Raw genomic sequence first — 57,671 nt, forward strand, 5'->3', positions numbered from 1 at the left:
CATTCTTGACCTCCGCAGCACTGATGTCCGATGGCAGGATGATCACCGCCACTCCCCCTTCGTTCAAGGCGGTTTGCGCGGCCAGGGTAGTCACTCGGCGCGCCTGCTCCGGCGTGTACACCTGTTCGCAGAACACCGTGCAACTGCCGTAGATGGCCTTGAAGTCCACTTCCTGGGGAAAGTCCATGCCCAGCTCGCTGGTCACGATCTGGCTGGCAATCAGCACCATGGGCGCCTTGTTGCGCTGGGCTTCGAAGATACCGTTGATGAAATGCAGGCCACCAGGGCCGCAGGAACCGGCGCAGGCCGTCAGTCGACCGCTGATGAACGACTCTGCGCCCGCGGCGAATGCCGCAGCTTCTTCATGGCGCACGTGGACCCATTCGATCTCGCTGCGCTTGATCGCGTCGGTGACGTGGTTGAGCGTGTCGCCGACGATGCCGTAGCAGTTGCGAACCCCGGCCTGCTGCAGGGTCTGGATCACGATGTCGGCTACTTTCTTGCTGGCCATGGAGGCCTCCTGGTCAAAGAGTCATGCTGCTTAGGCTTGAGCTCGCGCAGGGAGTTCAGCCCGGCTGGTGCCGCCGAGCTGCAACCGCATGACCGGTCGACGACGTTGCCCGGCGCGCAGGATCATGCTTTATTGGCGGCCTTTTTCAGTGTTCAAGGCCATTGCCATGTCTGCTCGCAAGTTGCTCAGCACCGCCCTGCTCGTTCTCGTATCGCCCCTGGCCATGGCCCACGCCCATCTGACCCACCCTGTGCCCGCTGCGGATACCACCGTCGTTGCCCCGGCGCAATTGAGCCTGGGTTTTTCCGAAGCAATTGAACTGGGTTTCAGCCAGGTGAGCGTGACTGCGGCGGACGGCGACGCGGTAGCCTTGCAGCCCTTGGCCAGTGCTGCGGACGATGCGAAGACCCTTGTGATCAAACCTGCCGCGCCCCTGGCAGCGGGTCAGTACACGGTGCACTGGCAGGTCGTGTCGGTGGATACCCACAAAAGTGCGGGTGAATACAGCTTCACCGTGAGTCCGTGACCATGAGTGTATTGATCGCTCTGCGTTTCCTGCATTTCACCAGCCTGATGCTGGTGTTCGGTGCGTGCATGTTTCGCCCGTTGCTGCTCGTGCACCCCAGCCAGATGGGTCGGTTGCGTAACCTGATCGATCCGTTGGTGTGCCTGCTGGCTGCACTGGCCCTGATCAGCGGCGTAGCCTGGCTGTTCGCCGTGGCTTATGAGCTGGGCGGCTCGCTGGACATGGCGCTGGTTCGACGGGTGCTGGCGGAAACCTTCTTCGGCAAGGTCTGGACGCTGCATCTGTTTGCCTGCGTGGCGGTCCTGGTGTGTCTGCGCCTTCCCCATCCGAAACTGCAAGTAGTGGCCAGGCCCTTGAGTGCACTGGCGCTGGCAACGCTCGCGCCGGTAGGCCACGCAGCCATGCTCGAAGGCGCCGCTGGCACCTGGCTGGTGATCAACCAGTTGATCCACCTGCTGTGCGTCGGTGCCTGGCTGGGCGGTCTGATGTTGCTGATGTTCGTACTGGCTCGACCGGGCGACCAAGACTTGCGCGTGGTGCTCGGTCGCTTCAGTGGCGTGGGGTGTGTGCTGGTGGCCGGGATGTTGATAACCGGACTCATCAACACCCGGGCGCTGACCGGGACGTTCCTCCCGCTGCCTGGCCAATCCGGGTTCGCCACAGTACTGGCGATCAAGCTGGCGCTGGTGTTGGCCATGCTTGGCCTGGCCCTGTGGCACCGGCGTCAATTGGCCCGGGGCCCGCTGGACATCCATGGGTTCAAGCGTACTGTCACCCTCGAATGGGCGTGCGGGCTGGGCGCCGTGGCTGCAGTGGCTTTGCTCGGCACCCTGGCGCCTACGCCGCTGACTTGAGCCATCCCTGGCGCAGACAAAAAAAGGGTCGTGCTCCCCTGCAAGAGCACGACCCTCAAGATCTTTCCGGCTTCAAACTTGACAAGACACCACGGTATAAGACGTGAATGCGTGATCAGTATGCGAGGCGTTTGTTACAGTTTGGCGATGGACACTTCAGTCGATTTCACGAAAGCGATGACTTCGCTGCCGATCTGCAATTCCAGCTCGTGCACCGAGCGCGTGGTGATCACCGAGGTGACGATACCGGCCGGGGTCTGCACGTCGATTTCCGAGACGACCGGCCCTTCGATGATTTCCTTGACGGTGCCCTTGAACTGGTTGCGTACGTTGATCGCTTTGATGGTCATGCAGTCATCCTCGTTAGACATTCGGTCGCACCGCAGTGCGTGAGGTAGAGATTGCACCTACAACCGGATATTTAAAAAGAATGAATAATGCTTTTTATATGCCTTCAAAGAATATGCAGCATCAACCTGGCCCGCCTCGCTATTCGGGCTCGGCAAATCGCAGTGCCTGGCGTATGCCCATGACCTCGGCCTCCAGTTGCGGATAACCCACGGCAGAACCTGCATAGCTGAACCCGTAGGCCATGCCGGGCTGTACCGCTGCGACCAGGGTCTGGGTAATGGCGAGTGTTCCGTTGCGGGTGACCTTGCAGGTGGTCTGAGCAGCTGGCAGGTTGCCCAGCCGGGTCGCTTTGACCTTGGTGCACACGCTCTGGTAGCCGGAGCGGGAAAAGTTGATCTGGATGGCCTTGCGCATCTCCAGCAACACCGCTTCCAGGTTGACCGAATGGTCCTGGGCCAGCGCGCCACGGGTCATCTCGACGATCATCAACGGATCGCCATTGGCATCGGTCTTGGTGGCACGCTGGCGGCTGCCGCTGGGCTGGCCCTGCGCATCGGCCGAGTCGGGCAGGATCTGCACGTCCCAGTCGGCGGGCCAGACGATCACGCTGTCGTCGGCCCACACCGGTGTGCCGATCAGCCAGCACAGCAGCAGGCAGTGGGCGTGGCGCAGGTAGGGCATGGGGCTTGCTCCAAGGCAAAAGGGCCGTCAGTCTCGCAGACCCATGGCCGCAGCACTACGGTAATATCCGCTGTGATCAGCGGCAATCCAGGGAGCAGGCAGCAATGACGCAACGGGTTTTCAGCGGTGCCGGGCAAAGCAAGAACCTGCTGTACCTTGCCTCGGCCAACGGACGCCTGCGCAACACCGACCAGGCAAGCCTGCGCGTGGGGTTCGTGCTGCTGGAGCATTTTTCCCTGGCCGCCTTCACTGCCAGCCTGGACACCTTGGTCACTGCCAATCTGATCAGCCCGGCGGCCTACGCCATTCGCTCCTATGGGCTGGCGCCCGGCCAGGTGATCAGTGATCTGGGCATACTGCTGCAGCCGGATGCGCCACTGATGCCAGGCATGCACGACGAAGTGGACCTGTTGATCATCTGTGGCGGCTTTCGCACGCCGCTGCGGCCTTCCCTGCTGCTCAGTCGAATACTGGCGGACTGCGCGCGTCGCGGCATTGCCCTGGGCGGGCTTTGGAACGGCGCCTGGTTTCTCGGCCAGGCAGGCCTGCTCGATGGCTATCGCTGCGCGGTGCATCCGGAAAACCGCGCTTCGCTGGCAGAACTCAGCCCGCAGATCACCGTCACCCCCGCCAGCCAGGTCATCGACCGCGACCGCGCCACCGCCGCCAGCCCCAACGGCGGTTTCGGCATGATGATGGAAATGATCCGCCAGCAGCGCGGCGAGACCCTGGCCAATGGGGTGGAACACATTCTTGCCTTCGAAGGGCTGCGCTTCAAGCGCACCGGTGGCCAGGCGACCGGCAAGCTCAGCCAGCCGCTGCGCAACATCATCGACCTGATGGAGAGCAATCTGGAGGAACCGCTGTCGCTGGACCAACTGGCCGAGTTCGTCGGCCGCTCGCGGCGCCAGATCGACCGGCTGTTCCAGGACCAGCTTGGCACTTCGCCGCACCGTTACTATATGGAACTGCGGGTCACCGAAGCACGCCGTCTGTTGCAGCATTCGACGCTGTCGATCATGGACGTGGCGATTGCCTGCGGCTTCGTCTCTGTGAGCCATTTCAGCAAGTGCTACAGCGGCTATTTTGGCCACTCGCCCTCGCGTGAAACCCGCTTGGCAGACTGATCGGCTGCGGATGCCGGGGAACCGTGTCGAGCTTTGCCGGTCGACTCCAGTTCATGCCTCAAGCGAGCACCCGACCCATGGAATACGCCCTTCCCGATTCCTTGCTGGCCCGCGTGCCGATGCCCTGGCTCAGTACGCTGATCGCCGCCGCGCTGGCCGTATGCGTCATTCTGCTGATCCGCTGGGTCGGCCTGATCATCCTGCGACGCGTCTCCAAGTCCTTCGTACTGGCGCAGCAACTGGTCGCCCGTGCCGAGCAGCCGACCCTGTGGCTGATGCCGTTGATGGCCCTGCAGGCGGTGTGGACCTCGGCGCCCGACGACCTGCTGCTGATCAATACCGTGCGCCACCTCAACGGCATGCTGGTCACCGCCTGCCTGACCTGGCTCGGCTTGCGCTGTGTCAAGGCCGTGGCTACCACCATGACCCTCAAGCACCCGCTGGACATCGAGGACAACCTTGCCGCCCGACGCATCCAGACCCAGGTACGGGTGCTGGTGCAGTGCCTCAACGTACTGGTGCTGATTTTCGGCATCGCCCTGATCCTGATGACGTTCCCAGCGGTGCGCCAGATCGGCACCAGCCTGCTGGCGTCGGCGGGCCTGGCGGGACTGGCTGCCGGCTTTGCTGCCAAGCCGGTGCTGGGCAACCTCATCGCCGGGCTGCAGATCGCCATTTCGCAGCCGATCCGCATCGACGACGTGGTCATCGTGGAGGGCGAATGGGGGCGTATCGAAGAGATCACCGGCACCTACGTGGTGGTGAAGATCTGGGATGAGCGGCGCATGGTCGTGCCTCTGCAGTACTTCATCGAGAAGCCGTTCCAGAACTGGACCCGCAGTACCTCCAGCATCATCGGCTCGGTGTTTCTCTGGGTCGACTACTCGGTGCCGCTGGAAGCGCTGCGCGTCGAGACCAAGCGTCTGTGCGAGGAAATCCCGCACCTGTGGGACGGCCGTGTGGTGGTTCTGCAGGTCACCGATACCAGCGACAAGGCGATGCAGTTGCGCATCCTGCTCAGCTCGCTGGATTCGTCGCGCAACTGGGATGCGCGCTGCCATGTGCGCGAGCGGCTGATCACTTTCGTCAACAACCGCTACCCCGAGTGCCTGCCGCAGCTGCGCGCCGAAATGTCGACCCGCACGCCTCATCCGGCCAACGAAGACGGGCCGGCCGACGTCGCCCGCCAGCCGCCGGTTTGATTCTCAGCGCCGCGGCGCCCCCTTGGCGGCAGCCTTCTCGTCCTGACGATCGGATTCGAACAGCCGGGCCAGCTCGGCGCGCGCTTCCTGGGCGGTCTGCATGACCTTGGCTTCATCGTCGTAGATCGCGTGCTGGGCCTGCAGCACCTGTTCGTCATGGCGCTTGAAGCGGCTGATCCGCGCATCGGCCTGGGATTGGCTCAAGCCCAGGCCGACCAGCGTTCGGCGGGTGATTTCCAGGCTCGAGTAGTAGGTTTCGCGAACCGCCTGGGCGCCATGGTCGACCAGCCGGTGCACGTGCTGGCGATTGCGCGCGCGGGCGATGATCTTCACGTGCGGGTACAGGCGGTTGACCAGTTCGGCGGTCTTGATGTTGATTTCCGGATCGTCGGTGGCGATGACGAAATACTCGGCCTGCTCGACCTTGGCCGCGCGCAGGATCTCCGGCCGCAGCGGGTCGCCATAGAACACCGGCAGGTGGCCGAAGCTGCGCGAGAACTCGATGGACTCCACCGAGGTGTCCAAGGCTACGAAGCTGATCTTCTGCGCCCGCAGGATCCGCGCAACGATCTGCCCCATCCGGCCCATGCCGGCAATCACCACGCGCGGCGCGTCGCTTTCAATCTCGCGGTAGGCGTCCGGCACTTCCACCGGCGGGGTCTTGACCCGCAGCAGGCGTGCGCACAGCAGCAACAGCAATGGCGTGAGCGCCATCGACAAAGTGATGGTCAGCAGCAAGGTGTCGTACAGGCGCGCGTCGAACAGGCCCTGCTCGCGGCCTATCTTGAACACCACGAAGGCGAACTCGCCGCCGGCGGCCAGCACGATACCCAGGCGTACGGCGCTGAGCCGGCCCAAGCCGCCGGCCAGACGCCCGATCAACACCAGCAACGGCAGCTTGATGCCGATCAACAGCAGCGTCAGCCCCAGCACCAGTGCCGGGCTTTCGATCAGCAGGCCCAGATTGGCGCCCATGCCGACACTGATGAAGAACAGCCCCAGCAGCAGCCCCTTGAACGGCTCGATCTGCGACTCCAACTCGTGCCGGTATTCCGAATCGGCCAGCAGCAAGCCAGCGAGAAAGGCGCCCAGAGCCATGGAGACACCGGCCAGTTCCATCAGCCAGGCGGTGCCGATCACCACCAGCAAGGCCGTGGCGGTGGACACCTCCTGCAGGCCAGTGCGGGCGACGATGCGAAACACCGGACGCAACAGGTAACGCCCACCGACCACCACCACGGCGATGCTGCCCAGCACCCGTAGGCCGTGATCCAGGGTACTGCCCTCGCCTGCATCGCCGCCACTGCCAGCCAGCAGCGGCACCATGGCGATCAGTGGAATCGCGGCAATGTCCTGGAACAGCAGGATGGCAAAGGCCAGGCGACCGTGGGGAGCGTTCAGCTCCTTGCGTTCGGCCAGGCTTTGCAGGCCGAAGGCAGTGGACGACAAGGCCAGGCCCAGACCCAGCACCACGGCACTGTTCAACGGCTGGCCGAAGCCGAGCAATGCCACCGCGCCGATCACCACTGCGGTCAACAGCACCTGGGCCAGGCCAACCCCGAACACGGCCTTGCGCATGACCCACAGCCGCTTGGGCGACAGCTCCAGGCCAATGATGAACAGCAGCAGGACTACCCCCAGTTCCGAGATGTGGCTGACGCTCTGTGGGTCGCCGACCCAGCCCAGCACTTGCGGGCCGATGACCACCCCGGCGAACAGATAGCCCAGCACCGCGCCCAATTGCAGGCGTTTGGCCAACGGCACGGCAATCACCGCGGCCAGCAGGAACACCACGGCGGCTTGTAGCATGTTGCCTTCTTCGGGCATGGGGAACTCCTTGTCGGATGGGAAAGTGCGGACCGCGGCAGCATTCTACAGGCGCCGGCGCTCGCTGGCATGGGCACGGATTGACGGCCCCGCGTCGACATGATTTGCTAGGCGCTTCGTTTGGGTGCCCTTCACAGGGTGAAACGGGAAACCGGTGAGTGCCAGCTTCGATTGGATGCTGGCGCAAGTCCGGTGCTGCCCCCGCAACGGTAAGCGAGAGAAGTGTCAGATCCACTGCGCCTGTCATGGGTGTGGGAAGGCGACGCTTTCAAGGCTGGCTCACGCCGCCCCTCGCAAGCCCGGAGACCGGCCCAGACTGTCTGTGATCGACAAACCCGCGGTGGGCGGGCGCTGTTGCGAGCATGGCGCGCCTGCGCCAGGCTTTCTGCGTGCGCGTGCCCGATTGTCGGAACCACATACCGTGGAGCCGCCACCGTCGGGACCACCAGAGGGAACGCCATGTCCAGCACCGTCTCAACCAGCCCTGAACACGCCCAAACGCATACCGCCACCCTCGCCCAGCGCATTGCGCTGGCGACTGGTACGTTCCTGCTGGGCTGCTGCCTGGTCGGCTTCGCCGGTTTCTCGCATATCGAAGCCGTGCACAACGCCGCTCACGACACCCGGCACAGCGCCGCCTTTCCGTGCCATTGAGGAATACCGAGATGATCAGGCACATCGTACGTACCGCCGGGTTCAGCGGGCTGCTGGCCGCTTTGTTGTTGACGCTTCTGCAAGCCCTCTGGGTCGCCTCGCTGATCCTTGAGGGTGAAACCTATGAAACACCTGCCGCGCAGCATGAGCATGCCGATGCCGCAGGCGCCGAGCACGAGCACGAGCACGCCGAGGCCTGGGAACCCAAAAACGGCTGGCAGCGCGTGCTGTCCACGGCCGGGGGCAATCTGGTAGTTGCCGTCGGCTTCGCCCTGATGCTGGTCGCGCTCTATACGCTGCGGGCACCCGGTCGCAATGCCCAGGGACTGTTGTGGGGGTTGGGTGGATTCGCGGTGTTCTGCCTGGCGCCGAACCTGGGCCTGCCGCCGGAACTGCCCGGCACGCAGGCGGCAGACCTGGCATCGCGGCAAACCTGGTGGATCGGCACAGCCGCGTCGACAGCTGCGGGCCTGGCGTTGTTGGTGTTCGGCCGCGGCATGCTGCTCAAGGCGCTGGGCCTGGCCATCGTGCTGGTACCGCACCTCATTGGCGCGCCCCAACCCGAACAGCATGCGAGCCTGGCGCCCGAAGCGCTGGAACAGCAGTTCGTGATTGCTTCACTGGTAACCAATGCGGTGTTCTGGCTGGCCCTGGGCCTGATCAGTACCTGGTTGTTTCGCCGAGCCCGTAGCTGAATCCGATGACGGCGCTGTGGGTAGGGTTCGGTTGTCGCCGGGGTTGCAGCGCGCAGGCGCTATACGAACTGCTGCAACAGACCCTGCTCGAACACCGGCTTGACTGGGCGGATGTGCAGGGGCTGGCCAGCATCGACCTCAAGGCACACGAGCCAGGGCTGCTACTGCTGGCCGAACGCCTTGGTTTGCCTTTCGCCACCTACAGCGCGCAGGCGCTGGCGCCCTTTGAGGATCGACTCAGCCATCGTTCCGCGCGCTCGTTCGCAGCCACCGCTTGCCACGGTGTGGCCGAAAGCGCCGCCCTGGCCATGGCCGAGCACTGCACGGCGTCTGCGGCGATGCTGCGTGTCAAACGGCGGCACACGGCGGTGGCTACCCTGGCCATCGCCAGCAGTGTGGGTCAGACCAGCTGCGCTGTGCGTTCAACTTGAATATCATTCACCCCTCCGCCTGTCAGGAATCCCCATGACCGTTTATTTCATCGGCGCCGGACCGGGCGATCCGGAGCTGATCACCGTCAAGGGCCAGCGCCTGATCCGGCGTTGCCCGGTGATCATCTATGCCGGCTCGCTGGTGCCCGACGCGGTGCTCGAAGGGCACACCGCGCACCAGGTGCACAACAGCGCCGAGCTGCACCTGCAACAGATCATCGAGCTGATGCGCCAAGCCCATGACCGGGGCGAAGACGTGGCGCGCGTGCACAGCGGCGATCCCGGCCTGTATGGCGCGATCGGTGAGCAGATTCGCTGCCTGCGTGAACATGGCATCGACTACCAGATCATTCCTGGCGTGACCGCTACGGCCGCTTGCGCAGCGCTGCTGGGCGTGGAGCTGACCCTGCCCGATGTGGCGCAGACGGTGATTCTCACGCGTTATGGCGACAAGTCGCCGATGCCGCCGGGTGAAAGCCTGGGCAGCCTGGCCCGGCACGGCGCGACGTTGGCCATTCACCTGGGGGTGAAAAATCTGGATCGAATCGTCGCCGAGCTGCTGCCCAGCTACGGCGCGGATTGCCCGGTTGCCGTGATTCACAAGGCTAGCTGGCCGGATCAGGACTTCGCGCTGGGCACCCTGGCGGATATCCAGCTCAAGGTCGCAGCCAAGGACTTCCGGCGCAGTGCGCTGATTCTCGTGGGGCACGTGCTGCACACGGACAGTTTCGCCGACTCGGCGCTGTACCGTGCGGGCCATGCCCACCTGTACCGTTCTTGAACGACATGGACTGCATGGCTGATTCCACCAAAGTGATTGCTTGCCTGATCTATCCCGGGGTGATGAGCCTGGATGTGACCGGCCCGATGCAGGTGTTCGCCTCGGCCAACGTCGAGCTGGCCCGCCAGGGCCTGGCGCCACTCTACCAATTGCAGCTGCTGGGGGAGGCAGCGGGCGCCGTGGCGACCTCCGCCGGGTTGAAACTGCATGCCGACGCCAGCTGGCTGTCGGTGGACTGCAGCACCCTGGACACGGTGCTGCTGCCCGGCGGCAGCAGCGATGCCGAACAGTGCGCGAACACTGCCCTGCTCGCCTGGTTGCGCGAGGCCGCGCCCACGGTCCGACGCTTGGGTTCGGTATGCTCGGGAGCGCTGATGCTCGCCAGCGCGGGCTTACTGGACGGCTTGATCGCCACCACTCACTGGGACGATGTCGAGGCCTTGCAGGCCTTTGCCAATGTGCAGGTGCAAGGCGATCGGCTGCACACCTACGATCCCTCGGACAAGGACGGGCACAGCCACATTTTCACCTCGGCAGGCGTCACCGCCGGGATCGACCTGGCGCTGGCGTTGATCGAGGCCGACCTGGGCCGCCCCCTGGCCCTCGCCGTCGCTCGCCGCCTGGTGCTGTTTCTCAAGCGTTCGGGTGGACAGACGCAATTCAGCCCACACCTGGCGCGCTGCAACGGAACGACGTCGAGGCTGACCGAGTTGCTGGAATGGATCGCACTGAACCTGAGCGCCGATCTGTCCCTGGAAGCGCTGGCACACAAGGCCAACATGACGCCGCGGACGTTGTACCGGGTTTTCTTCGCCGAACTGAACATCACGCCGGCGCGGCATATCGAGCGGGTCCGCCTGGAAGCGGCCCGGGCGATGATCCAGGGCGGGCAATTGTCGTTGCAGAGCGTGGCGCGCCTGTGCGGCTATGGCCATGCGGAAAACCTGCGGCGCAGTTTTCAGAAGGTGCTTGGGGTGAGTCCGCAAGGTTACGCCCAGCGCTTCGGCCAGTAGCCGCCCGCATCGTGCTGCTTGGGCGCAGCGAATCGGATGCGGGCCCCGCGTCCTGGCGCGGGGGCAGCCTGCCTAGCTAGTAGTAGGCGTTTTCTTTCTGGGTGTGGTCGGTGACATCGCGAACGCCCTTGAGCTCCGGGATGCGCTCGAGCAGGGTGCGCTCGATACCGTCCTTGAGGGTGACGTCGGCCTGGCCACAACCCTGGCAACCACCGCCGAACTGCAGCACGGCAATGCCGTCTTCGACCACGTCGATCAGGCTGACCTGCCCGCCGTGGCTGGCCAGGCCGGGGTTGATCTCGGTTTGCAGATAGTAGTTGATGCGCTCGTTGACGGGGCTGTCGGCGTTGACCATCGGCACCTTGGCGTTGGGCGCCTTGATGGTGAGCTGCCCGCCCATGCGGTCGGTGGCGTAGTCGACCACGGCGTCGTCGAGGAAGGCTTCGCTGACGGCGTCGATCCAGGCGGTGAAGCTTTTCAAGCCCAGGGCGGTGTCTTCCGGCTTTTCTTCACCCGGCTTGCAGTAGGCAATGCACGTCTCTGCGTACTGGGTGCCTGGCTGGGTGATGAACACGCGAATGCCGATTCCGGGGGTGTTCTGCTTGCTCAGCAGATCGGCCAGGTAATCGTGCGCAGCGTCGGTAATCGTTATAGCGCTCATAGTGGTTCCTCACAGACTTGCCAGCAGTTTACGCGAATCCGGCGACGCTGACAAAGCCTGACTGTTTTGGTCGGGAATCACCCCGTACGGGCCATCGAGGTCGAATCCAGGCGAGCGTCGGTCCAGTGCTTGACCCGGTGGTACAGACGCTTCTCGATCCACACGTAGCTGGCCCACGACACCAGGGCGATGGTGGGCACGCAGAACGCAAACACCCAGTATGGGTTCAGATGCCAGTGGACGCTGGCCAGCCAACCGGCGTAGAGCACCAGCACGTGCACCAGATACACCGAATACGAACAATCGCCCAGGGTTTTGAGCAAGCGGCTGCCCCGGAAGTGCGGCTCCATGGCCACGCAGGCCAGGACGATCAGCGCGCTGGGCCAGCCCCAGTGCAGCAGTCGGTCGCTGGAATCCAGGTGATAGATCAGCACCGCCGACACGATGATCACGGCCAAAGGTAGCCACAAGCCCTGGGCGATCCAGCCGCGGCGATAGAGCATGCCGATGCCGATGCCCAGCAGGAACTCGTAGATGATGTTGTTCTGATAGAAGCGGCTGACCACCCCATAGCGGCCAAGTACTTCGCTGACCGCGACCAGCGCGGCGGCGACGATCAGCGGGCGGTAACGCTGCGGCACGGTGAACACCAGCGAGAACAGCAGGTAGAAGAACATCTCGTAGTTGAGTGTCCAGCCCACGTTCAGCGTCGGGTACAGGCCGTAACCACCGGGATTTTCCGAAGGAATGAACAGCAGCGAGAGGATGAAGTGCGGCAGGTCGATCGCGGCATGGGGCAGCCATTGGCCCAGGCTGACCAGCATCAGCCCCATCAAGGCGGTGTACAGCCAATAGGCCGGGACGATGCGAATGACACGATTGAGCAGGAAGCGCCCCGCGGGCATCTGCTTGTCCTGGGTCGACAGGTAGATGACCAACCCACTGATGACGAAAAAGATATCGACGCCCACCGCGCCTCGGTCAGTGAAGAACTGACCGATGGGGCCTGCGGCATGGAAGTCGAAGAAAATCTGCATGAAGTGATGGCAGACTACGATCCAGGCGGCCAGGGCCCTTAAAGCTTGAAGCGAAATCAGCATGCGTACCGCCTTTTGAAACGAGAATTCGCGCCCCTTTTCAGGGCATTCCGAGGGGTGGGACTGCAAAAATCTCGAAAAGGTCGCGACACGCGTCAATGACTGACCGGCTGCCAGCCTCTTTCGGGGTTTCTTGCAAGGGATTAAAAAGGCACGAGCCCGGCGGTCTCAACATGAGTGAAATTCATGGTAATCCTTGTGGTGATCAAATAGCGCACAGGTTTGCTATCATCCGCCACCTGTCACAGTGTCCGAATTTTCTGAAAGAGTGGTTCCCATGTCCGACCGCAGTGCTCGCCTTCAAGCCCTCCAGCAAGCCCTCAAAGAGCGCATCCTGATTCTCGACGGCGGCATGGGCACGATGATCCAGAGCTACAAGCTCGAAGAAGAGGATTATCGGGGTGAGCGCTTTGCCGATTGGCCAAGCGACGTCAAGGGCAATAACGACCTGTTGCTGCTCAGCCGCCCGGATGTGATCGCCGCCATCGAGAAGGCCTACCTGGACGCGGGCGCCGACATTCTGGAAACCAACACCTTCAATGCCACCCAGGTGTCCCAGGCCGACTATGGCATGGAGTCGCTGGTGTACGAGCTCAACGTTGAAGGTGCGCGGGTGGCCCGGCGCGTCGCCGACGCCAAGACCTTGGAAACCCCGGACAAACCGCGCTTTGTCGCCGGCGTGCTGGGCCCGACCAGTCGCACCTGCTCGCTGTCCCCCGATGTCAACAACCCCGGCTACCGCAACGTCACCTTCGACGAGCTGGTGGAAAACTACACCGAGGCCACCAAGGGCCTGATCGAGGGCGGCGCCGACCTGATCCTGATCGAGACCATCTTCGACACCCTCAACGCCAAGGCGGCGATCTTCGCCGTGCAGGGGGTGTACGAGGAACTGGGCTTCGAATTGCCGATCATGATTTCCGGGACCATCACCGATGCGTCCGGCCGCACCCTGTCCGGGCAGACCACCGAGGCCTTCTGGAACTCGGTAAGCCATGCCAGGCCGATCTCGGTAGGCCTGAACTGCGCGCTGGGTGCCAGCGAGCTGCGCCCCTACCTGGAAGAGCTGTCGAACAAGGCCGGCACCTACGTTTCGGCGCACCCCAACGCCGGCTTGCCGAACGCCTTTGGCGAATACGACGAGCTGCCTTCGGAAACCGCGAAGATCATCGAAGAGTTTGCCCAGAGCGGCTTTCTCAACATCGTCGGTGGCTGCTGCGGTACCACGCCGGGGCATATCGAAGCCATCGCCAAGGCAGTGGCCGGCTATGCGCCGCGGGCGATCCCGGACATTCCCAAAGCCTGCCGGTTGTCGGGTCTGGAGCCGTTCACCATCGACCGCCAGTCGTTGTTCGTCAACGTCGGCGAGCGCACCAACATCACCGGCTCCGCGCGCTTCGCCCGGCTGATCCGCGAGGACAACTACACCGCGGCCCTGGAAGTCGCCCTGCAGCAGGTGGAAGCCGGCGCGCAGGTGATCGACATCAACATGGACGAGGGCATGCTCGACTCGCAGAAGGCGATGGTCACCTTCCTCAACCTGATCGCTGGCGAGCCGGACATCTCGCGGGTGCCGATCATGATCGACTCCTCCAAGTGGGAAGTGATCGAAGCCGGGCTCAAGTGCATCCAGGGCAAGGGCATCGTCAACTCGATCAGCATGAAGGAAGGCGTGGAGGCCTTCATTCACCACGCCAAGCTGTGCAAGCGCTACGGCGCGGCGGTGGTGGTCATGGCCTTCGACGAGGCTGGCCAGGCCGACACCGAGGCGCGCAAGAAGGAAATCTGCAAGCGCTCCTACGACATTCTGGTCGACCAGGTCGGCTTCCCTCCGGAAGACATCATCTTCGACCCGAACATCTTTGCCGTGGCCACCGGCATCGAAGAACACAACAACTATGCCGTCGACTTCATCAATGCCTGCGCCTACATCCGCGATGAGCTGCCCCATGCATTGACCAGCGGCGGCGTGTCGAACGTGTCGTTCTCGTTCCGTGGCAACAATCCGGTGCGCGAGGCTATCCACTCGGTGTTCCTGCTGCATGCCATCCGCAACGGCCTGACCATGGGGATCGTCAACGCCGGCCAGTTGGAGATCTATGACCAGATCCCGGCCGAGCTGCGTGACCGTGTCGAGGACGTGGTGCTCAACCGCACCCCGGAAGGCACCGACGCCCTGCTTGCCATCGCCGACAAGTTCAAGGGCGACGGCAGCGTCAAGGAAGCCGAGACCGAAGAATGGCGCGGCTGGCCAGTCAACCAGCGTCTGGAACACGCGTTGGTCAAGGGCATCACCACGCACATCGTCGAAGACACCGAGGAGTCTCGGCAGTCGTTCAAGCGCCCGATCGAGGTCATCGAAGGCCCGTTGATGTCGGGCATGAACATCGTTGGCGACCTGTTCGGCTCGGGCAAGATGTTCCTGCCCCAGGTGGTCAAGTCGGCGCGCGTGATGAAACAGGCCGTGGCTCACCTGATTCCGTTCATCGAGCTTGAGAAAGGCGACAAGCCCGAAGCCAAGGGCAAGATCCTGATGGCCACGGTGAAAGGCGACGTCCATGATATCGGCAAGAACATCGTCGGCGTGGTGCTGGGCTGCAACGGCTACGACATCGTCGACCTGGGCGTCATGGTGCCCGCCGACAAGATCCTGCAGGTCGCCCGCGAGCAGAAGTGCGACATCATCGGCCTGTCCGGCCTGATCACGCCTTCGCTCGACGAGATGGTTCACGTTGCCCGGGAAATGCAGCGCCAGGACTTCCACCTGCCGCTGATGATCGGCGGGGCCACCACCTCCAAGGCGCACACGGCGGTGAAGATCGAGCCCAAGTACAGCAATGACGCGGTCATCTATGTGACCGACGCCTCGCGGGCGGTGGGGGTTGCCACCCAGTTGCTGTCCAAGGAACTCAAGCCGGCGTTCGTCGAGAAGACTCGCCTGGAATACATCGAGGTTCGCGAGCGTACGGCCAACCGCAGTGCTCGCACCGAGCGCTTGAGCTATGCCAACGCCATCGCGGCCAAGGCCACTTTCGACTGGAGTACCTACCACCCCGTGCAGCCGACCTTTACCGGCGCCAGGGTACTGGATGACATCGACCTCAACGTACTGGCCGAGTACATCGACTGGACACCGTTTTTCATATCCTGGGACCTGGCCGGCAAGTACCCGCGCATTCTCACCGACGAGGTGGTGGGTGAAGCGGCCACCGCGTTGTTCGAGGACGCAAAGGTGATGCTGCGCAAGCTGATCGACGAGAAACTCATCCGCGCCCGCGCGGTGTTCGGTTTCTGGCCCGCCAACCAGGTGGAACACGACGATATCGAAGTGTATGGCGACGATGGCCAGCCGCTGGCGCGCCTGCATCACCTGCGCCAACAGACCATCAAGACCGATGGCAAGCCGAACTTTTCCCTGGCCGACTTCGTCGCACCCAGGGACAGTGGCGTGACCGACTACGTGGGGGGCTTCATTACCACCGCTGGGATCGGCGCCGAAGAAGTCGCCAAGGCCTATCAGGACAACGGCGACGACTACAACTCGATCATGGTCAAGGCTTTGGCCGACCGCCTGGCCGAGGCCTGCGCCGAATGGCTGCACCAGCAGGTGCGCAAGGAGCATTGGGGCTACGACCCCGAAGAGACACTGGACAACGAGGCATTGATCAAGGAGCAGTACAAAGGCATCCGCCCTGCCCCTGGCTACCCCGCGTGCCCGGACCATACCGAGAAAGGCACGCTGTTCGACCTGCTCGATGACGACGGGCAAAGCGGCGTGACCTTGACCGAACACTACGCGATGTTCCCGGCGGCTGCGGTCAGTGGCTGGTACTTCGCCCACCCACAGGCGCAGTACTTTGCCGTGGGCAAGGTCGATCGCGACCAGGTGCAGGCCTACACCGAACGCAAGCAACAGGAGCTGGCAGTCAGCGAACGCTGGCTGGCGCCGAATCTGGGTTATGACAACTAACGCAGATTCCGTGGCGGGTACGGGTTCAGCCGCGACTGAACCAGTACACCGCCGTCGCCACGATCACAACGATCATGAAGCCTATGGCCCAGGCATCGACATGGCTGTCGCTTTTGCGAATCTTCACGGAATTGCTCATCAGCTTCGTCTCTTGTGATTTTTGTAGGACGCTGGTTCCAGTAAAGCCCAACGATGGCCTTTTCACAAGTAGGGTCAATGCCTCACCAGGCGCAACCGAACACCCTCTTGAGTTCTTCGACGGCTGCCTGGCTCAAGGGCGCAGGTCGTGGCTCGGTCATCAGCCACAGCCGTGCGGTTTCCTCCAGTTCTTCCAGCGCATGGCTGGCCTTTGACACCGAGCTTTCCCAGACAACCGGGCCAAGCCGTTCCAGCATGACCCCCCTCACCTGATCGGCCAGTGCGGCAACTTGCGTCGCCACGTCGGGCGAGCCTGGGCGCTGGTACTGGATCAACGGGATGCGGCCCACCTTCATGACCTGATAAGGCGTGAGCGGCGGCAAGATGTCCCGCGCGCTCCACACCCCAGCCAAAGTGAGGGCCACCAGATGAGTGGAGTGGGTGTGGACCACGCCGTTGACTCCTGGGTTTCGGTCGTAAACTTGCCGGTGCAGGGCCAGGGTCTTGGAAGGTTTGTCACCGCTGACCCATTCACCCGCCGTGGTGACCTTGGCAATGGCGTGGGGCTGCAGCCTGCCCAGACAGGCGTCGGTAGGGGTGATCAGCCAACCGTCGTCGAGGCGGGCACTGATGTTGCCGGCGCTGCCGACGGTATAACCACGCCCGAACAGGCTCAGGCCGACTTCACAGATTTCTTCGCGCAGCTCGTTTTCATTTCTCACGAAAAATCTCCCGCCAGGCAAGCCAGCGCCTTGGCAAAAAAGTCCACGCTGCCAAAGTTGCCCGACTTCAGCGTCAGCGCGAGCGCAGTAGTGCCGCCGAAGGCTACGGTAGCCGGCACGCCAGGATCGATCTGCCGGCCGATACGCAAGCCTTTGATGCGCAACGCCTGCACCACCGAACCGGAAGTTTCCCCGCCTGCGATGACGAAGCGGCGCCAGCCCTTGCCTTGCAGTTGTGTCGCGACCTCGCCCAGCGCCGCCTCGATCATGGCGCCTGCGTGTTCGGCACCCAACTCCCGTTGCACGGCAGCCACTCGCTCGGGGCTGCTGGTGGCGTAGATCAGCACCGCTGGGTCACGGTCGGCGAACGCTACAGCCTGGGCTACGACCGGTTCGCCTCGGGCGATTGCAAGTGGGTCGATGCGAAAGGCCGGGCGACCTGCTTCCAGCCAGGCAGCGACCTGTCCGTTGGTAGCCTTGGAGGTACTGCCTGCCAACACCACGGCACGGCCTTCGATGACCGGCATGGCGGATGCGTCGCCTGTGCGCAACAGGCCCTGGCGGCGGAAGTTCTCCGGGAGGCCCTGGGCCACCCCCGAGCCGCCGGTGATCAAGGCGAGGTTCGCACAGGCACGCCCCAGCGTCTGTAGATCGTCGTCACTCACGGCATCGGCAATGGCCACGCGCACGCCTTCGGCTCGCAGTTCGTCCATACGCATGGCCACCGCAGAGGCGCCCTGCCCGACCACGTCGTAGCGCAGCAGACCCACCGCACCGGTGGTTTGCTCATCCAGCACGCGGACCAGGTTGGCATCTTTCATCGGTGTGAGCGGGTGGTGCTGCATGCCGCATTCATTGAGCAGGCTGTCCTGAACGAACAGATGACCGCGGAACAGGGTGCGGCCGGTCTCCGGGAACGCCGGACAGGCGATGGTGAAATCGCTGCCGAGGGCTTCCAGGAATGCCTCGGTGACCGGGCCAATGTTGCCCACTGCGGTCGAATCGAACGTCGAGCAGTATTTGAAGAAGAACTGTTGGCAGCCACGCTCGCGCAGCCACGCCAGCGCCTGCAACGATTCGGCTACGGCGCTGGCCGCCGACGTGGTACGGGATTTTAGAGCAATGACGATGGCATCCGCCTCGGCGAACTCGGCCAGATCACTGTCTGGAACGCCAATCGATTGCACCGTGCGCATGCCGCCGCGCACCAGGATGTTGGCGAGATCGGTAGCACCGGTGAAGTCGTCGGCAATGCAGCCGAGCAGCGGGCGATGGACAGCGGTCATGAGTGGCATCTCCTGCACAGGTCACCGTGGCGGGCACGGCGCATGTTAATTATTGGTTCATCTGAGCGATTCAATGACCCAATACTACAAGCGAAAGCAAGCTTAGTGTTAATCCATGTTAAATAAATTGACCTTAATGTGAAAACCGCACTATCGTGCTGTCACTCGGGAGCTACGAATCCATAACAAATATTGTTCATCCGGTGGTCGCTGCCGATTTTCCCTTCACCGAGGACGAACCATGAATTTCGAATTGCTGTTCGCTGCACAAGCCGGCCAGGCCGTACGTTACGCACTCACCGGCGCCAAGGGTGGTTTCTCGCGCACCTTGCTGGCCCAGACGCAGCTGATGCCCAACCTGGTCCCCGCCGTTCTGTGCGACCTGGACGTGCCCGGCCTGCATGGGTTGTGCGTCGAACTAGGCTTTGCCGCAGAACAGCTGTACATCTGCAAGGATGCGGCCGCGGTTGCCAGCGCACCGTCCGATGCCATTGTGCTGGTCGCCGACGTCGCCCTGCTGCAGGCTGCCCGCTACGACATCCTGGTGGAAGCCACCGGCAACCCCGCGATTGGCTACCAGGTCGCCCGGCGCGCCATCGAGGACGGTCGTCACGTCGCCATGGTCAGCAAGGAAGTGGACTCGGTTGCGGGTATCGCCCTGTCCCGCCTTGCCGCACAACACGATGTGGTCTACACCACCGCCGACGGCGATCAGCCGGCCAACCTGATCGGCTGGGTCAGCTGGGCGCGTGTGCTCAAGCTGGACATCGTCGCGGCGGGCAAGTCCAGTGAATACGATCTGGTGTTCAACCCCGAGGACGGCAGCATCACCCAGCTTGATACCACCATTTCCGCGCCAGCCATGGGCGAATTGCTGCGCCTGGGCGATGACATTCCAGCCACCCTTGCAGCACGCCGCGCCGCCTTGAATGGCCTGAAGACGTCCGCCACCGCTGACTATTGCGAAATGTCGGTGGTGGCTACCAACACCGGCCTGGTGCCGGACGTGGAACTGCTGCACTACCCGATTGCTCGTACCAGCGAACTGGCCGACATCTACGCCTTGCGTGAAGACGGTGGTGTGCTGGGTCGCAGCGGCGTGATCGAGGTGTTCAACGTGCTGCGTCTACCCGACGAGGCGAGCTTTGCCGGGGGTGTGTTCGTGATCATCCGCACCCACGACAAACCGACCTGGGAATTGCTCGCGCAGAAAGGCCACGTGGTCAGCCGCAACGGACGCTACGCCTGCCTGTACCTGCCCTACCACTTCATGGGTGTGGAAACGCCGATCACCCTGCTCAACGCCGTGCTGCACAAACGTGCGTCGGGCACCGACAAACCGAGCCAGTCGACCATTCTGGCCGGACGCGCCACGATCGATATCGCCGCAGGCACCGTGCTGAAAATGGGTGGCCACCACCACGACGTCACCGGTGTGCAGGCCGTGCTGATCGGGCGTTCGGATGCCCCCGACGATATCGCTCCGTTGTACCTGGCAGCCCACGCCACCGCCGCGCGGGACATCAAAGCCGGCGAGTTGCTGCTGATGAGTGACATCGGGCAGTACAACGATGAACTGCACCGCGCCTGGCAGACCGGCCTGCAATCGGCCTGATCGCACAGCGGCCTTCAGCCGATACCGGTGCCCGACACGGGCACCGACGTCCACTTCACAGGTTCCATAAAAACATGAATAGCGAACTGCTGATTTTCGCGATGGCCGCCGGCGCCATCGTGGTGTTGATCCTGCTCATCACCAAGCTCAAGCTCAACCCGTTCCTGGCCCTGACCCTCACCGCGATCGGCCTTGGCCTGCTCAGTGGTGCGGGCGCCGGCGAGACCATCGACAGCTTCGCCAAGGGCTTCGGCTCGGCGCTGGCCAAGACCGGCCCGGTGATCGGCCTGGGTACGCTGCTGGGCGGTATCCTGCTGGGCTCGGGCGGCGCCGACCGCATCGCCAATGCCTTTATCGGCCAGCGTCCGGTGCAGTACGCGCCCTGGGCGATCTGCGCCGCCGCCTTGCTGATCGGCATGCCGCACCTGTTCGACGTCAGCTTCATCATGCTGGCCCCGCTGGTCTATACGGTGGCAAAGCGCACCAATAGCCATCTGCTTTACATAGGTCTGCCCCTGGCCGCCGGCCTGTACGTGTCTCACGGTCTGCTGCCGCCGCACCCGGCCCCGACGCTGGCGGTCGCAGCGTTCCATGCCAATACCGGACTGACCATCTTTTATGGCCTGCTGATCGCCGTGCCCACGGCGATCATATGCGGCCCGATCTTCACCCGCCTGATCAGCCCCTGGTTCGGCCCGGCGCCCGACCTCAGCGCAGGCCCAGTGGGCGCGCGGGAAGTCAGCCCGGATCAAAACCAGGTGTCGCTGCTGTCATCGATCATCGCCGTGCTGCTGCCGCCCGGCCTGATGCTGGTCGGCACCCTGGGCTTGGCCTTCAGCGTCAAGGGCTCGATGGCCTACGGGGTATTCAACGCCCTGAACAACCCGATCCTGTCGTTGTTGATCGCGGTCATCTTTGCCTTCTTCGCCTTGGGCCTGCGCGCCGGGTTCAACCTGGGCCAGGTGCAGAAGATGGCCAGCCAGGGCCTGGCACCGCTGGGCGCGATCGTGATGATTCTGGGCGCTGGCGGTGGCTTCAAGGAAATGCTCACTACCATTCACCTGGATGCACTGATCACTCACCATGCTTCTGGCTGGGCGGTCAATCCGCTGATTCTAAGCTGGGGCATTGCGGCACTGCTGCGCATCTGCGTCGGTTCTGCGACCGTTGCCACCGTCGCTGCCACCGGGATCGTCGCGCCCCTGGCACTAGCCTATCCGGGCCTGTCACCGGAGCTGTTGGTACTGGCCACCGCCTCGGGTGCCGTGATGCTCTCCCACGTCAATGACTCGGGTTTCTGGCTGTTCAAGGAGTACTTCCAACTCAGTGTGGCTCAGACCTTCCGCACCTGGACCCTGATGCTGTGCCTGCAATCAGTGATCGGTTTGATCGGCGTTCTATTGATCGAAGCGGTGATTCGCTAAGATGGCCGCCTGACCATCTGCCTGCACGCCCCGGAGCCTGAATGCCCACCGACGAGGACCTCGCCATCACTGGCGCCGCACCGATGATTCCCGACCAGCGCCGGGAACAGATCCTGCGCCAGTTGCGCAAGCACCAGGTGCTCAGCGTGCACCAACTGACGGAAATGTTCGATTGCTCGCACATGACCGTGCGCCGCGATATCAGTGTGTTGGAGCAGGAAGGCCGCGCCTACTCGGTGCCCGGTGGCGTGCGCATTGCCAGCCAGTTGCACAGCGAACCCAGCCATCAGTCCAAGGCGGTCGCCGAGCAGCCGCAGAAACAGGCGATGGCAAGGCTCGCCGCAGGTTTGTTACACGATGACATGACGGTGTATCTGGATGCTGGCACCAGCACACTGGAGGTTGTTCCGCATATCGCGGCCCTCTCGGGCATGACCGTGGTGACCAACGACTTCGGCATCGTTCATGCTCTGGCCGAAGCGCTGCATGTGGACGTGATTCACACCGGCGGGCTGCTCGACCATCCTAACCGCTCGTGCGTGGGTGGTTTGGCAGTGGCCACATTGCGCCAGCTGGCGACCGATATTGCATTCATGTCCACCAGTTCCTGGGACCTGCAACGGGGCATCACCACGCCTTCGGCGCTCAAGGTCGAGGTCAAGCAGGTGGCGATGCAGTCGGCGTCTCAGCGGGTGCTCATCACCAGCAGTTCCAAATACGGTACGTTCGGGATGTACAAGATCGCCGGGCTCGAGCAGTTCGATGTGGTCATCAGCGACAGCGAGTTGACTGACGTGGCCGCCGAGGCGATCCGCAAGCTGGGTGTGGAAGTACTGTTGGCCCAAGAGTGACGATACGGGTAGATGGAACTCCACTGCCTGACAGCGGCCACAATTGCACACAATTCCTGCGGGAAGTACCTGCCATGAACGACACCTTCGATCTGAACCGCTTCATCGACGCCCAACGCGTGGTGTACTCCGATGTCCTCGAAGAATTGCGCAGCGGCCGCAAGCGCACTCACTGGATGTGGTTCGTCTTTCCCCAACTGGCCGGCCTGGGGCGGAGCGAGACGGCGCGTTTCTACGCGATCAGCGGCGCTGCCGAAGCAGTGGCCTATCTGCACGATCCGTTACTGGGCGCTCGGCTTCTGGAGTGCACACGGACCGTGCTCGAGCATTCGGGCAAGAGCGTGACAGCCATGTTCGGCAGTCCCGATGATATGAAACTGCGTTCATGCATGACCTTGTTTGCCAGCGTCGCACCTGAGCAGGCGTGCTTCCAGCAACTGCTCGACCGGTTCTTCAACGGTGAGCCCGACGAGAAAACCGTTGCGTTGCTGGAACAGCCCCTGTAGCAGCGGCGCAAGCCGCGTCATGGCCAGTGCGGTGTGCCTGACGCAAAGCGGCGAACCCGGACGCGGCTTGCGCCGCTGCTACAGGGATTCGTGCAAGCCGCGCCATCTGCGATGACGCGGCTTGCGTTGTGGTTGTAGCAGCGTCGCGTTGTGTCGAAGAGTTGCAAATAATCGATAGCCTGCTTTGCTTTAACCAACGTTCCCTGTCCGAGGGGACCTCAAGCGCACGCCTGCGAACGAGCCCATGACCGAGTCTGCCCACCCTACCCCTTCGTCGTCCATCAACCTGCAAATCATCTCCATCGTCTTCTACACCTTCATTGCCTTCATCTCCATCGGGCTGCCGATTGCGGTGTTGCCGGGTTACGTTCACGATCAGCTGGGCTTCAGCGCCGTAGCGGCTGGCGTGGTGATCGGCGCGCAGTACCTGGCCACCCTGCTCAGCCGCCCGAGTGCCGGGCGTATGGCCGATGCCCTGGGCACCAAACGCACCATCGTCTACGGCTTGATCGGTATCGGTATCAGCGGTGCGCTGACCTTCGTATCCGTGTTCCTGCACAGCGCGCCGCAGTGGAGCCTGGGGGTGTTGATCGCCGGGCGTGTGGTCCTCGGCCTGTCCCAGGGGGCGATCGGCGTGGGCACCAGCAGCTGGGGCATCAGCCGCGTCGGCGCCGAGCACATGGCCAAGGTGATTTCCTGGAATGGCATCGCCTCCTATGGCGCAATCGCCATCGGCGCGCCCCTGGGCGTGCTGATGGTGGGGTTCGCCGGCTTCTGGACCTTGGGCATCGCCCTGATGCTATTGAGCGCGCTGGCGCTGTGGATGATCCACGATACGCCTGCCGCGCCCGTGGTGCGTGGCGAACGCATGCCGTTCTGGGCAGCCTTCGGCCGGGTCGCACCGCACGGGATGAGCCTGATGCTGGCGTCGATCGGCTACGGCACCCTCACCACGTTCATCACCCTCTACTACGTGGAGCGCGGCTGGGAAGGCGCGGCCTGGTGCCTGACCGCCTTCGGCATCAGCTTCATTGCGGCGCGCCTGGTGTTCATCAACAGCATCAATCACCTGGGCGGCTCGACGGTGGCCATGGCCTGTATCGCCACGGAGGTGGTCGGGTTGAGCCTGCTCTGGCTGGCGCCCTCGCCGACCTTCACGCTCGCGGGTGCAGCGCTGGCCGGCTTGGGGTTGTCGCTGGTCTATCCTGCGCTGGGGGTGCTGGCCATCCACAAGGTACCGGGCACCAGCCGCGGTGCAGGCTTGAGCGCCTTCGCGGTGTTCTTCGATTTGGCCCTGGCGATTGCCGGACCGGTGATGGGCGCAGTAGCGGCCGGGTTCGGCTATGGATCGATTTTCGCTCTGGCCGCCGGGCTGTCCCTCGCGGCACTGGGGCTCACTGCGTGGCTGTCGCGCCAGGATCAGTGATCGGCGGTCTGCAGGCCCGCGCGTGAAGGCCGACCCAGGGTGTGCGTGAAGAACTTGCCGGCTTCGTGGATCAGGTCGCGGTGGATACCTTCACGGTCCACGCCGTCGGCATCGGTACACAGCGCCGGCGAGGCGTCTCGTTGCTCGTCCGTGCATGGCGCCATGAAAACAAAGTGACCGGCGCCGGGGAGCAGTCGATAGTCCGTGTTTCCCGGCAGCTTGCGCGCCAGCGCCTCGGCATTCTTGTCGATGGCCACCAGTTGATCGTTATCGCCGCTGTAGATCAGGGTTGGCAAATGGACTTCAGCCAGGGTCTGGCGACCGAACATCAGGCTCAACGGCGCCATCAACAACAGCGCGCGTACCCGTGGGTCGGCTTCGGGGTTCAGGTCGTCGCGGTCGGCTTCCAGTTCACCACGGGTCTGGCAGGCATCGGCGTCGTAGGGCCGCTCTTCGCAGTACTTGCGCAAGCGCTGCAGGTCGGGGCGCGCGCCGGAGAGGATCAATGCCGTCTCGCCACCTGCGGAATAGCCGATCACCCCAACTGCGTTGGCATTGACGAAAGGCGACAACATCGAATCGCCCAACGCTGCGGTGATCGCCTGGGAGATCTGCAGTGGCCGCCCGTACAGATTGCTGAGCTTGCCCAAACGGCTGTGATCCTGGGCGTTGTCACCCGGATGGACCACCGCCACCACCACGAAGCCCTTGCGCGTCAGTGCAGTGATCAGATCGTGCAAGGCCAAGGGGGTGCCGGTGTTGCCGTGGGACAGCATCAGCAGCGGGAAGCGACCGATGGCGATCGGGGCATCCTGCTGCGCGTCGATGCTGTAGCCGCCCAATCGGGCCGGATGCGTACGTCCCTGGGTGGGGTAGAAGGCATAGGCTTGCATGGGCTGGTCGTCGAGCGGGTCGTTGAAGGTCAGCAGGTGATAACCCACGTTCCAGCGGGCATGGGGAAGCGCTTGAGCCTGCACCGAAAACAGGCTCAACAGCAGCAGAAAAACCAATACTGCACAACGACGGACCATCGCGGCGCTCTTCCTTGGCAAAACCTCGGGGGTAGGTTCTGACACAGCATAGGATGGGCCAAGTCACACGCCGGTTCCGTGAAATATTACGCAGGCGCGGCTGAAAACCCTCCACTGACCGCAACCAGGGTCTGATCGGCTGAACCCTCGTCCGCGGTCCGGCTCTATGAAGGTGCCCCAGAAGTGTTGCCGGCCACTGCTCCCAGAGCCTTGGCTGCGCTTCGCCCCCATGAAAAGGATTCCAGCATGAACACTCGAAAGGCCCTTGCCACGCGCACCTCGTTGACGTGCCTTGCCGCCCTCGCCATCGCGGGCTGCGCCGGCAATAACAGCGCATCCAAGGTAGACGCGCCCGGCGTACCGGCCACAGCGCTGACCAAGACCCTGGACGCTGGCGCCAACGCGCTGCAGTCGCGCCCACCCATCGATGAGTTGAACGCCTACCTGGATGGCTTTCATTTCTACAATGGACACCCCGGCGCGCAGATGGAAGCCCATCACTATTGCTCCATCCTCAATGAAGAAGTGATTCAGTGCGTCATTTATGACGGTAACGTCAAGGATGCAAAACTGATGGGCGTCGAATACATCATCAGCGCCGGGCTCTTCGCCAAACTGCCCACGGCCGAGAAAGCGTTGTGGCACAGCCACGTCCACGAAGTGAAGTCTGGCCAACTGATAGCGCCGGGCATTCCCGCGCCGGCCGAACATGCCCTGATGGAAAAACTGGTGAACACCTACGGCAAGACCTGGCATACCTGGCACACCGATCTGGACAAGCAGGTGCCCCTGGGCGTACCGCAACTGATGATGGGTTTCACCGCTGATGGTCAGATCGATCCGGCGCTGGTGCGCGAGCGCGACAAACGCTTCGGTGTCGACAGCGACAGCAAGAAAGCGGCCCGCGCCGATATCCCCGCGCCGGCAATAGACCCAGGCGCCGACGCCTGGAGCAAGGGTCGCGTCATCCAGATCCAGGACCCCACCGGCAGCCGTCACGCGCATTGAGCTTGCAAGTGCAGGCCGTGGCGTCAGAACGTGATACCCAGGTGCTGTCCGGCAAAAATGACCTGATCGAACCAGAACGCCTGATGAAGCGCGACGATCAGCCAGAACACCAGTTGATAGGACACCTTGCGCGTCTTGTGCCGGAACAGTTGCTGGGCGAGCAGCGCACCCGGCCAGCCGCCGAGCAGCTCGACGCCGTGGAGCAGTCTTTCCGGAATGCGCTGGCCCTGCACCGTGGTGCGGCGCTTGTCATGCCAGTACAACCCGGCCGCAAGCAGGCTCATCAGGGCATAGACTGCCAGCAGCACCGGGTGCCCGGCCAGTGCCAGGCGCAATACGCCCAGGAACGGCAACAGGCACAGCAGAATGAAGGCCGTAAGTTTCAGCGCCAGGAATCGCACGGGACGCTGTTGCCCTCCGCGCAGCGGTGACGGCGCCCGGCTGGGCGCCGTTTCAGCCTTGCGCACTGGACCAGTCGATCCAGCCGAACTGCCAGGTGGCCAGGATGATCAGACCGAAGGCAATGCGGTACCAGGCGAACACCGCGTAGCTATGGGTGGCGATGAACTTGAGCAGGCCGCGCACTGCGATCATCGCGAAGATGAACGAGACCACGAAGCCCAGCGCAAACACCGGGAAGTCCGCTGGCTGAAACAGATGGTGAAACTTGTAGCCGGAGTACACCGCGGCCCCGACCATGGTCGGCATGGCCAGGAAAAACGAGAACTCGGTGGCCGTCTTGCGCGACAGACCGAACAGCAGGCCACCGATGATGGTCGAGCCCGAGCGCGAAGTGCCGGGAATCATCGCCAGGCATTGGGCAAAGCCGACCTTGAGCGCATCGCTCCAGTGCATGTCATCGACGTGGTGAACCCGCACGGCATGTTCGCGCTTCTCGGCCCACAGCATGACGAAGCCGCCAAGCACCAGCGCCACGGCCACGGTGATGGGGTTGAACAGGTATTCGTGGATCTTGTCGGCGAATATCACCCCCAGCACCACTGCAGGCAGAAAGCCGATCAGCAGGTTGATGGTGAAGCGCTGCGCATTGCGCTGGGTCGGCAAGCCGGTGACGACTTCGAGGATCTTGCGGCGAAACTCCCACACTACGGCCAGTATCGCACCCAGCTGGATGATGATATTGAAGGCCATCGCCCGCTCGCCTCCGAAGCCGATCAGGTCGGCCACGATGATCTGATGGCCCGTGCTGGAGATAGGCAGGAACTCGGTCAAGCCTTCCACGATGCCCAGAATCAACGCCTGCATGGCGGTCCAAAAATCCATCATTCCCCCAATTGGACGCGCGCCTGGCGCGGTCCTGTCTGTTTAATAGAACTCATTGCCGTCGGGCCCCGCGATGCTATCAGAGCAGGTCGTGCAAATCCGCATGCCGGCGCCGTCGAGCGTTGATTGAGTTGAAGTTTCATCTTTACGGCAGGTCCACGGCACGCAACGCGCGCCGCGAGTGTGGCGCAGGTTACAATCCCGGCCTTCGATGCATTGCATGCACCTGCCAGGGATTGTCCATGTCGCCTTTGGAATTGTTCGCCGCCACGCTGGGCGTGATCGCGGTGTGGTTGACCGTCAAGCAGAATTGGCTGTGCTGGCCGATCGGCCTGGTCATGGTACTGATCTATTCGTATGTGTTTTATGACTACAAGCTGTACTCCAACATGCTGTTGCAAGTGGTGTACGCGGGCGTGCAGGTGTACGGGTGGTGGCACTGGACCCGTGGTGCGGCGACGGCCAATGGTCGACCGGTCACGCGCCTGGCACCAGCGCCGCTGCTCGGCGGTTTGCTCATCGGCCTGGTCGCAGGGCTTGCGCTGGGAGCGGCGATGGCCACCTGGAGCGACGCCAGCCAGCCGTGGCTGGACGCCCTGCTGACCGGCTTCAGCCTGGTCGCACAGTGGTGGATGGCGACCAAGCGCGAGCAGTGCTGGCCGCTGTGGATCGTCCTCGATGCGATTTTCGTCGGCTTGTTCGTGCATCAAGCGCTGTACTTGACGGCCGGCCTGTATGCGCTGTTCCTGATGCTGGCCATTCATGGCTGGCACCAGTGGCGCAAGAGCGTGGCGGTGGCCGCATGAAGGTCGTGGTGCTGTGCGGGCCCGAATCGTCGGGCAAGAGCTGGCTGGCCGAACGCATGCGCGTGCAACTGGGTGCGGTGGTGGTGGGCGAATACGTGCGCCACTTCATCGACCGCGAACAGCGTGACACCTGCTACGCCGACATCGACGCCATCGCTCGCGGCCAATTGGCCTGGGAAGATGCCGCCCGCCGCGCGCAACCGGCGTTGCTGGTGCTCGACACCCACTTGCTGAGCAATATGCTCTGGAGTGAGACCTTGTTCGGCAACTGCCCGGCGTGGCTGGAAACGGCGCTGCTGCAACGGCACTACGACGCGCATTTGCTGCTCTCGCCAGAGGGCGTGGAATGGACTGCCGATGGCCAGCGCTGTCAACCCGAGCTGTCCCAGCGCCAAGCCTTCTTTGCCCAAAGCCGGGCCTGGCTGCTGGCCCACGCGCTGCCTTGCACCGTCATCAGCGGAGATTGGCGAGCGCGTGAAACACAGGTGCTGGCGAGCATTCGGCATGTTCTGGATCAACCCTAGCGTGCGTCAGCGCATGTGGTGTTTGTGCAGCAGGCGATACAGCGTCGGGCGTGACACGCCAAGCACCCTGGCCGCCGTGCTCAGGTTGCCGCCATGGCGCAGCAGCACGTCGCCCAGCGCCTGACGCTCGGCGCGGTGCTTGTAATCCTGCAGCGTCCCCAAAGGCGCAGCGACCAGGGTCTCGGTGCCCAGCCCCAGGTCCCCGGCTTCGATCTGGTTGCCGTGGGCCAGTGCCTGGGCCTGGCGAACCCGGGTGGACAACTCGCGGACATTGCCCGGCCAGTCATGCTCGCCCATGGCGATCAGTGCCTCCTGGCTGAACGGGCGATGGCGCCGACCGTTCTCGCGGCTGTAGCGTTGGGCGAAATGATTGGCCAGCATGGCCAGGTCGCCGTAGCGTTCGCGCAACGGTACCGCGACGATCTCCAGCACGTTGAGCCGGTAGTAGAGATCTTCACGCAGCTGCCCCTTGCGCATGGCGCCTGCCAGGTCGCTGTCGCTGGTGGCCACCACGCGCACGTCCACCTCGCCTGAGCCCTTGCGCTGCAGAAACCGCAGCAGTTGCTCCTGGATGTCCAGCGGCAAGCCATGTACCTGCTCGAGCAGCAAGGTACCGCGATGGGCGGCCTGCAGCACGCTGCCGGACAACGGGTGCACATTGGTCTCGCCACAGCCAGGCGCGAAGAGTGGCGTCTGGCCCGGGCGGTGGGCACGGGCCTGGCAGTCGAAGACGATGAATGGCTGCAGTCGGCGCGCAGACTGCTGGTGCAGTGCGCGGGCGATCAACTGCTTGCCGGTACCCGCTTCACCCCGGATCAAGACCGGGGAATCGGTGGTCGAGAATTTGTTGATGAGCTTGTACAAGTCGCGCATGGGCTGACTATCGCCCAACAGTCCGCAAGGCTCGCAGGGGTAGGCGTTCGAATTCACAGGCATGGCCTTTCCTTGCTGGGACGTGTTCGGGAAAATACATCAAAAACAGCGGCTTGCAAGTTGTGCCAAAACGGTAACAGAAAATTGACGTTTAACCCCTTCGTGCTGGTCATGGATCGTCGTCGCGCGACATTGGCGCGTCAGCGATACGTCTCGCGGAGCGAGCGCGACGCCGGTGTACAATCGCCGCTTTTCAGTATCGGCAAGGATGAGCATGAACGCGTTCGATTGGCACCGTGTGCTGCTGGGTGATGTCAACACGGGATTTCTGGGCGAGGTGGTCGCGCGTACGCTCATGGCCTATGTGGTGGTCTTCCTGTTTCTGAAAATCGCCGGACGGCGCGGGGTGCGCCAGCTGTCGCTGTTCGAGCTGGTGGTGATCCTGACGCTGGGCTCGGCGGCTGGCGATGTGACCTTCTATGAGGACGTACCCGTATTGCCCGTGCTGGTGGTGTTCCTGGCGATGATCATCTTGTATCGCCTCACCACCTTTTTGACCGAGCGCAGCGGCCGCTTCGGCGAATGGTTGGAGGGCAAGCCGTTTCTGATCATTCGCGACGGTGTGTTCGAGCTCAAGGCGCTGCAGAGCGGCAACATCACCCACGCCGAGTTCCTGATGGAACTGCGCCTTCGCGGCGTCGAGCACCTGGGCCAGGTGCGGCTGGGTATCCTCGAGGTGAATGGTGACGTCAGCCTGTACTTCCACGAACGCGAGGATGTAAAGCCTGGGTTGTCGATCCTCCCGCCCGAGCATCGGGAGTCGCTGACCACGGCCGATCGCGAGGACCTGTATGCCTGCGAGTATTGCGGCCACCTGGAAACCCTGGTTCACCAGCAGGCGCTGCCCTGCCCGCGTTGCGACAATCCGGTGTGGAGCAAGGCGCTCTGCAATCCACGAGCGGCCTGAGGCTACCGGCGCGGCAAGTCGTTCAGATGCTGGTACTCGGCGTTAAGCGCCGCGGCCAGAGCGCGAGCGCGACCCAGCCGGATCGGGCCCTTCTCCATGTCCACCAGCAATGCCGGACAGGCCATTGGTAACGCGCCTTCCAGTGACTTCAGACGCCCGTCGGTGAACACCAGGCAGCGTTGTGCTTCCTGGGGGTGCTGGCGTGCGCGCTGTTGCAGCCATTCGCGAGCCTGGTCCAGTGCTGCCAGCAGTGGCGTGCCGCCGCCTGCGCCCAGCTCCGCCAGCCAGGGCTGCAACGCCGCCGAAGCCTTCAAACCGTGGCATTGCCAGGCCGGCCCGGTGCCGCTGGCGGTGAGCAGCGCCAACCGGGCGCGTTGCCGGTAGGCATCGTCGAAGACCTGGGCCAGCACGCCCTTGGCCTCGGCCAGGGCGCCATGTCGGCGGGTCGAAGCCGACGCGTCCACCACTATCAGCCATAGCTGCTGGGCGGCACTGCGACGCTGTTGCCAACGCAGGTCGTCACGTTGGCGCGGCCGCCCCTGCAGCAGGGTAGCCGGCCAGTCGACCTTGCCGGCCGATGCCGCGCGCGCTGCGCCCTGCCGCCCTTGTTCAAGGTTGCCCTTGCCGGGCCGAGCATCCGCCGGGCGCGGACGGATGCTCAGGGCTTTTTTGGCCAGCTCGGCACCGTGCGCCGTTCGCCCACCGGAACGGCCTGCGCCGGCATGTCGCCCCACTGGCCTTGACCGGGGCCGGAGGGTTGCGCGGTGCTGGGAGCGGGCGGCGGTGGCGGTGTTGCGCTGGACTCTGGCGGCCGGCTAGCCTGGCGGCGATGGCGCAGGGCGAACTCGGCAACCGCGTCGACGTCTTCGTCGAGGATAGCGTCGCCGCCGCGCCAGGCCGCATGGGCGCGCGCCGCGCGCAGCCAGACCAGGTCGGCGCGCAGGCCGTCCACGCCTTCGGCGAAGCAACGGGTGGTGATCGATTCAAGCGCCTGGTCGCTCAGCGGAATCGACTCGAGACGCTCCCGCGCCTGTTGGCAACGCAGCCGCAGCGCCGCCTGCGCGGCAGCCCACTGCGCGCAGAACGCCTGGGGGTCGCTGTCGAATGCCAGACGGCGGCGAATGATCTGGCTGCGTTCGGCCGGCGCGGGCTGGCCATCCAGGGCAACGTTGAAGCCAAAGCGGTCGAGCAGCTGCGGACGCAACTCGCCTTCCTCGGGGTTCATGGTACCGATGAGCACGAAGCGCGCCGGATGGGCGTGGGAGATGCCATCGCGCTCGATGCGGTTGACGCCGCTGGCAGCGACGTCGAGCAACAGGTCGACCAGGTGATCGGCGAGCAGGTTCACCTCATCCACGTAGAGCACGCCACCGTCGGCCTTGGCCAGCACGCCTGGCGAGAAGCGTGCCCGCCCTTCGCCCAGCGCCGCTTCCAGGTCGAGCGTGCCGACCAGGCGGTCCTCGCTGGCACCCAGCGGCAAGGTCACCAACTGGCCACCGGCGAGCAGATCGGCCAGCCCGCGCGCCAGGGTGCTCTTGGCCATGCCCCGTGGCCCTTCGATCAACACGCCACCGATGCGCGGATCGATAGCGGCCAGACACAACGCCAGTTTCAGCGAATCGGCGGCGACCACGGCGGCCAGGGGAAAGTGCAGAGTGTCGGTCATTGCAGGGATCTCTTCAGGCATCTTCTTCGGTATCCAGCAGCAGGTCTTCCACGGCTTGTCGGTAGTCGCCCGGTTCAGCCCACAGGCCTCGCTGCTGAGCCTCGAGCAGACGTTCGGCCATGTCGCGCAGCGCCGCCGGATTGTGCTCCTGCAGAAAACTGCGGGTGGAAGGATCCAGCAGGTAGGCGTCGGTGAGCAACGCGTACTGGTGATCGTCGATCAGGTGCGTGGTCGCATCGAAGGCAAACAGGTTGTCGACCGTCGCGGCCAGTTCGAAGGCGCCCTTGTAGCCGTGCCGCTTGACCCCTTCGATCCACTTCGGATTGGCCGCGCGGGCGCGCACCACGCGGTTGAGCTCTTCTTTCAGGGTACGCACGCGCGGCACGTCTGGCTGGCTGTGGTCGCCGTGGTAACTGGCGGTCTTCTGCCCGCCCAGGGTTTCCGCAGCGGCCAGCATGCCGCCCTGGAACTGGTAGTAATCGTTGGAATCGAGCAGGTCGTGCTCGCGGTTGTCCTGGTTCTGCAGCACGGCCTGGACCTGCCCCAGGCGCCGGGCGAAAGGTGCGCGTGCGGCGGTCCCCTCGTCGTCCGCACCATAGGCATAGGCGCCCCAGTTCAGGTAGGCCTCGGCCAGGTCTTCGCGGGTCTGCCACAGGCGGCCGTCTATGGCCCCTTGCACCCCGGCGCCATAGGCACCGGGCTTGGCGCCGAAGATACGCCAGCCCGCCTCGCGGGCGGCCTGCTCGGCAGGCACGCCCTCGGCCAGCAGTTGCGCCTGTTCGGCACGGACCTTGGCTGCCAGCGGGTTGAGATCGTCGGGCTCGTCGAGCGCCGCCACGGCCTGCACGGCCGCATCGAACAGGCGCAACAGGTTGGCGAAGGCATCACGAAAGAACCCGGACACCCGCAAGGTCACGTCCACCCGCGGGCGATCGAGCAGGCTCAATGGCAGAATCTCGAAATCGTCCACCCGCTGGCTGCCGGTGGCCCACACCGGGCGCACACCCATCAGCGCCATGGCCTGGGCGATGTCGTCGCCGCCGGTACGCATGGTCGCCGTGCCCCAGACCGACAGGCCCAGCTGGCGCAGGTGATCGCCATGGTCCTGCAGGTGCCGCTCGAGAATCAGGTTGGCGGAGGCGAAGCCGATGCGCCAGGCAGTGGTGGTCGGCAGGTTACGCACGTCCACGGAAAAGAAGTTGCGCCCGGTGGGCAACACGTCGAGGCGCCCGCGGCTGGGTGCCCCGCTCGGCCCGGCGGGCACGAAACGGCCCGACAATGCGCTGAGCAGGCCGTGCATTTCGGCCGGTCCGCAGGCATCCAGACGCGGTGCCACGGTGTCGCACAGGTGGCCCAGGATGAGTTGCACGTCGCTCCAGCCTTCGCCCAGTTCCAGCGGACCGTTCAAGGCCTGCTCGATCAGCTGGGCGGCATACAGTTCGAGCCGTTCGCGGCTGTCGCCGGCACTGCGCCAGGGCTCCTCGCTGATCGCGGCCAGGGCCGTCGGCCGTGGTCCGTCCCAAGGTGCGCCGAGGTCGCAGTCGAGCGGATCGAAACCCAGCTCGAAAGCCTTGGCCAATGCTCGCAGCACACTGGCCTGGGCGCCGCGGCCGTCGCCCCGAGGAATGCGCAGCAGTGCCAGCAGGGTATCGGCACGCAGGCGACCCTGGGGCGACTCGCCGAACACGTGCAGCCCATCGCGTATCTGCGACTCCTTCAAGTCGCACAGGTAGGTGTCCAGGCGCGGCAGCCACACCGCCGCTTCGGCACCCTCGGCCATCTGCAGCTCGTGATCGATGCGGGTTTCGCGCACCAGCGCCAGAATGTCCTGTTCCAGGGCCTGGGCGCGGCGCGGATCGAGCATCTGCGCGTCGTAGTACTCGTCGGCCAACAGTTCCAGATCGCGCAGCGGCCCGTAGGTCTCGGCGCGGGTCAGCGGCGGCATCAGGTGGTCGATGATCACCGCCTGGGTGCGCCGCTTGGCCTGGGCGCCCTCACCCGGATCGTTGACGATGAACGGGTAGATATTCGGCATCGGCCCCAGTACCGCATCGGGCCAGCACTGCTCGGACAGCCCGACGCCCTTGCCCGGCAGCCATTCCAGGTTGCCGTGCTTGCCCACGTGGATCAGTGCATCGGCGCCGTAGGTGTGGCGCAGCCAGAAATAGAACGCCAGGTAACCATGGGGCGGCACCAGATCGGGGTCGTGGTAGACCGCGCTGACGTCCACCTGGTAACCCCGCGCCGGCTGGATGCCGACGAAGGTCAGGCCCATGCGCAGACCGGCGATCATCATGCGGCCGTTACGGCACATGGGGTCGGCACCTGGCTCGCCCCAGCGCTCGCGCACGGCGGTCTGATTGGCCGCCGGCAGCAAGGCGAAGGCGGCGAGGTAGTCGTCCAGCGCCATGCTCTGGGCACAGGGGCGCAGGTCCAGTTGCTCCAGATCGTTGGTCACGCCGCCGAGCAGCAGGTGAATCAGCGCCGTACCGCTGTCGGGTAGATCGGCCACCGGATAGCCCTGCTGCTGCATCGCGCGCAGGATGTTCAGCGCCGCAGCCGGAGTGTCGAGGCCGACGCCGTTGCCGATTCGGCCATCGCGGGTCGGATAGTTCGCCAGCACCAGGGCGACACGCTTGTCGGCATTGGGCAGACGCGCCAAAGCGGCCCATTTGCGCGCCAGTTCGGCGACGAAATCCATGCGCTCGACATGCGCCGTGTAGCACACCACATCGCTCTGGCTGCGCTCGTTGTGCCAGGCCAGGTCCTTGAAGCTGATGGCCCGGCTGATGATGCGCCCGTCCAGCTCCGGCAAGGCAATGTGCATGGCCAGGTCGCGCGCGCCCAGACCCTGCTCGCTCGCCTGCCACAATGCCTGGTTGTCTTGCGCGCAGATGGCCTGGATCACCGGAATGTCACGGCGAAACGGCCGCAGGTGCGGTGCTTCCGGGCTGGACTGGGCAAAGCCGGTGGTGTTGAGAATGATCGCGGCACCCGCCTCGTCCATCCAGTCCTGCACCTGCGCCAGGCATGCAGCTTCCTTGAGGCTGGCCACGGCGATCGGCAACGGATTGAGCCCGGCCGCCTGCAGCCTGGCACAGAAGGTGTCGACGAAACCGGTGTTGGCCGCCTGCAGGTGCGAGCGATAGAACAGCAACGGCACCACAGGCCACTGCGCTTGCCACTGCGTCTGCCAGTAGGCCAGGTCGGCGGTCGGTTGCGTCGGATGGTAGATGACCGTGCGCGGCAGCGTCTGAGGCGCTTCGCACGGTTCGGTGCGTCCGAACCAGGTATTTCCGAGGTAGCCGAACAGGTTGCGTGCGTTTTCCATACCGCCCTGGCGCAGGTACTGCCACAGGCGGTCGGCTTGCTCGGCAGGCACCGTACAGCGCTCGGCCAGTTCGGGATCGGGGCGATCGCAGCCTGGCACCAGGATAACCTGCACGCCCCGCTCGGCCAGCTGCATCAACTGCTCGACGCCGTAGCGCCAGTAGCCGATGCCGCCGTGCAGGGAAATCAGAATGACCTTGGCGTGGCGCAGCACCTGGTCGACGTAGAGGTCGACCGAAGAATGATTCTGCACCTGCATGGGGTTGGCCAGGCGCAGGCTCGGGTAGTCGGCCGGCAGACGCTCGCTGGCCTCGGCCAGCAAGGCCAGGTGCGAATCGCCGCTGCAGAGGATGACCAGTTCGGCGGGCGTCTGGCCGAGGTCGGCGATGCTGTCGTCCGGCACGAAGCCGCCGGGTTGGGTCCTCAGCAGGTGCATCGGTCAGGCTTCCAGCGCGGCGCGCAGTTGCGCTTGCAGCGACGCTGCATCCAGTTCCTGACCGATCAGCACCAGGCGCGTGCTGCGCACTTCGTCTGCGCCCCAGGCACGATCGAAGTGCTTGTCGAAACGCGTGCCCACGCCCTGGATCAGCAGGCGCATCGGCTTGCCCGGAATGGCCGCGAAGCCCTTGACGCGCAGGATGCCGTGTTGGACCACGGCAGCGTTGAGCGCCTGCAGCAGCTTGGCTTCTTCGGCCTGCGGCAGCTCGATGGAGATCGAATCGAAGGCGTCGTGATCGTGCTCGTCGTGGTCGTCGCCTTCATGGTGGTCGTGGTGGGTCTTGCGGCCGTCGATGTGTTGCTCGGACTCTGCGCCCAGGCCCAGCAGTACCGCCAGCGGCAAACGGCCACTGCTGGCCTCGACCACCTTCACTGCCGCCGGCAGTTCCTCGGCGACCTCGGCGCGCACCGCAGCCAGGGCGTCTGCGTCGATCAGGTCGGCCTTGTTCAGAATGACCAGATCGGCGCTGGCCAACTGGTCGGCGAACAGCTCGTGCAGCGGCGATTCATGGTCCAGGTTGGGATCGAGCTTGCGCTGGGCATCGACCTGCTCGGGGAAGGCTGCGAAGGTACCCGCCGCCACGGCCGGGCTGTCGACCACGGTGATGACCGCATCGACCGTGCAGGCGCTGCGGATTTCCGGCCATTGGAAGGCCTGGACCAGCGGCTTGGGCAAGGCCAGGCCGCTGGTTTCGATGAGGATGTGATCGAGGTCGGCGCGCCGTGCCACCAGCTCGCGCATGACCGGGAAGAACTCTTCCTGCACGGTGCAGCACAGGCAGCCGTTGGCCAGCTCGTAGACCCGGCCATTGGCTTCTTCTTCGGTACAGCCGATGGTGCACTGCTTGAGGATCTCGCCGTCGATGCCCAGCTCGCCGAATTCGTTGACGATCACGGCGATGCGTCGGCCCTGCGCGTTGTCGAGCATATGGCGCAGCAAGGTGGTCTTGCCCGAGCCGAGAAAGCCGGTGACGATGGTGACGGGTAGTTTGGACAGCGTTTTCATCGGGTCGCCCTGATTGCGCGGCAGGGCACGAGACGAGCGCCGCAACGGCAGGCGCCAGCATTCGTCACCGGATCACCCCGCCCGGTTGAATAGGAAAGAACAGTCGAGGCAGGTCTCCTGGCTCGCGATGCCGGCCATTCTGGCCCAGGCTGCGGCGCCTTCCCGCGAGCGTTCGCAGTGGCCTTGGCGCAGCCTTCATCGCTTACAGTTGCGGGGGCAGCCGCGGCTTGGACCGCGTTCCCGTCTTAGCTCTGCTGGGCAGAGAACCTCGAACGCGCAAGGCTACCACAGGGCACGGGACGTGTCAGTGATACGGCTCAGACCCGATAGCGCACATGGGGGCGGCCGCCGGCCAGGCTAACCTCGGCGTGAACGCCATAGACCTCGGCGATCAGCCGCTCGGTCAAGACCAGCGCCGGCGCACCGCTGGCAACCAGACGGCCGCCCTTGAGCACGACCAGCACGTCGCAGAACATCGCCGCCAGGTTCAGATCATGAATCGCCATCACGCAGGTCAACGGCAGGTTCTGAATCAGTTGCAGCAATTCCAGCTGGTGCTGGATGTCGAGGTGGTTGGTGGGCTCATCGAGCAGCAGTTCGCTGGGCTGCTGGGCCAGGGCGCGAGCGATCTGCACCCGTTGCCGCTCGCCGCCGGACAAGGTGTGCCAGCGCCGCTGCGCATGGCCGCTCAGGTTGACCTGGGCCAGGGCCTGGGCAATCGCCAGGTCGTCTTCGCGCAGCCACGGTGCGAACGGCGAGCGGTGCGGCGTGCGCCCCAGGCGCACCACCTCCTGTACGCGAATGTCCACCTCGGTGCTGGCGTGTTGTTCCACCATCGCCACCTGCCGTGCGACCGCTCGCCGCGATACGTCCGCCATGGGCTGATCGTCGAGTGTGACCTGCCCCTGGCTGGGACGCCCGAGCCCGGCCAGCAGGCGCAGCAGCGACGACTTGCCCGAGCCATTGGGGCCGATCAGGCCGACCATGCTGCCGGGCGTGATGGCCAGGCTGACGTCGTCGAGAATCAGCAGCCCACCCGCTTTCCAGCTGACCTGGTGCAGTTGCAGGCTCATGCTCGACGCCTCGCGCGGTAGAGGATCAAGGCAAACGCCGGGGCGCCGACCAGGGCCGTGACCACCCCGATGGGCAACACCTGGCCGGGCACGATGATGCGCGCGACGATATCGGCCAGCACCATGAAATTGGCGCCGATCAGCACCGAGGCGAGCAACAGCCGGACGTGGCTGGGCCCCACCAGAAAGCGCGCAATGTGGGGCACCACCAAACCGACGAAACCCACTGCGCCGACGATGCTGACCATGGTCGCAGTGATCAGCGCGGTGGTCGCGAACAACACCAGCCGCACCGCGACCACAGGCACGCCAAGGGTGGCGGCAGCGTCTTCGCCGAACACGAAGGCATCCAGCGCCCGCGCGAAGTACAGGCACAGCACCAGGCCCGCCCCGACCACCACCGCGGCCAGACCTACGTCGGGCCAACGCACCCCGCCCAGGCTGCCGAGCAGCCAGAACATCACACTGCGTGCCTGCTCGGCATTGGCCGAGGTCGAGACGATATAGGCCGTCAGCGCATTGAACAGTTGCGATCCGGCGACACCGGCGAGGATCACCTGCGCCGGGCCGCTGCGAGTGCCGGCAGCCAGCAGCAGCACCAGGCCGAACGCCAGGGCCGCACCGAGAAACGCGCCCATGGAAATGCCGATCACGCCGCCGCCCAGCCCAAGCAGCATCACCACCACCGCGCCCGTCGAGGCGCCTGCGGAGATGCCCAGCACGTAGGGTTCGGCCAGCACGTTGCGCAGCAGCGCCTGCAACACCGCGCCGCAGATCGCCAGGCCGGCGCCACAACAGGCGGCAACCAGCGCGCGACTCAGGCGGTATTCCCAAATGATGCCCTGGATGATTCTCGGCACCGGGTAGTCGGCCAGCCCCACGCCATTGAGCAGCGCCTTGCCGACCGTGGCCAGGGCAATGCCCATTTCCCCCACCGACACCGCCAGGGCGATCGACACGCTCAACGTCGCCAGGGCGAGCAGCGCCAACAGGAGGCGCCAGACCCAGCCATCTTCACGCGCCAGGCGCTGGATCAAGGTGTGGCCCGTGTACGCTCGAGGCCGGCAGCGATGTCTTCCACCGCGCGCACGACATCCATGGAGGGGTTCAACGACTGCGCATCGACCACGATGATGCGGCCATTGCGCACGGCATCCAGCTCACGGGTCACCGGGTCGCTGCGCAGGAACGCCAGCTTTTTCTCGACATCGTCGGCCGGGTACAGACGCCGCTGCATGCGCGCGACGACAATGACATCGGGATTGCTCGCAGCGATGCTTTCCCAGCTCACCCCAGGCCATTCCTCGTCACTGTCGACGATGTTGCGCAGGCCCAGCAGACGGTTGATATAGCCGGGCGCGCCGCTCTTGCCGGCCACCCAGGGGTCGCCTTCCAGGCGCGTGCTGGAAAACCAGTACACCACCGACAGCGGTGCGTGCCCGGCGCTGCCCGCTCGCTCGCTGGCTTTCTGGATGCGTGCGTGCAACTGGTCAGTCAGGCGCTCCCCGGCCGGCTCCACATCGAAGATGCTCGCCAGCTCGCGGATTTCCTTGTCCACCAGTGTCATGGAAAACACCTGGCTGCGGCTGCCGTCGGCATTGGAGGTGGCGGTGACTTCCTTGCCGTCGCAGTCACTGGGAGACACATAGGAAGGGATGCCAAGGCTGGCCAGTTGCTCGGGCTTGGCAACTTCGCCGTTGGGTCCGACGTGGTAGGTGTACTGCGCCACCACGATGTCAGGTGCGGTATTGGCCACCGCCTCGAAGCTGGGGGCGTTGTCGGCCAGGCGTGGCACCTGGGCATTGGCCGCGCGCAGAGGCTCGGGCAACGGCCCGAACCAGACCCCGGTGCCCACCATGCGTGGCGCCAGGCCCAGCGAGAGGAGAATTTCGGTGCTGGCCTGCCCCAGGCTGACGGCACGCTGCGGCGCGGCCTGGACGGTCAAGGGCGCGCCGCAGTTGGGCAGCGTCAGTGGATAGTGGGTGGCGGCGTGACTGGCGACGGCAGCGAAGAGACCGACGGCAGCGACGCTGGCGCGGACGAATACGGCAGGAAGATTCATTGCAACTCCTTGGATGGCGCGTCCAACAGATCGAAGAAACCCACAGCAAGGTCTGGCTGACGACATGCAACATGTCGATCACAGTGGCGCGACCGCGCCGGATTCGAACCGGCTTCCTGCTCTGGGCGAAGACAAGCGGCGCAGACGGTAGGCGACCCGTCGGCAAAGATCAAATGGTTTAACCCGCGCAACGCGCTGTGGACACCCCGATTGCCTGCCTAGGGGGCGCCGTCGCGGGGCCGGTCGGTACGGTCCTGCTCGACCACATAGCCCGTGTCTATGCTGACCACCACCGACATGCCGGGGCGCAGCCGATGCGCCCTGTCCTGGTCCGGGTCCACGGTGATGCGCACCGGAATGCGCTGGGCGATCTTGACGAAGTTGCCGGTGGCATTGTCGGCCTGCAACAGGCTGAACTCCGAGCCGGTGGCCGGTGAGATGCGCTGTACATGGCCGCGCAGGCGCAGGTGGTCGAGGGCATCGACGGTGAAGCTCACCGGTTGGCCGATGCGCACATCGGCCATCTGGGTTTCCTTCATGTTGGCCATGACCCACAGCGTATCGGGAACCAGCGCCATCAGTTGCGCACCGGAATTCACATAGGCCCCCAGGCGCACGCCGACCTGCCCCAGCTGGCCGTCGCGCGGCGCCAGGATGCGCGTGTTGTCCAGATCGATGCGTGCCAGCTCTACCGCGGCTTCGGCGTTGGCGACGTTGGCGGCCAGCGAGTCACGGTTGACGATCACCGTCTGCAGGTCTTCGCGGGCAATGGCCAGCGCAGCCTTGGCCTGTGCCACCGAGGCCAGCGCCTGGGCGTTGGCAGCGCGGGTCACATCGAGCTCGCGGCGCGACACCGAGCCGTCGCTGATCAGGTTCTGGTTGCGGCCCAGATCGGCAGCGCCCTTGCGCGCCTGCGCTTCGCTGTCCGCCACCGCCGCCTGGCGCTGGGTAATAGTGGCTTCGGCACTGCGGCGCTGTTGCAGGTTGTTGGCCAAGGCGGTCTTCTGCACCCGGACCTGCGCCAGCGCCTGGTTCAGGCGCTGGCGGTAGATACGGTCGTCCAGGCGTACCAGCAGGTCGCCTGCCTTGACGAACTGGAAGTCCTGTACCGGCACTTCGAACACATAGCCTGCCAGTTGCGGCCCGATGATCGTCACCTGGCCACGCACCAGGGCATTTTCGGTACTTTCGATGTGGCTGCTGAACGGAGGCAGTTGCCAGGCGTACAGCACGATCGCCACCCCCACCAACGCGATGCTGGCGAAAATCAGGCTGGACAGTACCCGCACCCGCCGCGAACGCGGTTCGGTGGCCGCTGGATTGGGCGGTGGGGTCTGGCCTTCGGGCGTGGCGGCGATGGCATTGGTGGTCGTGGACGTCGGTTCGGTCATGAAGTGCTGGCGCCGCTGGTGGATACGGTAGGTGTCGCGGCGGTGGTCACCGCCCGGGTGGTGCTCATCAGCCACAGACTGCGGACGAAGATCCACAGCATGGTCAATACGGCAATGATGCAGATCAGCATGAAGACATCGTTGTAGGCCATGACGTTCGCCTCGCGCGTGGCGGCCGTCGCCAGCGCACGGGTGCCCAAAGTGGCCCGCAGGGCCGGGTCGGCGATGTGCGCCAGGTAGCTGGCGGCAGCATTGCTGACCCGCGCCTGGACCAGCGGGTCCATGAGGGTCAGGTGCTCGACGATCATGCTCGAATGGTATTTCTCGCGGACGATCTGGAACGTGCCCAGCAACGCGGCGCCGATCAACCCGCCCAAATTGTTGCAGATACCGAACAGCACCGAGAAGCTGACCAGTTTGCGCGGGTTGGTCAACACGTGGCGCATGCCCAGCACCATGGTCGGGCCCAGGAAAAACGTGCCACCGAAGCCCAGAAGGAACTGGCTGACGTACATATTGGCCGGACGCGTCAGGTTGCTGGAGAAACTGTCCATGGCCGAACCCACCGCCATCAGCGCCAGGGCAATGATCAGTGGCATGAACAGATGCTCGGGGTTGATGGTCCAGGCACTCACGGCCAGCCCCGCCACCGCGCCGAAGAGCATCACGCAATAAAGGGTGCGCATCTGCTCCTGGCCCATGTTCAACGCTTGCAACAGACCGACCGCCCCGGTGGACTGCTCCGACAGCACCATGCGCGTCAGAATCACTGCCAGGGCCAGGCGGATGGCGACACTGCTGCCCAGCCAGCGGGTCATCAACATCGGGTTGCTGCGATTGTGTTCCACCGCCAGGCCACCGAGGATCAGGACGATGGCCCCAGCCGAGGCCCAGCCTATCCAGGGTGCCTCCAGCCACCAGTCGATCCGGCCCAGGGACAGCACCGCGCAGAGCAGCGCAATGCCAGATGCAAGAATCGCGAAAATGAGGAAATCCAGCGGTTCGAAGGTCTTGAAGCGGTCGCCCGGCGGCAGTTTGAGCAGGAACACGCAACCCAGGGTCAGCAGCGCCATGCCCAATTCGAACAGGTACAGGCCGCGCCATTCGGCGATCTGCAGCAGGTCTTCGGAAAACACCCGCGCCAGTGGCAAGGCCAGCTGCGAGGTGCCCAGGCCCAGCACCAGGGCCTTGAGACGCCACTTGGCAGGAAACGCCTGGATCATGTAGTACAGACCCAGGGAACTCAGCGCCGCCCCGACCATGCCGTGGGCGGCGCGAACGGCAATCGCCGAGCCCAGGTCGTTGACGAACAGATGGCCAAAGGTGACCAGCGCATACAGCATCAGAAACAGTTCGGTGAACGTGCGCAGACCGAACTGCTGGCGGAATTTCACCAGCAGCAGGTTCATCGACACATTGGTCATCACGTAGGCCGCAGGCAGCCAGGCCATCTCCGCCGCCGTGGCGCCGAGCGAGCCCTGCAGGAATTGCAGGTTCGCCACCACCAGCGAGTTGCCGAGGCCGCCGGTCAGTGCCACCAGCAGGCCGACGATACCGAACGCCAGGCGCTTGCGCGTCGAATGCAGAGGCGTCGAGGGAGAGCCCGGCAAGTTCGGCTTTTCGTGGGGCAGCCAATCGCGGCTCGTGTAGCGGGTCATGCGGTGGCCTTGGCGGGGAGCGTAGAAACGACGAAGAAACGACGGAGATTGGGCGCTAGTAAACATCACCGGCGGGGGGCTTGCCAATGCTCGTCGCTGCCATGATTTGACTGCACCCCGGCAGTGACCCAAGCTGAATGCCCCGGCCAAGCCTGCGCCCTTTCGGATACCCGCATGTTCAAACGCGTTCGCCTTCCGCTGACCCTGCTGCTCGTGGCACTGCTGCTGATAGCGCTCTGGTACGCCTGGCGCCCTGCGGCCCATACGGTTCCGGCAGCGCCGCAGCAGGGCTACGGCAAAGCCCTGAGCCAGGCTCGCCATGGTCAGCCGGGCGCCGCACGAGTGCTTTATCAGCAGTTGGCCCGCACCGACCTCAGCGCCGAGCGGCGCGCTGCGCTGTACGCCGAACTGCCCAACTACCCCAGTCCTCAAGCCCTCAAACTCGCCACTGCCGACTTGCAGAGCAAGCTTGTCGACGTGCGCCATGCGGCAATCGATGCAGTCATCGGCCTGGTCCCCGAGAGCCAGCGCAGCGTACTGCTGGGGCCCTTGCTGGAAGACCGTGACGAGTCGATCCGCTTCCACGCCGCGCGGGGGTTGCTCGGCTTGCCAGCCGATGAACTGGGCCTGTATTTCGGCCACCTGGACAAGGTGGTGAACGCCTGGATTGCTGCCCTGCAGGGCCAGACCGACAGCGCTGCCGCCCAACTGACGCTCGCCCGGCTGTACTTGCACGAGAGCGAGCATGTTCAGGCCGAGCAGGCGCTGGCCCGCTATCGCCTGCTCGAGCCCGATGACCTGGAAGCCATTGCAATGCAGGTCGAGCTGTACGAGCACCAGGGCAAAAGTGACCAAGCGCGGCGCCTGCTGGCCGAACAGTTGCTGGTGCATCCACAATCGGCCCTGTTGCAGCAGCAGTTGGGCCTGTGGCTGATGGCCCATGACGAGGATGAATACGCCCTGCTCGCCCTCGCTCGTGCGGTGGAGCTGGCACCGGACAACAATGACTACCGCTATGTACTGGCCACCAACCTGCACGACCTGCAGCAGGTCGAAGCGGCGCAGAAGCAGCTCGAAGAGATCCTGCGTCGTGACCCGGCCAACCGACGCGCACGGGTGTTGCTGATCCAGTACTGGAAAGAAACCGGTCAGCTGCAGAACGTGCAGGTGCTGCTGGCCGAACTCGAGCAGCAGAACGCCGACGACCCCAGCCTGCAGCAGGGGTTGTGAAGTCGCGGCTTTTCCAGGGCCACCCTCGCCCGTTTTTGTCTGAATGAGCTCGGAACCCCGCCCACGGCCCGGTGTCCAGTATCAAGCTGCGTCGCGTTCTGCACTGCAGCCCCTTCCGCTACCCGAGGACACCTTTTTGACGACGGCCAAAGCAGCCACCGGTATCGCCGGGCTGGACGACATTCTTGGTGGAGGTCTGACCCGCTGCCATATCTTTCTGCTCGAGGGTCAACCGGGTGCGGGCAAGACGACGGTAGCCCTGCAGTTCCTGCTCGAAGGCGTTGCGCAGAACGAAACCTGTCTCTACATCACTTTGTCCGAAACCACCAAGGAACTGCGCGAAGGCGCTCGCTCCCACGGCTGGGAACTGGACGAGCGCGTCACCGTGTTCGAGCTGACGCCGCCGGAGTTGGTGCTCGACCTGCAACAGCAGCAGAGCCTGCTCTACAGCAGCGACCTTGAACTGGGCGAAGCGACGCGGCAGATCTTCGACGAAGTCGAACGGGTCAAGCCTTCACGGGTGGTATTGGACAGTTTGTCCGAGGTACGGCTGCTGGCTCAGGGCTCGCTGCGCTATCGGCGGCAGATTCTCGCCATCAAGCACTATTTTGCGCGTTTCAATGCGACCGTCCTGCTGCTCGACGACATGACCAGCGAGCCACTGGACAAGACCCTGCACAGCATCGCCCACGGCGTGATTCGCCTGGAAGAAACCGCGCCGGACTACGGCGCCGAGCGCCGGCGCCTGCGCATCATGAAGTACCGCGGGCAGAAATACCGCGGCGGTTATCACGACTTCACCATTCAGGCCGACGGGATTCACGTCTATCCGCGCTTGGTTGCGGCCGAACATCGCGCCCGCTACGAGCGTACCCAACTGACTTCGGGCATCCCGGAGCTGGACGCCCTTCTGGGCGGCGGCGTCGAGAACGGTTCGAGCACTTTGATCATCGGCCCCGCGGGTACCGGCAAATCGCTCATTTCCATGGTTTTCGCCGCTGCGGCCGTGGCCCGTGGCGAAAAAGTCGCGCTGTTCATCTTCGACGAAGAGCTCAGCTTGCTGTTCGAGCGCATGAAAAACCTGGGCATCGATCTGGAAGCCTATCAGCGCAGTGGCAAGATGGTCATCCAGCAGGTGGACGCCGCTGAACAGTCGCCGGGCGAATTTGCCCACATGGTCCGCACCAGCGTCATCCTGCACGACATCAAGACAGTGGTGATCGACAGCATCAATGGCTACCACGCCGCGATGATGGGCGAAAGCACACCCGTGCTGCACATCCATGAGCTGCTGCTGTACCTCAACCGCCTGGGCGCCTCGACCTTCATGACCGTGGCCCAACAGGGGCTGGTCGGCGACATGAAGGCGCCAGTGGACATCACCTACCTGGCCGACACCGTCATTCTCCTGCGCTACTTCGAGGCGCTGGGCAACGTGCGGCGTGCGGTGTCGGTGATCAAGAAGCGCTTTGGCGGCCACGAGAACACCATTCGCGAATACAAGATCAGCAGCCAGGGCATGAAGGTCGGTGAGCCACTGAGCGCTTTCCAGGGGGTGTTGCGCGGTGTCCCGACCTACGTCGGCGAAGCCCGTCCCCTGCTTGAAGCAGATGATCAGTGAAGATGTCGATACCCACATCGGAACGAGTGCTGGTGCTTGCCCCCATGGGACGCGACAGCCAGGTGGCCCTGCAGATTCTCGGACAGGCAGGTATTCAAGGCATCGCCGTGGCAGACGTCGACGATCTCTGTACGCACTTGCAGCGCGAAGGCGCAGGTGTCTGCATTGTCGCCAACGAAGCGCTGTCCGAAGCCAGGATGCAGCCGTTGCTGGTGTACCTGAGCCAGCAGCCGGCCTGGTCCGACTTGCCGATCGTGCTGATGACCCATCAACGCGCGGCCGATCAGGCGCAGTCCATGCTGCTCGCTGCGCGCCTGGGCAACGTCACGTTCGTGGAACGCCCGTTTCACCCGCTGACGTTGATCAGCCTGGCCAAGACGGCCATTCGGGGTCGGCGCCGTCAATATGAAGCGCGTGACCGTCTGCTGGACCTGAGCGAAAGTGAACAGCGTTTGCAGCACGCCATGAGTGCCGGGCGCCTGGGAGCCTGGGAGCTGACCTGCAACCCGTTGCAGTTGAACTGCTCGGACCGGACCCGCACCCACTACGGCATCGAGCCCAGCACCCGTTTCGACTACTCAGACTGGCTGCTCTGCGTGCATCCGGGCGATCAGGCCATGATGCAGGAGGCGCTGATCAACAGCCTGCAGCTGGGCGCCGACTTCGCCTTGCAGTTCCGCAACAGCTGGCCTGACGGTTCAGTGCATTGGGTGGACATGCGCGCCCGCGCCATTCCCGACAGGCAAGGACGCATCCAGGCACTGGTCGGGGTTACCACCGATATCACCGAACAGAAAGCCGCCGAACAACAGTTGCGTGAACTCAACGGCAATCTGGAACAGCAGGTCGAGGAACGCACGGCCCAGGTACGGATCAACGAAGAGGCCCTGCGCCAGGCGCAGAAAATGGAAGCGGTGGGCCAGTTGACCGGTGGCATAGCCCACGACTTTAACAACATGCTCACCGGCATCATCGGCAGCCTGGAGCTGATGCGCCGACGCCTGAGCCGCAATCAGCTCGACGACCTGCCCAAGCTGATCGACATGGGTATCAGCTCGGCCAACCGCGCTGCATCCCTCACTCACCGCTTGCTGGCGTTTTCCCGCCGCCAGTCACTGGATTCCAAGCCAGTCCAGGTGAACGGACTGGTGCAGTCGATGGAAGAACTGCTGCACCGCAGCCTCAATGAAAGCATTGCGCTGCGCATGCACCTGGATCCTGAACTGTGGATAGCCGAGGCGGACCCCCATCAACTGGAAAGTGCCCTGCTCAACCTGGTGATCAATGCCCGCGATGCCATGCCAGGGCGTGGCGAAGTGATCGTCGAAACGGCCAACCGGCACCTCGATGAAAGCTTTACCAGTGCGCACCAGAACCTGGCACCGGGCGACTACATCCTGCTCAGCGTGAGCGACACCGGGTCGGGGATGGACCAGGCCGTGATCAATCGCGCATTCGATCCATTCTTCACCACCAAGCCCATTGGCCAGGGCACTGGCCTGGGCCTGTCGATGATCTACGGGTTCAGCAAGCAGTCGCGGGGCCACGTGGCGATCCAAAGCACCCCCGGCCAGGGCACCACGGTGCAGCTCTACCTGCCGCGCTGCTATGCCTCGCAACTGCCCCAGGCCACTGCGCCGGTGATCGAATCGCCGATGGCCACCAATGGCGAAACGGTTTTGATCGTCGAGGATGACCATGCCGTGCGCAGCCTGGTGTGCGAAGTCCTGCGCGAATTGGGTTACTGCTATCTGGAGGCAGCCGATGCCAGCGCCGCGCAGCCGATCCTGGCGTCCGGGCAGCGCATCGACCTGCTGATCAGCGACGTCGGCCTGCCCGGCATGAACGGTCGGCAACTGGCCGAAGTCGCGCGCCATCTGCGGCCGGGACTCAAGGTGCTGTTCATCACCGGCTATGCCCAGCACGCCGAGGTGCGCGCCGGCTTTCTCGATGACGGCATGCAGATGATCACCAAGCCGTTCGCGTTCGATGTGCTCACGGCCAAGGTGCGGGAGATGTCCCAGGCCTGAATCAGCGCTTGGGCTTGGTCCGCACGTCGTTGAAGCACGGCATTCTGGCGTCCACTCGATCCGAGGCGCGGGCGCCTGGTTTGGCAGCGGTTTCCACATACCAATAGCAGCTGTGGATGGCCCGGGTGATCCCGACATAGGCCAGGCGCAGCGCTTCCTCGTGCTGGGCACTGTCGTAGCCGTCCACCTGCCCCGCCTGAGCCAAGCCCGCCAGGGCATAGACCTGGTTCTTGTAGGGCGAGCGACTGGCATACTGGCAATCGCCCAGCAGAAATACCGCGTCGGCCTGCAGACCCTTGGCGCTGTGGAACGTGAGCTGGCGCAAACGACGCTGCTCGGCTGGCAACGCTTGATCTGCCTGCAACAGGCCCTGGATATGCTCGGCCAAAGCCTGGCGGTCACTGTTGCGACGGTAGAGCACCAGAATCGAGTCGCCTGCAGCGTGATGCTCGGCGGCGCGGCGCGCCAGATCGGCAAGGTCTCGACTCAAGAGAATCACAGGCGATGGCTCGCGATCGAATACGCGGCGGGCCAGAGCCTTCTTGCCGGGTATGGCCGGTGCCGCCGCCACGATATGCTCGGCGGCGTCGATGATCGCCTGATGGCTGCGGTAGTTGTCGATCAGCAGTACACGCGTGTGCTTGTGAGCGCTGAAGGTGCGGTTGAACTGCATGAAGTAGCTTGGGTTACTGCCGCGCCAGCCATAGATCGACTGCCAGTCGTCGCCAACGCACATCAGCGAGCTGTGCTGCGCGGCTCGCTCACCGGCCAACGCGGTGCTGCGGCGCAGGATTTCCGCAAGGCTGGCCCTCAACCAGCCCACGATCTGTGCGGAAATGTCCTGGAATTCATCGACGAGCAGATGGGACATGGGGCGCAGTGCGTCGTCAGGCAGTTGGCTGACCCGCGAGCCTGGCCCTTCGCCAAGCAAGGCGAACATGCGATTGAACAGCATGACTGGCGGCGTCTGGTTGTGCAGATGCGCTTCGAGTGCCGGCCAGAACAGGCGCAAGGCCGCGAAAAAGTCCGCTTCGGAATCTCCGGCGTTCCAGCTCATCCGGTCGATGGCGTCGACGACCTGCAATCCGAGGTTCTCGATGAAGGTCGCGGCAGCCACGAAACAGTCCAGCAGCGGCGCCGGGGCGAGTTCGCCGGGCAACTGGTATTCGAACCCGGGCCCGGTCAACCCTTTGCTGTTCAAGGCTGCCAAAGCCTTCTTGGCATCGGAAGGATTATCCAGCCATATCAGTGGCTTATCACAGAAAGCTTGAAACAGGGTGCGCTTGACTGCCCATTCGCCCCAGATTGGAATCTTGGCCGTGGGCCGGGTGAGTTGGGCATCGGTACCGGGTTCGAACCCTAACACGACCCAGGTGTTCAACCGTGCAATGTAACCATGCGCATGAAAGGTAAAACCTTTTATATCAATGGCTTGTCGATCTATCTTGATCCCCTTTATAGGCCAGGCATCCTGCGCACGCCAGTGTTCTTCGATCAAGTCACACAGTTCGGCGTCGCGAGCGCTGGCCAGGCTGAGGGCTTTGAGCCGCTTCTGCACATCGGGATCCTGCGGGTCCAGCTTGCGCAGTTGGGCGGCGCTCGCGCGCAAGCTGCCGATGTGACCACTGAACGAAGGATCGCTACTCATCAGGCTGCGATAGCATTCGTTCATCAACTGACGCTGGGTGTCGTTGAGCCGCAGTTGGAACGGATTCGCTTCTTCGCTACCCGTTGCGGCCGCCCCGAGGTTTTCGAAAGCGCGCACCTCAGCCAGCCCAGGCAGCGCGTGAATCAGCGGCAGAACCAGGGAATGATAGGTTCTGACCACTTCACGTACTTTCTCGAATACGTAAGGTACTTCCCACATATCAAATACTTGGCACAACTTCTTGATAAAGTCTCGACGTGATTCCCGGGTGAAGGTCACCACGCTCAGGCTGTCGAGTTCGAAGCCTATGTAGTGGTGCAGCACCAGTACCCGCAGTACCAGCGATGTAGATTTGCCTGCACCTGCGCCAGCCACCACGCAGGTGGCGGGTGTCGTGCTGAAGATCATTTTCCACTGCGCGGCGCTCGGCTGGGCGTGTTCGGGCAAGCATGCAGCGACGTCAGCCTTAATGGTTTTCTTCAGTGCTGGCGTCAGCTCGAGCTGCCAGGGCGCGAAGAGCAACGGCTGTGGCGTTTGTGAGTTGACGGGTTTTTTCGGCGCGCGGGGTGGCCGTTTCGACTGTGACTCGGGGGGTGGTTCGACAGGCGGGGCCGGCGCGGTAGCTTCTGTGAGCGGCGTGTGAAACCAGGCGTCACGCTGCTGCGAGCGCAGCCAACGCCAGCCCCGGGCGATCAGGCCTGGGGCTTGACGGTCTTTGTCGGTAGGTTGCGATGACACGAAAACTCCTGGGCATATCGCGAGGACCGCAATATACCAAAGATCCCACCTTCAAACGCTGCACACCCTCCGTAGCAGCGGCGCAAGCCGCGTCGGCGGCCTGTGCGGTGTACCTGACCCACCGCAGCGCCCTCTTCGCGGCCGATGACCGCTCCTACGCGATATCGAATTCCCTGTAGGAGCGGTCCGTGGCCGCGAACCGGGCGACTCGGTCTATCAGATACTCCGCAGCGCCCCCTTCGCGGCCGATGACCGCTCCTACGCGATACCGAATTCCCTGTAGGAGCGGTCCGCGGCCGCGAAACGGGCGACTCGGTCTATCAGATACTCCGCAGTGCCCTCTTCGCGGCCGATGACCGCTCCTACGCGATACCGGATTTCCTGTAGGAGCGGTCCGCGGCCGCGAAACGGTCGACTCGGTGTAGCAGAAACTCCGCACCGCCCCCTTCGCGGCCGATGACCGCTCCTACGAGATGCCGGATTTCCTGTAGGAGCGGTCCGCGGCCGCGAAACGGGCGACTCGGTCTATCAGATACTCCGCAGCGCCCCTTCGCGGCCGATGACCGCTCCTACGCGATACCGAATTCCCTGTAGGAGCGGTCCGTGGCCGCGAACCGGGCGACTCGGTCTATCAGATACTCCGCAGCGCCCCCTTCGCGGCCGCGAAACGGGCGACTCGGTCTATCAGATACTCCGCAGTGCCCTCTTCGCGGCCGATGACCGCTCCTACGCGATACCGGATTTCCTGTAGGAGCGGTCCGCGGCCGCGAAACGGGCGACTCGGTCTATCAGATACTCCGCAGCGCCCCTTCGCGGCCGATGACCGCTCCTACGCGATACCGAATTCCCTGTAGGAGCGGTCCGTGGCCGCGAACCGGGCGACTCGGTCTATCAGATACTCCGCAGCGCCCCCTTCGCGGCCGCTGACCGCTCCTACGCGATACCGAATTCCCTGTAGGAGCGGTCCGCGGCCGCGAAACGGTCGACTCGGTCTATCAGATACTCCGCAGTGCCCTGTTCGCGGCCGATGACCGCCACCACGGGAGGTGCGTGCGGGATCAACCGATGGCGGAATCCACCAGCACCTGCGCTTCGGCTACCAGACGCTGCAGATGCGCCTCGTCGATGAAGCTTTCGGCGTAGATCTTGTAGATGTCTTCGGTACCCGAGGGACGCGCGGCGAACCAGCCGTTGGCCGTGATGACTTTCAAGCCACCGATGGCCTGCCCATTGCCTGGCGCATGGCTGAGAATCTGCTCGATCGGCTCACCGGCCAATTCCGTGGACTTCACCTGCTCGGGCGACAGCTTGCTCAAGGCCGCCTTCTGCTGCGGGTTGGCCTTGGCCTCGACGCGCGTAGAGAACGGCTCGCCCAGGCTCTGGGTCAGCGCTTCATACGCCTGACTTGGATCGCGGCCCGTACGTGCGGTCATTTCAGCGGCCAACAGGGCCGGGATCAACCCGTCCTTGTCGGTGGTCCACACACTGCCATCCATGCGCAGGAACGACGCGCCGGCGCTCTCCTCACCGCCGAACCCCAGCGAGCCATCGAACAGACCGTCGGCGAAATACTTGAAGCCCACCGGCACTTCATGCAGACGACGCCCCAGGCGCGCAGTGACGCGGTCGATCATGCCGCTGCTGACCACGGTCTTGCCCACGGCCGCGTCGGTGCGCCACTGCGGACGGTTCTGGAACAGATAGTCGATGGCCACCGCCAGGTAGTTGTTGGGTGCCAGCAACCCGCCCGTCGGGGTGACGATGCCATGACGGTCGTGATCGGGATCGCAGGCAAAGGCCACGTCGAAGCGATCCTTAAGACCGATCAGCCCCTGCATGGCGTAGCTGGACGATGGGTCCATGCGAATCTGGCCGTCCCAGTCCACGCACATGAAGCGGAAGGTGGCATCGACTTCGGTGTTCACCACCTGCAGGTCGAGCTGATAGTGCTCGGCAATGGCCGACCAGTAGCGCACACCTGCCCCACCCAGCGGATCCACACCCAAGCGCAGGCCGGCCTTGCGGATAACGTCGAAGTCGATCACGTTGACCAGGTCGGCCACGTAGTGACCGATGTAGTCGTGCCGGTGAGTCGTGGCAGCCTTCAGCGCCTGCTCGTGAGGCATGCGCTTGACCCCGCGCAGGTCATCGGCAAGCAGCTCGTTGGCCTTGGCTTCGATCCACTTGGTCACGTCACCGTCGGCCGGGCCGCCATTGGGTGGGTTGTACTTGAAACCACCGCTTTGCGGCGGGTTGTGCGACGGCGTGATGACCACACCGTCCGCCAGGCCGCTGCTGCGCTCACGGTTGTAGCAGATGATCGCGTGGGAGACCGCCGGTGTCGGGGTGTATTCGTCGTCCTTGGACAACATCACCTGCACGCCATTGGCGGCGAACACTTCAAGGGCGCTGGCACCTGCCGGGGTCGACAGCGCGTGGGTGTCGATGCCGACGAACAGTGGGCCGTCGATCCCCTTGCTGCTGCGGTAGAGGCAGATCGCCTGGCTGATCGCCAGCACATGGGCCTCGTTGAAGCTCAAGTCGAACGAGCTGCCACGGTGCCCCGAGGTCCCGAACGCCACACGCTGAGTGGGCTCGCTTGCATCCGGCTGGGCGGTGTAATAGGCCGTGACCAGACGCGGGATGTCGATCAGCAGCTGGGCTGGAGCAGGTTTGCCCGCAAACGGACTGAGCTTCATGCAAAAACCTCTAGTGTAGGTACCGAAACGAAGAATGACAGTTTAGTGGCACTTCGACACTGGAGGTAGCTATTTGATTCCCTTTTTTGACGCTTCTTTTGTCGAACCGACCGGCAGCAGGTTGCCTGCTGCCCTTCGAGACGCCTGATCAGGTGATCGGCGCGGGGTTGAACAAGGTGATGTCGTTGTGCAGGCGATAGCGCTCGGCCCACGTCTGTTTTTCACCGCTGGCCACGGCCAGGTAGTAATGGAACAGCTCCCAGCCCAGCTCCTCGATGGTCGCCCGCCCGGTGGCAATGCGCCCGGCGTCGATATCGATGAGGTCGGGCCAGCGCTCGGCCAGCTCGGTGCGGGTGGACACTTTCACCACCGGCGTCATTGCCAGGCCGTACGGGGTCCCGCGGCCCGTGGTGAACACGTGCAGGTTCATCCCGGCAGCCAGCTGCAGCGTGCCGCAAACGAAGTCGCTGGCCGGCGTGGCGCAGTAGATCAGGCCTTTGCGGTTGACCCGTTCGCCCGGACCGAGCACACCGTTGATGGCGCTGCTGCCCGATTTGACGATCGAACCCAGCGACTTCTCGACGATGTTGGACAAACCGCCTTTCTTGTTCCCCGGTGTGGTGTTGGCACTGCGGTCCGCCGCACCGCGTTCCAGATAATTGTCGTACCAGTCCATCTCGCGCACGAGCTGGGTTGCCACTTCGTGGGTTTCGGCCCGCGAGGTGAGCATATAGATGGCATCGCGCACCTCGGTGACTTCGGAGAACATCACCGTGGCCCCGGCGCGAACCAGCAGGTCGGAGGCGAAGCCCAGGGCCGGGTTGGCGGTGATCCCGGAAAACGCATCGCTACCACCACACTGCATGCCCAGGATCAGCTCGCTGGCGGGCACCGTTTCGCGACGCCGACGGTCCAGCTTGGCCAGCCGCGTCTCGGCCAGCGCCATGATCTGCTCGACCATTTCACCGAAGCCATGCCCGGAGTCCTGCAGGCGGTATAGCCACGGCTCGCTCAGGTCTACCGAGGGATCGTCCTCGTGCATAACCTGCCCGGCCTGCAACTTTTCGCAACCCAGGCCGATCACCAAGGCTTCGCCACCCAGGTTCGGGTTGCGCGCCAGGTTGCGCACGGTGCGAATCGGAATGTAGGCATCGCGCGCATTGATGGCCACGCCGCAGCCGTAGCTATGGGTCAGCGCCACCACGTCGTCGACGTGGGGGTACTTGGGCAGCAGCTCTTCGCGAATGCGCTTGACCGCGTGGTCCAGCACTCCGGTCACGCACTGCACCGTGGTGGTGATCCCCAGAATATTGCGCGTACCCACGGTACCGTCGGCATTGCGGTAGCCTTGGAAGGTGAAGCCCTCCAGCGGCGGCAGAGCCGGCGGTACCGCGTCGGACATCGGCAGGCTGTCCAACGGCGGCGCCGAAGGCATGGCCAGTTGGCTTTCCTTGACCCAACTGCCTTGACGGATCGGCTCTAGTGCGTAGCCGATGATCTGGCCGTAACGCACCACAGCGCCGCCTTCGGCGATATCGACGGTGGCAACCTTGTGGCTCTGCGGCACACCTTCGATGACCGTCAGGCCATCGGGAAAACGACTGCCTTCGGCCACGCCCTGATCGTTGACCACGACCACGACGTTATCGTCTGCGTGCAGGCGCACGTAGCGGGGAGAATCGGAATGTTCGATCAATTGCATGGCTTGGCCCTTCCAATCAATTCAGGCTGAATCCAGAGCCGCGTACCGGCAGTGCCGGCCGCGGTCTTGTCGTTGGCTGCAGACGCTTCAGGGACGAGCGGCATTGAGCTGCGGTGCATCGTCGACGACCGGGTCGCCGTTCTCTTCGCGCAGTACCACGCGCTTGATCGGGCCGACGATCACCAGGTAGCTGAACACCGCTACCAGGGCATTGGCACCGACGTAGACCAGCGCGTACTTGAACGAGCCGGTGGCACTGATGATGTAGCCGATCACGATCGGCGTGGTGATGGACGCCACGTTACCGAACATGTTGAACAAGCCGCCGCTGATCCCGGCGATCTGCTTGGGCGAAGTGTCGGACACCACGGCCCAGCCCAGCGCACCCACACCCTTGCCGAAAAACGCCAAAGCCATGAACGCCACCACCATCCATTCGGCCTGCACATAGTTGCAGATCACCATGGTGGTCGACAGCATCAGGCCGCAGACGATCGGCGTCTTGCGCGCGAAGGTCAGGGAGTGGCCGCGACGCAGCAGGCTGTCCGAGATGACCCCGCCCAACACGCCACCGATGAAGCCGCAGATGGCCGGCAGCGAGGCAATGAAGCCTGCCTTGAGGATGGTCATGCCGCGTTCCTGGACCAGGTACACCGGAAACCAGGTGAGGAAGAAGTAGGTGATGCCGTTGATGCAGAACTGCCCCAGGTACACACCAAGCATCATGCGCGTGGTCAGCAGTTGGCGAATGTAGTTCCACTTCGGCTTGGACTTGCCGCCCTTGGCCTGGTCCATGTCCACCAGCCCGCCGTTCTGCTCGATGAACTCCAGCTCTTCGGCGCTGACGCTTGGGTGTTCCTTGGGATTGTGGATGTACTTGAGCCATACGCCCGAAAAGAGGATGCCCAGGCCGCCCATGACCACGAAGACATGCTCCCAGCCCCAGGAGTGCACGATCCAGCCCATCAGCGGAGCGAACAGCACCGTGGCGAAGTACTGCGCCGAGTTGAAGATCGCCGACGCCGTGCCGCGCTCGGCGGTCGGGAACCAGGCCGCAACGATGCGTGCGTTACCGGGAAACGACGGGGCTTCGGCTGCGCCGACCAGAAAGCGCAGCATGAACAGCGCGATCACCGCGTTGGCCATCGGCAGGTAGCCGACGAACCCCTGCATTACCGTGAACAGCGACCAAAGGAAAATGCTCCAGGCGTACACCTTCTTCGAGCCGAAGCGGTCGAGCAACCAGCCACCGGGGATCTGCAGCAGGACGTAAGCCCAACCGAAAGCGGAGAAGATATAGCCGAGGGTGACGGCGTCGATGCCCAGGTCTTTCTGCAGACTGGCACCGGCGATGGAAATGGTGGCGCGATCCGCGTAGTTCAGTGTTGTCACCACGAACAACAGGAACAGGATCATGTAGCGCACATGCGTCTTCTTCGTCGCTGGCATGCGAAGGTACTCCCACGAGTTATTTTTATGCGGGTAGAGGGTATGAAGCCGGGTATTTCAGGTGTCGCTGACTCAGCCGGGCTGCGAGCCATGGCCCTGTAGGACGGAGGAAGTCGGACAACAGCGGGAAGACATCACGTGGATAATCATGGTTGCAGCACCCTGGACGTTGGAATTATTAGGGGACACCGGTCTGTGCCGGTACTGCAGTTACGTTATCGTACAACGCTGATTATATCCATACCTCGGAGATGAATTATTTCCAAAGATGTAGCAATGTGGGCGGGAAGTCATCGTACTACGTTGCAGGCGCTGACTTGGAGGGTCAGATGGACAGATCTTCATGCGCCTTGACCACGCGCGCCCGGCTGTTGGCCAGATGGATGCGCATCGCGGCGCGGGCGGCGTCATAGTCACAGCGGGCGACCGCTTCGAAGATGTGCGCATGTTCGCGAACCAGCCGTTCGTGTTTCTGCTGGCGGTCCAGACGTGCGATGGCCACGGTGTCCAGCCGTGCACGGGGAAACATGCTGGTGCCGAAATGCGTGATGATGTCGGCGAAATAGCGGTTGTTGGAAGCCTGGGCGATCTGCAGGTGGAACTGGAAGTCGGAGACGATGGACCCGCTGGTGTCGGACGCCTGTTCGAAGCGCTTCAGCGCGTCTTCGATACACGCCAACTGGTCGTCGCTGCGCCGCAGTGCCGCCAACCCCGCCGCTTCGATCTCGAAACTGATGCGCACATCGAGAATGGCGATAACGTCCTGCAGGGTGACGATAGTGGCCGGGTCCAGGCGCGATACGGTCGAACCCGGGACGTTGAGGACGAAGGTGCCGATGCCGCGACGGGTTTCGACGATGCCCGACACCTGCAGGCGGGACAGTGCCTCGCGCACGGTAGCCCGGCTGACACCGCCCACCGCCATCAATTCGAGTTCGGTGGGCAGCTTGTCTCCGGGCTTGACCACACCCTGGCTGATCATCCTGCAGACATCGTCCACCAGGCTCTGGGCCAGGTTGCCCGGCCTG

Annotated in this window: 49 protein-coding genes and 2 riboswitches (2 of these 51 only partly in view); of the genes, 22 read left to right on the top strand and 27 right to left on the bottom strand. The window is 63.9% G+C overall.

Annotation, left to right across the window (positions count from 1 at the left end):
• Positions 1-511, bottom strand: partial view of a thiamine pyrophosphate-dependent enzyme gene (locus IFT75_RS18145; protein ID WP_122478091.1) — the start only. 1,208 nt of this gene lie to the left of the window's left edge; 511 of the gene's 1,719 nt are visible here — the first part of the coding sequence; its start codon is at positions 509-511; its stop codon lies off the left edge, out of view.
• A 166-nt stretch (positions 512-677) separates the two neighbouring features.
• Between IFT75_RS18145 and copC the strand changes: the two genes are divergently transcribed.
• Positions 678-1,037 (top strand): copper homeostasis periplasmic binding protein CopC, encoded by a 360-nt coding sequence (copC, locus tag IFT75_RS18150; protein WP_185793336.1) that lies wholly within the window; start codon positions 678-680, stop codon positions 1,035-1,037.
• Positions 1,038-1,039: 2 nt separating this feature from the next.
• Complete coding sequence (copD, locus tag IFT75_RS18155; RefSeq protein WP_192056020.1) at positions 1,040-1,891, top strand: copper homeostasis membrane protein CopD; 852 nt, start codon at positions 1,040-1,042, stop codon at positions 1,889-1,891.
• Positions 1,892-2,025: 134 nt separating this feature from the next.
• Here copD and IFT75_RS18160 read toward each other — a convergent pair whose 3' ends face one another.
• A complete protein-coding gene (locus IFT75_RS18160) occupies positions 2,026-2,241 on the bottom strand; it encodes a TOBE domain-containing protein (protein ID WP_043189662.1) in 216 nt (71 codons plus the stop codon).
• A gap of 139 nt (positions 2,242-2,380) precedes the next feature.
• Positions 2,381-2,923: a DUF4946 domain-containing protein gene (locus tag IFT75_RS18165; RefSeq protein ID WP_192056022.1), complete on the bottom strand. Its 543-nt coding sequence runs from the start codon at positions 2,921-2,923 to the stop codon at positions 2,381-2,383.
• Positions 2,924-3,027: 104 nt separating this feature from the next.
• On the opposite strand from IFT75_RS18165, the gene IFT75_RS18170 reads away from it, so the two are divergent.
• Together IFT75_RS18170 and IFT75_RS18175 are read left to right on the top strand one after the other, a co-directional pair.
• A complete protein-coding gene (locus tag IFT75_RS18170; RefSeq protein WP_122478096.1) occupies positions 3,028-4,050 on the top strand; it encodes a GlxA family transcriptional regulator in 1,023 nt (340 codons plus the stop codon).
• A gap of 77 nt (positions 4,051-4,127) precedes the next feature.
• Entirely contained in the window at positions 4,128-5,252 is a 1,125-nt protein-coding gene (locus tag IFT75_RS18175) for a mechanosensitive ion channel family protein (protein ID WP_122478098.1), read from the top strand.
• A gap of 3 nt (positions 5,253-5,255) precedes the next feature.
• Here the strand turns inward: IFT75_RS18175 and IFT75_RS18180 are convergent, their stop codons facing one another.
• Positions 5,256-7,079 carry a monovalent cation:proton antiporter-2 (CPA2) family protein gene (locus tag IFT75_RS18180; protein ID WP_192056024.1) on the bottom strand — a complete coding sequence of 608 codons (1,824 nt, stop codon included), beginning with the start codon at positions 7,077-7,079 and terminating at the stop codon, positions 5,256-5,258.
• A gap of 105 nt (positions 7,080-7,184) precedes the next feature.
• Positions 7,185-7,408: riboswitch (cobalamin riboswitch) on the top strand.
• Positions 7,409-7,538: 130 nt separating this feature from the next.
• Between IFT75_RS18180 and IFT75_RS18185 the strand changes: the two genes are divergently transcribed.
• Genes IFT75_RS18185 through IFT75_RS18205 form a run of 5 tightly spaced genes read left to right on the top strand, consistent with a single transcriptional unit; the run spans position 7,539 to position 10,653 of the window.
• Positions 7,539-7,733, top strand: a complete 195-nt coding sequence (locus IFT75_RS18185) for a CbtB domain-containing protein (RefSeq protein WP_122478101.1) — start codon at positions 7,539-7,541, stop codon at positions 7,731-7,733.
• 11 nt (positions 7,734-7,744) lie between these two features.
• Positions 7,745-8,428 (top strand): CbtA family protein, encoded by a 684-nt coding sequence (locus IFT75_RS18190; protein WP_192056026.1) that lies wholly within the window; start codon positions 7,745-7,747, stop codon positions 8,426-8,428.
• Between the two features lie 5 nt (positions 8,429-8,433).
• On the top strand, positions 8,434-8,859 hold the full coding sequence (locus tag IFT75_RS18195) for a cobalamin biosynthesis protein (protein ID WP_192056043.1): 426 nt from the start codon (positions 8,434-8,436) through the stop codon (positions 8,857-8,859).
• A gap of 34 nt (positions 8,860-8,893) precedes the next feature.
• Positions 8,894-9,640: a precorrin-4 C(11)-methyltransferase gene (gene cobM / locus IFT75_RS18200; protein WP_192056045.1), complete on the top strand. Its 747-nt coding sequence runs from the start codon at positions 8,894-8,896 to the stop codon at positions 9,638-9,640.
• 14 nt (positions 9,641-9,654) lie between these two features.
• Positions 9,655-10,653 (top strand): GlxA family transcriptional regulator, encoded by a 999-nt coding sequence (locus IFT75_RS18205; RefSeq protein ID WP_122478274.1) that lies wholly within the window; start codon positions 9,655-9,657, stop codon positions 10,651-10,653.
• Positions 10,654-10,729: 76 nt separating this feature from the next.
• Here IFT75_RS18205 and nfuA read toward each other — a convergent pair whose 3' ends face one another.
• Together nfuA and IFT75_RS18215 are read right to left on the bottom strand one after the other, a co-directional pair.
• Complete coding sequence (gene nfuA / locus IFT75_RS18210; RefSeq protein WP_049859622.1) at positions 10,730-11,314, bottom strand: Fe-S biogenesis protein NfuA; 585 nt, start codon at positions 11,312-11,314, stop codon at positions 10,730-10,732.
• 77 nt (positions 11,315-11,391) lie between these two features.
• Complete coding sequence (locus IFT75_RS18215; protein WP_192056047.1) at positions 11,392-12,414, bottom strand: acyltransferase family protein; 1,023 nt, start codon at positions 12,412-12,414, stop codon at positions 11,392-11,394.
• Between the two features lie 274 nt (positions 12,415-12,688).
• Between IFT75_RS18215 and metH the strand changes: the two genes are divergently transcribed.
• On the top strand, positions 12,689-16,381 hold the full coding sequence (gene metH / locus IFT75_RS18220; RefSeq protein WP_192056054.1) for a methionine synthase: 3,693 nt from the start codon (positions 12,689-12,691) through the stop codon (positions 16,379-16,381).
• A gap of 221 nt (positions 16,382-16,602) precedes the next feature.
• Here the strand turns inward: metH and otnC are convergent, their stop codons facing one another.
• Both otnC and otnK read right to left on the bottom strand, forming a co-directional pair.
• On the bottom strand, positions 16,603-17,241 hold the full coding sequence (gene otnC, locus IFT75_RS18225; protein WP_192056056.1) for a 3-oxo-tetronate 4-phosphate decarboxylase: 639 nt from the start codon (positions 17,239-17,241) through the stop codon (positions 16,603-16,605).
• Complete coding sequence (otnK, locus tag IFT75_RS18230; protein ID WP_192056057.1) at positions 17,238-18,527, bottom strand: 3-oxo-tetronate kinase; 1,290 nt, start codon at positions 18,525-18,527, stop codon at positions 17,238-17,240. The genes otnC and otnK overlap by 4 nt, the downstream gene beginning before the upstream one ends.
• 241 nt (positions 18,528-18,768) lie before the next feature.
• Here otnK and IFT75_RS18235 point away from each other — a divergent pair, with 241 nt between their 5' ends.
• The 5 genes from IFT75_RS18235 (at position 18,769) to IFT75_RS18255 (ending at position 24,349) form a co-directional block, all read left to right on the top strand.
• On the top strand, positions 18,769-20,142 hold the full coding sequence (locus IFT75_RS18235) for a homoserine dehydrogenase (protein WP_192056059.1): 1,374 nt from the start codon (positions 18,769-18,771) through the stop codon (positions 20,140-20,142).
• Positions 20,143-20,216: 74 nt separating this feature from the next.
• Positions 20,217-21,566 (top strand): GntT/GntP/DsdX family permease, encoded by a 1,350-nt coding sequence (locus IFT75_RS18240; protein ID WP_185793349.1) that lies wholly within the window; start codon positions 20,217-20,219, stop codon positions 21,564-21,566.
• Positions 21,567-21,607: 41 nt separating this feature from the next.
• On the top strand, positions 21,608-22,417 hold the full coding sequence (locus IFT75_RS18245) for a DeoR/GlpR family DNA-binding transcription regulator (protein WP_185793350.1): 810 nt from the start codon (positions 21,608-21,610) through the stop codon (positions 22,415-22,417).
• Between the two features lie 74 nt (positions 22,418-22,491).
• On the top strand, positions 22,492-22,923 hold the full coding sequence (locus IFT75_RS18250; RefSeq protein ID WP_192056061.1) for a DUF1810 domain-containing protein: 432 nt from the start codon (positions 22,492-22,494) through the stop codon (positions 22,921-22,923).
• Between the two features lie 244 nt (positions 22,924-23,167).
• The gene (locus tag IFT75_RS18255) at positions 23,168-24,349 is read left to right on the top strand and encodes an MFS transporter (RefSeq protein WP_192056063.1); all 1,182 of its coding nucleotides are present in this window, start codon (positions 23,168-23,170) and stop codon (positions 24,347-24,349) included.
• Here IFT75_RS18255 and IFT75_RS18260 read toward each other — a convergent pair.
• Positions 24,343-25,380 (bottom strand): alpha/beta hydrolase family protein, encoded by a 1,038-nt coding sequence (locus IFT75_RS18260; protein WP_192056065.1) that lies wholly within the window; start codon positions 25,378-25,380, stop codon positions 24,343-24,345. The two genes, IFT75_RS18255 and IFT75_RS18260, sit on opposite strands and share 7 nt — an antisense overlap.
• Before the next feature lie 246 nt (positions 25,381-25,626).
• On the opposite strand from IFT75_RS18260, the gene IFT75_RS18265 reads away from it, so the two are divergent.
• Positions 25,627-26,388: an OBAP family protein gene (locus tag IFT75_RS18265; protein ID WP_192056067.1), complete on the top strand. Its 762-nt coding sequence runs from the start codon at positions 25,627-25,629 to the stop codon at positions 26,386-26,388.
• Between the two features lie 23 nt (positions 26,389-26,411).
• Here IFT75_RS18265 and IFT75_RS18270 read toward each other — a convergent pair whose 3' ends face one another.
• On the bottom strand, positions 26,412-26,789 hold the full coding sequence (locus IFT75_RS18270; protein ID WP_192056167.1) for a DUF1294 domain-containing protein: 378 nt from the start codon (positions 26,787-26,789) through the stop codon (positions 26,412-26,414).
• 52 nt (positions 26,790-26,841) lie between these two features.
• Positions 26,842-27,672, bottom strand: coding sequence for an undecaprenyl-diphosphate phosphatase (locus IFT75_RS18275; protein ID WP_122478277.1), 831 nt, complete (start codon positions 27,670-27,672; stop codon positions 26,842-26,844).
• Between the two features lie 242 nt (positions 27,673-27,914).
• On the opposite strand from IFT75_RS18275, the gene pnuC reads away from it, so the two are divergent.
• Both pnuC and IFT75_RS18285 read left to right on the top strand, forming a co-directional pair.
• Positions 27,915-28,478: a nicotinamide riboside transporter PnuC gene (gene pnuC / locus IFT75_RS18280; protein ID WP_192056069.1), complete on the top strand. Its 564-nt coding sequence runs from the start codon at positions 27,915-27,917 to the stop codon at positions 28,476-28,478.
• Entirely contained in the window at positions 28,475-29,002 is a 528-nt protein-coding gene (locus IFT75_RS18285; RefSeq protein ID WP_192056071.1) for an AAA family ATPase, read from the top strand. Before pnuC ends, IFT75_RS18285 begins: the two co-directional genes overlap by 4 nt.
• Positions 29,003-29,008: 6 nt before the next feature.
• Here IFT75_RS18285 and IFT75_RS18290 read toward each other — a convergent pair whose 3' ends face one another.
• Positions 29,009-29,938, bottom strand: a complete 930-nt coding sequence (locus IFT75_RS18290; protein WP_192056073.1) for a sigma 54-interacting transcriptional regulator — start codon at positions 29,936-29,938, stop codon at positions 29,009-29,011.
• Between the two features lie 36 nt (positions 29,939-29,974).
• Positions 29,975-30,151: a hypothetical protein gene (locus IFT75_RS18295; RefSeq protein WP_192056074.1), complete on the bottom strand. Its 177-nt coding sequence runs from the start codon at positions 30,149-30,151 to the stop codon at positions 29,975-29,977.
• Between IFT75_RS18295 and IFT75_RS18300 the strand changes: the two genes are divergently transcribed.
• Positions 30,150-30,842 (top strand): DUF421 domain-containing protein, encoded by a 693-nt coding sequence (locus IFT75_RS18300; protein ID WP_122478126.1) that lies wholly within the window; start codon positions 30,150-30,152, stop codon positions 30,840-30,842. The two genes, IFT75_RS18295 and IFT75_RS18300, sit on opposite strands and share 2 nt — an antisense overlap.
• Positions 30,843-30,844: 2 nt before the next feature.
• Here the strand turns inward: IFT75_RS18300 and IFT75_RS18305 are convergent, their stop codons facing one another.
• From IFT75_RS18305 to IFT75_RS18345, 9 genes are all read right to left on the bottom strand, one after another.
• The gene (locus tag IFT75_RS18305) at positions 30,845-31,576 is read right to left on the bottom strand and encodes a VWA domain-containing protein (protein WP_192056075.1); all 732 of its coding nucleotides are present in this window, start codon (positions 31,574-31,576) and stop codon (positions 30,845-30,847) included.
• Complete coding sequence (locus IFT75_RS18310) at positions 31,501-32,508, bottom strand: ATP-binding protein (RefSeq protein WP_192056076.1); 1,008 nt, start codon at positions 32,506-32,508, stop codon at positions 31,501-31,503. Before IFT75_RS18310 ends, IFT75_RS18305 begins: the two co-directional genes overlap by 76 nt.
• A 13-nt stretch (positions 32,509-32,521) precedes the next feature.
• Positions 32,522-36,274, bottom strand: coding sequence for a cobaltochelatase subunit CobN (cobN, locus tag IFT75_RS18315; RefSeq protein WP_192056077.1), 3,753 nt, complete (start codon positions 36,272-36,274; stop codon positions 32,522-32,524).
• 3 nt (positions 36,275-36,277) lie between these two features.
• A complete protein-coding gene (cobW, locus tag IFT75_RS18320) occupies positions 36,278-37,342 on the bottom strand; it encodes a cobalamin biosynthesis protein CobW (protein ID WP_192056078.1) in 1,065 nt (354 codons plus the stop codon).
• Positions 37,343-37,432: 90 nt separating this feature from the next.
• Positions 37,433-37,628, bottom strand: a riboswitch (cobalamin riboswitch).
• A gap of 31 nt (positions 37,629-37,659) precedes the next feature.
• A complete protein-coding gene (locus IFT75_RS18325) occupies positions 37,660-38,415 on the bottom strand; it encodes an ABC transporter ATP-binding protein (RefSeq protein WP_122478131.1) in 756 nt (251 codons plus the stop codon).
• Entirely contained in the window at positions 38,412-39,452 is a 1,041-nt protein-coding gene (locus IFT75_RS18330) for a FecCD family ABC transporter permease (RefSeq protein ID WP_122478133.1), read from the bottom strand. Before IFT75_RS18330 ends, IFT75_RS18325 begins: the two co-directional genes overlap by 4 nt.
• A complete protein-coding gene (locus IFT75_RS18335) occupies positions 39,449-40,477 on the bottom strand; it encodes an ABC transporter substrate-binding protein (RefSeq protein ID WP_192056079.1) in 1,029 nt (342 codons plus the stop codon). The genes IFT75_RS18330 and IFT75_RS18335 overlap by 4 nt, the downstream gene beginning before the upstream one ends.
• A gap of 218 nt (positions 40,478-40,695) precedes the next feature.
• Positions 40,696-41,868: an HlyD family secretion protein gene (locus tag IFT75_RS18340; protein ID WP_192056080.1), complete on the bottom strand. Its 1,173-nt coding sequence runs from the start codon at positions 41,866-41,868 to the stop codon at positions 40,696-40,698.
• Positions 41,865-43,526, bottom strand: a complete 1,662-nt coding sequence (locus tag IFT75_RS18345; protein WP_192056081.1) for an MFS transporter — start codon at positions 43,524-43,526, stop codon at positions 41,865-41,867. The genes IFT75_RS18340 and IFT75_RS18345 overlap by 4 nt, the downstream gene beginning before the upstream one ends.
• Positions 43,527-43,700: 174 nt before the next feature.
• Here IFT75_RS18345 and IFT75_RS18350 point away from each other — a divergent pair, with 174 nt between their 5' ends.
• The 3 genes from IFT75_RS18350 (at position 43,701) to IFT75_RS18360 (ending at position 48,407) form a co-directional block, all read left to right on the top strand.
• Positions 43,701-44,756 carry a tetratricopeptide repeat protein gene (locus IFT75_RS18350; protein WP_192056083.1) on the top strand — a complete coding sequence of 352 codons (1,056 nt, stop codon included), beginning with the start codon at positions 43,701-43,703 and terminating at the stop codon, positions 44,754-44,756.
• Between the two features lie 136 nt (positions 44,757-44,892).
• The gene (locus tag IFT75_RS18355; protein WP_240998775.1) at positions 44,893-46,377 is read left to right on the top strand and encodes an ATPase domain-containing protein; all 1,485 of its coding nucleotides are present in this window, start codon (positions 44,893-44,895) and stop codon (positions 46,375-46,377) included.
• Positions 46,378-46,379: 2 nt separating this feature from the next.
• Entirely contained in the window at positions 46,380-48,407 is a 2,028-nt protein-coding gene (locus IFT75_RS18360) for a response regulator (RefSeq protein ID WP_192056084.1), read from the top strand.
• A 1-nt stretch (position 48,408) separates the two neighbouring features.
• Here IFT75_RS18360 and IFT75_RS18365 read toward each other — a convergent pair whose 3' ends face one another.
• The 5 genes from IFT75_RS18365 to IFT75_RS18385 form a co-directional block, all read right to left on the bottom strand.
• Positions 48,409-50,502 carry a UvrD-helicase domain-containing protein gene (locus IFT75_RS18365; RefSeq protein ID WP_244652784.1) on the bottom strand — a complete coding sequence of 698 codons (2,094 nt, stop codon included), beginning with the start codon at positions 50,500-50,502 and terminating at the stop codon, positions 48,409-48,411.
• 1,349 nt (positions 50,503-51,851) lie between these two features.
• The gene (gene pgm / locus IFT75_RS18370; protein ID WP_192056085.1) at positions 51,852-53,492 is read right to left on the bottom strand and encodes a phosphoglucomutase (alpha-D-glucose-1,6-bisphosphate-dependent); all 1,641 of its coding nucleotides are present in this window, start codon (positions 53,490-53,492) and stop codon (positions 51,852-51,854) included.
• Positions 53,493-53,640: 148 nt separating this feature from the next.
• Positions 53,641-55,194 (bottom strand): galactarate dehydratase, encoded by a 1,554-nt coding sequence (gene garD / locus IFT75_RS18375; RefSeq protein WP_192056086.1) that lies wholly within the window; start codon positions 55,192-55,194, stop codon positions 53,641-53,643.
• Between the two features lie 87 nt (positions 55,195-55,281).
• Complete coding sequence (locus IFT75_RS18380; protein ID WP_122478149.1) at positions 55,282-56,643, bottom strand: MFS transporter; 1,362 nt, start codon at positions 56,641-56,643, stop codon at positions 55,282-55,284.
• A gap of 325 nt (positions 56,644-56,968) precedes the next feature.
• On the bottom strand, positions 56,969-57,671 hold the 3' portion of the coding sequence (locus IFT75_RS18385) for a FadR/GntR family transcriptional regulator (RefSeq protein ID WP_122478282.1). Its footprint extends 38 nt past the window's final position; the window shows 703 of its 741 coding nt (coding positions 39-741); the start codon falls outside the window, past its right edge; it ends in the stop codon at positions 56,969-56,971.

This window comes from Pseudomonas sp. CFBP 8758, from assembly GCF_014841725.1.
GTDB classification, from domain to species: Bacteria; Pseudomonadota; Gammaproteobacteria; order Pseudomonadales; family Pseudomonadaceae; genus Aquipseudomonas; species Aquipseudomonas baltica.

Bases quoted from the DNA above. Each gene is read 5' to 3' on its own strand.
- IFT75_RS18190 (WP_192056026.1), top strand. From the start codon at position 7,745: ATGATCAGGCACATCGTACGTACCGCCGGGTTCAGCGGGCTGCTGGCC.
- IFT75_RS18215 (WP_192056047.1), bottom strand. From the start codon at position 12,414: ATGCTGATTTCGCTTCAAGCTTTAAGGGCCCTGGCCGCCTGGATCGTA.
- IFT75_RS18290 (WP_192056073.1), bottom strand. From the start codon at position 29,938: ATGCCTGTGAATTCGAACGCCTACCCCTGCGAGCCTTGCGGACTGTTG.
- IFT75_RS18235 (WP_192056059.1), top strand. From the start codon at position 18,769: ATGAATTTCGAATTGCTGTTCGCTGCACAAGCCGGCCAGGCCGTACGT.
- IFT75_RS18185 (WP_122478101.1), top strand. From the start codon at position 7,539: ATGTCCAGCACCGTCTCAACCAGCCCTGAACACGCCCAAACGCATACC.
- IFT75_RS18260 (WP_192056065.1), bottom strand. From the start codon at position 25,380: ATGGTCCGTCGTTGTGCAGTATTGGTTTTTCTGCTGCTGTTGAGCCTG.
- IFT75_RS18175 (WP_122478098.1), top strand. From the start codon at position 4,128: ATGGAATACGCCCTTCCCGATTCCTTGCTGGCCCGCGTGCCGATGCCC.
- IFT75_RS18160 (WP_043189662.1), bottom strand. From the start codon at position 2,241: ATGACCATCAAAGCGATCAACGTACGCAACCAGTTCAAGGGCACCGTC.
- otnK (WP_192056057.1), bottom strand. From the start codon at position 18,527: ATGACCGCTGTCCATCGCCCGCTGCTCGGCTGCATTGCCGACGACTTC.
- IFT75_RS18295 (WP_192056074.1), bottom strand. From the start codon at position 30,151: ATGCTCATCCTTGCCGATACTGAAAAGCGGCGATTGTACACCGGCGTC.
- IFT75_RS18300 (WP_122478126.1), top strand. From the start codon at position 30,150: ATGAACGCGTTCGATTGGCACCGTGTGCTGCTGGGTGATGTCAACACG.
- garD (WP_192056086.1), bottom strand. From the start codon at position 55,194: ATGCAATTGATCGAACATTCCGATTCTCCCCGCTACGTGCGCCTGCAC.
- IFT75_RS18170 (WP_122478096.1), top strand. From the start codon at position 3,028: ATGACGCAACGGGTTTTCAGCGGTGCCGGGCAAAGCAAGAACCTGCTG.
- copC (WP_185793336.1), top strand. From the start codon at position 678: ATGTCTGCTCGCAAGTTGCTCAGCACCGCCCTGCTCGTTCTCGTATCG.
- IFT75_RS18250 (WP_192056061.1), top strand. From the start codon at position 22,492: ATGAACGACACCTTCGATCTGAACCGCTTCATCGACGCCCAACGCGTG.
- pnuC (WP_192056069.1), top strand. From the start codon at position 27,915: ATGTCGCCTTTGGAATTGTTCGCCGCCACGCTGGGCGTGATCGCGGTG.
- IFT75_RS18165 (WP_192056022.1), bottom strand. From the start codon at position 2,923: ATGCCCTACCTGCGCCACGCCCACTGCCTGCTGCTGTGCTGGCTGATC.
- IFT75_RS18335 (WP_192056079.1), bottom strand. From the start codon at position 40,477: ATGAATCTTCCTGCCGTATTCGTCCGCGCCAGCGTCGCTGCCGTCGGT.
- IFT75_RS18350 (WP_192056083.1), top strand. From the start codon at position 43,701: ATGTTCAAACGCGTTCGCCTTCCGCTGACCCTGCTGCTCGTGGCACTG.
- IFT75_RS18255 (WP_192056063.1), top strand. From the start codon at position 23,168: ATGACCGAGTCTGCCCACCCTACCCCTTCGTCGTCCATCAACCTGCAA.
- nfuA (WP_049859622.1), bottom strand. From the start codon at position 11,314: ATGAGCGCTATAACGATTACCGACGCTGCGCACGATTACCTGGCCGAT.
- cobM (WP_192056045.1), top strand. From the start codon at position 8,894: ATGACCGTTTATTTCATCGGCGCCGGACCGGGCGATCCGGAGCTGATC.
- IFT75_RS18205 (WP_122478274.1), top strand. From the start codon at position 9,655: ATGGCTGATTCCACCAAAGTGATTGCTTGCCTGATCTATCCCGGGGTG.
- pgm (WP_192056085.1), bottom strand. From the start codon at position 53,492: ATGAAGCTCAGTCCGTTTGCGGGCAAACCTGCTCCAGCCCAGCTGCTG.
- IFT75_RS18240 (WP_185793349.1), top strand. From the start codon at position 20,217: ATGAATAGCGAACTGCTGATTTTCGCGATGGCCGCCGGCGCCATCGTG.
- IFT75_RS18345 (WP_192056081.1), bottom strand. From the start codon at position 43,526: ATGACCCGCTACACGAGCCGCGATTGGCTGCCCCACGAAAAGCCGAAC.
- IFT75_RS18340 (WP_192056080.1), bottom strand. From the start codon at position 41,868: ATGACCGAACCGACGTCCACGACCACCAATGCCATCGCCGCCACGCCC.
- copD (WP_192056020.1), top strand. From the start codon at position 1,040: ATGAGTGTATTGATCGCTCTGCGTTTCCTGCATTTCACCAGCCTGATG.
- IFT75_RS18195 (WP_192056043.1), top strand. From the start codon at position 8,434: ATGACGGCGCTGTGGGTAGGGTTCGGTTGTCGCCGGGGTTGCAGCGCG.
- IFT75_RS18265 (WP_192056067.1), top strand. From the start codon at position 25,627: ATGAACACTCGAAAGGCCCTTGCCACGCGCACCTCGTTGACGTGCCTT.
- IFT75_RS18245 (WP_185793350.1), top strand. From the start codon at position 21,608: ATGCCCACCGACGAGGACCTCGCCATCACTGGCGCCGCACCGATGATT.
- metH (WP_192056054.1), top strand. From the start codon at position 12,689: ATGTCCGACCGCAGTGCTCGCCTTCAAGCCCTCCAGCAAGCCCTCAAA.
- cobW (WP_192056078.1), bottom strand. From the start codon at position 37,342: ATGAAAACGCTGTCCAAACTACCCGTCACCATCGTCACCGGCTTTCTC.
- IFT75_RS18285 (WP_192056071.1), top strand. From the start codon at position 28,475: ATGAAGGTCGTGGTGCTGTGCGGGCCCGAATCGTCGGGCAAGAGCTGG.
- IFT75_RS18360 (WP_192056084.1), top strand. From the start codon at position 46,380: ATGTCGATACCCACATCGGAACGAGTGCTGGTGCTTGCCCCCATGGGA.
- IFT75_RS18275 (WP_122478277.1), bottom strand. From the start codon at position 27,672: ATGGATTTTTGGACCGCCATGCAGGCGTTGATTCTGGGCATCGTGGAA.
- IFT75_RS18325 (WP_122478131.1), bottom strand. From the start codon at position 38,415: ATGAGCCTGCAACTGCACCAGGTCAGCTGGAAAGCGGGTGGGCTGCTG.
- cobN (WP_192056077.1), bottom strand. From the start codon at position 36,274: ATGCACCTGCTGAGGACCCAACCCGGCGGCTTCGTGCCGGACGACAGC.
- IFT75_RS18310 (WP_192056076.1), bottom strand. From the start codon at position 32,508: ATGACCGACACTCTGCACTTTCCCCTGGCCGCCGTGGTCGCCGCCGAT.
- IFT75_RS18180 (WP_192056024.1), bottom strand. From the start codon at position 7,079: ATGCCCGAAGAAGGCAACATGCTACAAGCCGCCGTGGTGTTCCTGCTG.
- IFT75_RS18380 (WP_122478149.1), bottom strand. From the start codon at position 56,643: ATGCCAGCGACGAAGAAGACGCATGTGCGCTACATGATCCTGTTCCTG.